This is a genomic window from Sulfurivermis fontis (assembly GCF_004001245.1).
GTDB lineage: Bacteria > Pseudomonadota > Gammaproteobacteria > Thiohalomonadales > Thiohalomonadaceae > Sulfurivermis > Sulfurivermis fontis.
On sequence record NZ_AP018724.1, the window covers coordinates 1,177,063 to 1,234,191 of the forward strand.

General features: G+C 61.6%; 55 protein-coding genes and 3 pseudogenes (2 of these 58 cut by a window edge). 35 read left to right on the top strand and 23 right to left on the bottom strand.

The window, feature by feature from the left end:
• The 13 genes from EP379_RS06100 to dksA form a co-directional block, all read right to left on the bottom strand.
• On the bottom strand, positions 1-640 hold the start of the coding sequence (locus tag EP379_RS06100) for a putative nucleotidyltransferase substrate binding domain-containing protein (protein WP_127476880.1). 1,226 nt of this gene lie to the left of the window's left edge; 640 of the gene's 1,866 nt are visible here — the first part of the coding sequence; the start codon lies at positions 638-640; the stop codon falls past the left edge of the window.
• A 172-nt stretch (positions 641-812) separates the two neighbouring features.
• Positions 813-2,591 (bottom strand): sodium:solute symporter family protein, encoded by a 1,779-nt coding sequence (locus EP379_RS06105; protein WP_127476882.1) that lies wholly within the window; start codon positions 2,589-2,591, stop codon positions 813-815.
• Between the two features lie 15 nt (positions 2,592-2,606).
• Positions 2,607-2,867, bottom strand: coding sequence for a DUF4212 domain-containing protein (locus EP379_RS06110; protein ID WP_127476885.1), 261 nt, complete (start codon positions 2,865-2,867; stop codon positions 2,607-2,609).
• A gap of 79 nt (positions 2,868-2,946) precedes the next feature.
• Complete coding sequence (locus EP379_RS06115) at positions 2,947-4,851, bottom strand: putative nucleotidyltransferase substrate binding domain-containing protein (protein WP_338055847.1); 1,905 nt, start codon at positions 4,849-4,851, stop codon at positions 2,947-2,949.
• Between the two features lie 524 nt (positions 4,852-5,375).
• The gene (locus EP379_RS06120) at positions 5,376-6,134 is read right to left on the bottom strand and encodes a flagellar brake protein (RefSeq protein WP_127476887.1); all 759 of its coding nucleotides are present in this window, start codon (positions 6,132-6,134) and stop codon (positions 5,376-5,378) included.
• Between the two features lie 38 nt (positions 6,135-6,172).
• Entirely contained in the window at positions 6,173-6,934 is a 762-nt protein-coding gene (locus EP379_RS06125; protein WP_127476889.1) for a flagellar brake protein, read from the bottom strand.
• Positions 6,935-7,049: 115 nt separating this feature from the next.
• Positions 7,050-7,466, bottom strand: a complete 417-nt coding sequence (locus tag EP379_RS06130; RefSeq protein WP_127478845.1) for a hypothetical protein — start codon at positions 7,464-7,466, stop codon at positions 7,050-7,052.
• Between the two features lie 213 nt (positions 7,467-7,679).
• Entirely contained in the window at positions 7,680-9,017 is a 1,338-nt protein-coding gene (locus EP379_RS06135; protein ID WP_127476891.1) for a sigma-54-dependent transcriptional regulator, read from the bottom strand.
• A gap of 148 nt (positions 9,018-9,165) precedes the next feature.
• Entirely contained in the window at positions 9,166-12,150 is a 2,985-nt protein-coding gene (locus EP379_RS06140; RefSeq protein WP_127476894.1) for a sensor histidine kinase, read from the bottom strand.
• Positions 12,140-12,346, bottom strand: coding sequence for a hypothetical protein (locus EP379_RS06145; RefSeq protein ID WP_127476896.1), 207 nt, complete (start codon positions 12,344-12,346; stop codon positions 12,140-12,142). The genes EP379_RS06140 and EP379_RS06145 overlap by 11 nt, the downstream gene beginning before the upstream one ends.
• Positions 12,347-12,408: 62 nt before the next feature.
• Positions 12,409-13,296, bottom strand: a complete 888-nt coding sequence (gluQRS, locus tag EP379_RS06150) for a tRNA glutamyl-Q(34) synthetase GluQRS (protein WP_127476899.1) — start codon at positions 13,294-13,296, stop codon at positions 12,409-12,411.
• A 115-nt stretch (positions 13,297-13,411) separates the two neighbouring features.
• Positions 13,412-14,074, bottom strand: a complete 663-nt coding sequence (locus tag EP379_RS06155; RefSeq protein ID WP_127476902.1) for a nitroreductase — start codon at positions 14,072-14,074, stop codon at positions 13,412-13,414.
• 209 nt (positions 14,075-14,283) lie between these two features.
• Positions 14,284-14,754 carry an RNA polymerase-binding protein DksA gene (dksA, locus tag EP379_RS06160; RefSeq protein WP_127478846.1) on the bottom strand — a complete coding sequence of 157 codons (471 nt, stop codon included), beginning with the start codon at positions 14,752-14,754 and terminating at the stop codon, positions 14,284-14,286.
• A gap of 49 nt (positions 14,755-14,803) precedes the next feature.
• Here dksA and EP379_RS16495 point away from each other — a divergent pair, with 49 nt between their 5' ends.
• The 24 genes and pseudogenes from EP379_RS16495 to EP379_RS06280 all read left to right on the top strand — a co-directional run bounded on the left by EP379_RS16495 (position 14,804) and on the right by EP379_RS06280 (position 39,748).
• Positions 14,804-15,067: a hypothetical protein gene (locus tag EP379_RS16495; RefSeq protein ID WP_197722868.1), complete on the top strand. Its 264-nt coding sequence runs from the start codon at positions 14,804-14,806 to the stop codon at positions 15,065-15,067.
• 168 nt (positions 15,068-15,235) lie between these two features.
• The gene (locus EP379_RS06170) at positions 15,236-16,000 is read left to right on the top strand and encodes an HAD family hydrolase (protein ID WP_127476904.1); all 765 of its coding nucleotides are present in this window, start codon (positions 15,236-15,238) and stop codon (positions 15,998-16,000) included.
• A gap of 74 nt (positions 16,001-16,074) precedes the next feature.
• Positions 16,075-16,734 (top strand): annotated as a pseudogene (locus EP379_RS16980) (aminotransferase class I/II-fold pyridoxal phosphate-dependent enzyme); the annotation flags it as partial.
• Between the two features lie 534 nt (positions 16,735-17,268).
• Positions 17,269-17,796, top strand: a pseudogene (locus tag EP379_RS16985) (aminotransferase class I/II-fold pyridoxal phosphate-dependent enzyme); the annotation flags it as partial.
• A gap of 241 nt (positions 17,797-18,037) precedes the next feature.
• Complete coding sequence (locus EP379_RS06185) at positions 18,038-18,286, top strand: type II toxin-antitoxin system Phd/YefM family antitoxin (protein ID WP_127476906.1); 249 nt, start codon at positions 18,038-18,040, stop codon at positions 18,284-18,286.
• Positions 18,286-18,708, top strand: a complete 423-nt coding sequence (locus EP379_RS06190) for a type II toxin-antitoxin system VapC family toxin (RefSeq protein ID WP_127476908.1) — start codon at positions 18,286-18,288, stop codon at positions 18,706-18,708. Before EP379_RS06185 ends, EP379_RS06190 begins: the two co-directional genes overlap by 1 nt.
• Positions 18,709-19,046: 338 nt before the next feature.
• Entirely contained in the window at positions 19,047-19,409 is a 363-nt protein-coding gene (locus tag EP379_RS06195; protein ID WP_127476911.1) for a MarR family EPS-associated transcriptional regulator, read from the top strand.
• Positions 19,409-19,798, top strand: coding sequence for a type VII toxin-antitoxin system MntA family adenylyltransferase antitoxin (gene mntA, locus EP379_RS06200; protein WP_127476913.1), 390 nt, complete (start codon positions 19,409-19,411; stop codon positions 19,796-19,798). The genes EP379_RS06195 and mntA overlap by 1 nt, the downstream gene beginning before the upstream one ends.
• Positions 19,783-20,202 carry a type VII toxin-antitoxin system HepT family RNase toxin gene (gene hepT / locus EP379_RS06205; RefSeq protein WP_127476916.1) on the top strand — a complete coding sequence of 140 codons (420 nt, stop codon included), beginning with the start codon at positions 19,783-19,785 and terminating at the stop codon, positions 20,200-20,202. Before mntA ends, hepT begins: the two co-directional genes overlap by 16 nt.
• Positions 20,203-20,589: 387 nt before the next feature.
• Entirely contained in the window at positions 20,590-20,895 is a 306-nt protein-coding gene (locus EP379_RS06210) for a nucleotidyltransferase family protein (protein ID WP_232023986.1), read from the top strand.
• Positions 20,896-21,124: 229 nt separating this feature from the next.
• Positions 21,125-21,745: an adenylyl-sulfate kinase gene (cysC, locus tag EP379_RS06215; RefSeq protein ID WP_127476918.1), complete on the top strand. Its 621-nt coding sequence runs from the start codon at positions 21,125-21,127 to the stop codon at positions 21,743-21,745.
• A gap of 204 nt (positions 21,746-21,949) precedes the next feature.
• A complete protein-coding gene (locus EP379_RS06220; RefSeq protein ID WP_127476928.1) occupies positions 21,950-23,311 on the top strand; it encodes a phosphohexomutase domain-containing protein in 1,362 nt (453 codons plus the stop codon).
• Positions 23,312-23,316: 5 nt separating this feature from the next.
• Positions 23,317-24,834 carry a mannose-1-phosphate guanylyltransferase/mannose-6-phosphate isomerase gene (locus EP379_RS06225; protein WP_127476930.1) on the top strand — a complete coding sequence of 506 codons (1,518 nt, stop codon included), beginning with the start codon at positions 23,317-23,319 and terminating at the stop codon, positions 24,832-24,834.
• A complete protein-coding gene (locus EP379_RS06230) occupies positions 24,834-25,631 on the top strand; it encodes an ABC transporter permease (protein WP_127476933.1) in 798 nt (265 codons plus the stop codon). The genes EP379_RS06225 and EP379_RS06230 overlap by 1 nt, the downstream gene beginning before the upstream one ends.
• Entirely contained in the window at positions 25,631-26,917 is a 1,287-nt protein-coding gene (locus EP379_RS06235) for an ABC transporter ATP-binding protein (protein WP_127476935.1), read from the top strand. Before EP379_RS06230 ends, EP379_RS06235 begins: the two co-directional genes overlap by 1 nt.
• 8 nt (positions 26,918-26,925) lie before the next feature.
• Positions 26,926-28,137, top strand: coding sequence for a hypothetical protein (locus tag EP379_RS06240; protein ID WP_127476938.1), 1,212 nt, complete (start codon positions 26,926-26,928; stop codon positions 28,135-28,137).
• A 262-nt stretch (positions 28,138-28,399) separates the two neighbouring features.
• Entirely contained in the window at positions 28,400-32,134 is a 3,735-nt protein-coding gene (locus tag EP379_RS06245) for a glycosyltransferase (RefSeq protein ID WP_127476940.1), read from the top strand.
• A 25-nt stretch (positions 32,135-32,159) separates the two neighbouring features.
• On the top strand, positions 32,160-32,456 hold the full coding sequence (locus EP379_RS16805; protein ID WP_127476943.1) for a divergent PAP2 family protein: 297 nt from the start codon (positions 32,160-32,162) through the stop codon (positions 32,454-32,456).
• Positions 32,457-32,478: 22 nt separating this feature from the next.
• On the top strand, positions 32,479-33,513 hold the full coding sequence (gmd, locus tag EP379_RS06255; protein ID WP_127476946.1) for a GDP-mannose 4,6-dehydratase: 1,035 nt from the start codon (positions 32,479-32,481) through the stop codon (positions 33,511-33,513).
• A 12-nt stretch (positions 33,514-33,525) separates the two neighbouring features.
• Complete coding sequence (locus EP379_RS06260) at positions 33,526-34,380, top strand: GDP-mannose 4,6-dehydratase (RefSeq protein WP_127476948.1); 855 nt, start codon at positions 33,526-33,528, stop codon at positions 34,378-34,380.
• Between the two features lie 34 nt (positions 34,381-34,414).
• Positions 34,415-35,521, top strand: a complete 1,107-nt coding sequence (locus EP379_RS06265; RefSeq protein ID WP_127476950.1) for a glycosyltransferase family 4 protein — start codon at positions 34,415-34,417, stop codon at positions 35,519-35,521.
• Positions 35,522-35,543: 22 nt separating this feature from the next.
• On the top strand, positions 35,544-36,713 hold the full coding sequence (locus EP379_RS16670; protein WP_127476953.1) for a glycosyltransferase family 4 protein: 1,170 nt from the start codon (positions 35,544-35,546) through the stop codon (positions 36,711-36,713).
• 147 nt (positions 36,714-36,860) lie between these two features.
• The gene (locus tag EP379_RS06275; protein ID WP_127476956.1) at positions 36,861-38,270 is read left to right on the top strand and encodes an undecaprenyl-phosphate glucose phosphotransferase; all 1,410 of its coding nucleotides are present in this window, start codon (positions 36,861-36,863) and stop codon (positions 38,268-38,270) included.
• A gap of 146 nt (positions 38,271-38,416) precedes the next feature.
• On the top strand, positions 38,417-39,748 hold the full coding sequence (locus tag EP379_RS06280; protein ID WP_127476959.1) for an O-antigen ligase family protein: 1,332 nt from the start codon (positions 38,417-38,419) through the stop codon (positions 39,746-39,748).
• A 59-nt stretch (positions 39,749-39,807) separates the two neighbouring features.
• Here the strand turns inward: EP379_RS06280 and EP379_RS06285 are convergent, their stop codons facing one another.
• Together EP379_RS06285 and EP379_RS16990 are read right to left on the bottom strand one after the other, a co-directional pair.
• Positions 39,808-40,359: an integrase core domain-containing protein gene (locus EP379_RS06285; RefSeq protein ID WP_269471037.1), complete on the bottom strand. Its 552-nt coding sequence runs from the start codon at positions 40,357-40,359 to the stop codon at positions 39,808-39,810.
• Positions 40,307-40,471, bottom strand: a complete 165-nt coding sequence (locus tag EP379_RS16990) for an IS3 family transposase (RefSeq protein WP_127478849.1) — start codon at positions 40,469-40,471, stop codon at positions 40,307-40,309. The genes EP379_RS06285 and EP379_RS16990 overlap by 53 nt, the downstream gene beginning before the upstream one ends.
• A 261-nt stretch (positions 40,472-40,732) precedes the next feature.
• Here EP379_RS16990 and EP379_RS06295 point away from each other — a divergent pair, with 261 nt between their 5' ends.
• The 8 genes from EP379_RS06295 to EP379_RS06330 all read left to right on the top strand — a co-directional run bounded on the left by EP379_RS06295 (position 40,733) and on the right by EP379_RS06330 (position 49,496).
• Positions 40,733-41,611, top strand: coding sequence for a TRAP transporter TatT component family protein (locus EP379_RS06295; protein WP_197722870.1), 879 nt, complete (start codon positions 40,733-40,735; stop codon positions 41,609-41,611).
• A 1,282-nt stretch (positions 41,612-42,893) separates the two neighbouring features.
• Positions 42,894-43,877 (top strand): TRAP transporter substrate-binding protein, encoded by a 984-nt coding sequence (locus tag EP379_RS06305; protein ID WP_197722871.1) that lies wholly within the window; start codon positions 42,894-42,896, stop codon positions 43,875-43,877.
• Between the two features lie 73 nt (positions 43,878-43,950).
• Complete coding sequence (locus tag EP379_RS06310; RefSeq protein WP_197722872.1) at positions 43,951-44,433, top strand: TRAP transporter small permease; 483 nt, start codon at positions 43,951-43,953, stop codon at positions 44,431-44,433.
• The gene (locus EP379_RS06315) at positions 44,430-45,716 is read left to right on the top strand and encodes a TRAP transporter large permease (protein WP_127476967.1); all 1,287 of its coding nucleotides are present in this window, start codon (positions 44,430-44,432) and stop codon (positions 45,714-45,716) included. The genes EP379_RS06310 and EP379_RS06315 overlap by 4 nt, the downstream gene beginning before the upstream one ends.
• Before the next feature lie 126 nt (positions 45,717-45,842).
• Entirely contained in the window at positions 45,843-46,931 is a 1,089-nt protein-coding gene (locus tag EP379_RS06320) for a GGDEF domain-containing protein (protein ID WP_127476970.1), read from the top strand.
• A 408-nt stretch (positions 46,932-47,339) separates the two neighbouring features.
• The gene (locus EP379_RS16355) at positions 47,340-47,771 is read left to right on the top strand and encodes a hypothetical protein (protein WP_172600395.1); all 432 of its coding nucleotides are present in this window, start codon (positions 47,340-47,342) and stop codon (positions 47,769-47,771) included.
• Between the two features lie 7 nt (positions 47,772-47,778).
• Positions 47,779-48,774 (top strand): 2Fe-2S iron-sulfur cluster-binding protein, encoded by a 996-nt coding sequence (locus EP379_RS06325; RefSeq protein ID WP_172600396.1) that lies wholly within the window; start codon positions 47,779-47,781, stop codon positions 48,772-48,774.
• Positions 48,771-49,496 (top strand): DUF4197 domain-containing protein, encoded by a 726-nt coding sequence (locus tag EP379_RS06330; RefSeq protein ID WP_172600397.1) that lies wholly within the window; start codon positions 48,771-48,773, stop codon positions 49,494-49,496. Before EP379_RS06325 ends, EP379_RS06330 begins: the two co-directional genes overlap by 4 nt.
• Positions 49,497-49,518: 22 nt before the next feature.
• Here the strand turns inward: EP379_RS06330 and EP379_RS16995 are convergent.
• The 8 genes and pseudogenes from EP379_RS16995 to EP379_RS06370 all read right to left on the bottom strand — a co-directional run bounded on the left by EP379_RS16995 (position 49,519) and on the right by EP379_RS06370 (position 55,863).
• Positions 49,519-49,904: pseudogene (locus EP379_RS16995) on the bottom strand (type II toxin-antitoxin system VapC family toxin).
• Positions 49,901-50,134 carry a type II toxin-antitoxin system Phd/YefM family antitoxin gene (locus EP379_RS06340; RefSeq protein ID WP_127476977.1) on the bottom strand — a complete coding sequence of 78 codons (234 nt, stop codon included), beginning with the start codon at positions 50,132-50,134 and terminating at the stop codon, positions 49,901-49,903. The pseudogene EP379_RS16995 and the gene EP379_RS06340 overlap by 4 nt, the downstream one beginning before the upstream one ends.
• A gap of 52 nt (positions 50,135-50,186) precedes the next feature.
• On the bottom strand, positions 50,187-50,483 hold the full coding sequence (locus EP379_RS06345; RefSeq protein WP_127476980.1) for a Na+/H+ antiporter subunit G: 297 nt from the start codon (positions 50,481-50,483) through the stop codon (positions 50,187-50,189).
• Between the two features lie 11 nt (positions 50,484-50,494).
• Positions 50,495-50,764, bottom strand: a complete 270-nt coding sequence (locus EP379_RS06350) for a K+/H+ antiporter subunit F (protein ID WP_127476983.1) — start codon at positions 50,762-50,764, stop codon at positions 50,495-50,497.
• A complete protein-coding gene (locus EP379_RS06355; protein ID WP_127476985.1) occupies positions 50,758-51,249 on the bottom strand; it encodes a Na+/H+ antiporter subunit E in 492 nt (163 codons plus the stop codon). Before EP379_RS06355 ends, EP379_RS06350 begins: the two co-directional genes overlap by 7 nt.
• Complete coding sequence (locus EP379_RS06360) at positions 51,246-52,736, bottom strand: monovalent cation/H+ antiporter subunit D (protein WP_127476988.1); 1,491 nt, start codon at positions 52,734-52,736, stop codon at positions 51,246-51,248. Before EP379_RS06360 ends, EP379_RS06355 begins: the two co-directional genes overlap by 4 nt.
• Entirely contained in the window at positions 52,733-53,062 is a 330-nt protein-coding gene (locus tag EP379_RS06365) for a Na+/H+ antiporter subunit C (protein WP_127478852.1), read from the bottom strand. The genes EP379_RS06360 and EP379_RS06365 overlap by 4 nt, the downstream gene beginning before the upstream one ends.
• Positions 53,062-55,863, bottom strand: a complete 2,802-nt coding sequence (locus EP379_RS06370) for a monovalent cation/H+ antiporter subunit A (RefSeq protein ID WP_127476991.1) — start codon at positions 55,861-55,863, stop codon at positions 53,062-53,064. Before EP379_RS06370 ends, EP379_RS06365 begins: the two co-directional genes overlap by 1 nt.
• Before the next feature lie 197 nt (positions 55,864-56,060).
• Here EP379_RS06370 and EP379_RS06375 point away from each other — a divergent pair, with 197 nt between their 5' ends.
• The 3 genes in view from EP379_RS06375 to ccmB are tightly spaced (at most 18 nt apart) and all read left to right on the top strand, a layout consistent with a single transcriptional unit that may run on beyond the window.
• Complete coding sequence (locus EP379_RS06375) at positions 56,061-56,297, top strand: HP1242/YdcH family protein (protein WP_127476993.1); 237 nt, start codon at positions 56,061-56,063, stop codon at positions 56,295-56,297.
• Between the two features lie 18 nt (positions 56,298-56,315).
• A complete protein-coding gene (gene ccmA, locus EP379_RS06380; RefSeq protein ID WP_127476995.1) occupies positions 56,316-56,948 on the top strand; it encodes a cytochrome c biogenesis heme-transporting ATPase CcmA in 633 nt (210 codons plus the stop codon).
• A protein-coding gene (ccmB, locus tag EP379_RS06385; RefSeq protein ID WP_127476998.1) for a heme exporter protein CcmB crosses the window boundary here: on the top strand, positions 56,945-57,129 show its start. It continues 490 nt past the right edge of the window; the window shows 185 of its 675 coding nt (coding positions 1-185); the start codon lies at positions 56,945-56,947; its stop codon lies off the right edge, out of view. Before ccmA ends, ccmB begins: the two co-directional genes overlap by 4 nt.

Below are 57,129 nucleotides of genomic sequence, written 5' to 3' on the forward strand. Positions count from 1 at the left end.
CGATGCCGTTGGCGATGCAGCGCGAACGCAGGTCGCGATCGGTGATGATGCCCACCAGCAGGCGCTCGTCGGTGATGAGCAGCGCCGATACCCGCTCGCGGGTCATGATCTGCGCCGCCTCCTGGATGCTGGTGGCGGGCGGCGCGGTGACCGGCGCGCGGCCGATGAGCTCGCTGATCTCGACGGTCATCAGGTTGCCGCCGCGCGGCGTGTCCTGCAGGGTTTCGCGTGCGCGCCGCAGGCGCGTGCTGATGGATTGGGTGAAGTAGTCGTTGAAGTTCCTGTCCGCGTCGCGCAGGGCCTGCAGGCGGTCGCAGGGCAGGAGATAGAACAGGCTGTCCTCCACGGTGGTGCCGTTGAGGGAACGGGCCGGGTCGTGGGGCAGGCAGGCCGAGGAGTAGACATCCCCCTCGCCGTATTTGGTGACCAGTTCGTCACTGGCGTTGCGCAGTTCGACGGCGCCCTTGCGCACGATGTAGAGGCAGGGCTGCTCGGCGTCCGGCGGCGGAAACGGCGTGCCGCGACGCAGGTAGCGCACCGTCAGTTCCTTGGGCAGCTGATCGAGCGCCTCGTCGCTGAGCTGATCGAAAGGCGGATGGCTGGCCAGGAAATCACGTATTTCAATCAGTTCGACTTCCATACGGTGCTCGCTTGCCGCAACGGCCTGGTGGTTAGGCTGACACCGGCGGTGCAGCCGGGCCGGAATTCTGTTGGCTGAAAAATCCAATGGGCGTTCATCACGCCCATTGGCTGTCCTGCTGTCTGCCGTGCCGCCCTGCGCGGGGCAGGGCGGCGAACGGACAGATTACCGCTTAGTGACCGGTGGCCGTGCCGGCACCGCGGGGGATACGGATATCCTCCACCATGTGCTGGATGTGCTCCGGGGTCGGCGCGGTCACCTTCGAGACGATGACGGCGGCGATGAAGTTCAGCAGCGCGCCCACGGCACCGAAGGAGCCCGGGGAGATGCCGAACAACCAGTTGTCGGCGTTGTCGGGCAGGTTGGCGGTGCCCGGAATGAAGAACCAGCCCTTGTACACGAAGATGTATACAACGGTGGTGAGCAGACCCACCAGCATGCCGGCGACGGCGCCCTGACGGTTCATGCTCTTCATGAAGATACCCATCATCAGCGCCGGGAACAGCGAGGCGGCGGCGATACCGAAGGCCAGGGCCACCACCTGCGCGGCGAAGCCGGGCGGGTTGAGGCCGAGGTAGCCGGCGACGAGGATGGCACCGGTCATGGCGATACGCGAGGCCAGCAGCTCGTTCTTCTCGCTGATGTCCCTCACGAACACGCCCTTCAGCAGGTCGTGGGACACGGCGGAGGAGATGGCCAGCAACAGGCCGGCGGCGGTGGACAGCGCGGCGGCCAGACCACCGGCGGCGACCAGGGCGATCACCCAGTTCGGCAGCTTGGCGATTTCCGGGTTGGCCAGCACCATGATGTCGGCGTCGACGGTCACCAGTTCGTTGCCGTTCCAGCCGAACTCCTTGGCCTTGTCGGCAAAGGCGGCGTTCTTGTCGTTGTAGTACTGGATGCGGCCGTCACCGTTCTTGTCTTCGAACTTCAGCAGGCCGGTCTTCTCCCAGTTGGCGAACCAGGTCGGGCGCTCCTCGTACTTCAGGTTGCCTTCCGGCGCACCGACCTCACCGATCTGGGTGGTGTTGGTCAGGTTGTAGCGGGCCATGGCGCCGACGGCGGGAGCGGTGGTGTACAGAATGGCGATGAACACCAGGGCCCAGCCAGCGGAGGCGCGGGCATCGCGGACCTTCGGCACGGTGAAGAAACGCACGATGACGTGCGGCAGGCCGGCGGTACCGATCATCAGCGACAGGGTCAGCAGCGCCATGTTCAGCGAGCCGGTCTGGTTCACGTAGGTGCCAAAGCCGAGGTCGGTGATGATCTGGTCCAGCTTGGCCAGCATGTGCATGCCGGAGCCGTCGGCCATGGTGGAGCCCAGGCCCAACTGCGGCAGCGGGTTGCCGGTGAGCTGCAGGGAGATGAAGATCGCCGGGATGGTGTAGGCGAAGATCAGCACCACGTACTGGGCGATCTGGGTGTAGGTGATGCCCTTCATACCGCCCAGCACCGCGTACACGAACACGGTGGCCATGCCGATGTACAGGCCGGCGTCGTAGGAGATCTCCAGGAAGCGGGAGAACGCCACGCCGACACCCTTCATCTGGCCGATGACATAGGTGATGGAGGCCACGATCAGGCAGATGACGGCGACGATGCGCGCGGTCTGCGAGTAGTAGCGATCACCGATGAACTCCGGCACCGTGAACTTGCCGAACTTGCGCAGGTACGGAGCCAGCAGCATGGCCAGCAGCACGTAGCCGCCGGTCCAGCCCATCAGGTAGGCGGAGGCGCCATAGCCGTTGAAGGCGATGAGGCCGGCCATGGAGATGAAGGAGGCCGCGGACATCCAGTCGGCGCCGGTGGCCATGCCGTTGGCGATCGGATGCACGCCGCCGCCGGCGATATAGAACTCCTTGGTGCTGGCGGCACGGGCCCAGAAGGCGATACCGATGTAGACGGCGAAGGTGAAGCCGACTACCAGGTAGGTAATTGTTTTCAGATCCATGTAGGAATCCCCCAGTTAGTCTTCGTGGACGTCAAACTGACGGTCCAGCTTGTTCATGCGCGACGCATAGAAGAAGATCAACGCCACGAAGACGTAGATCGATCCCTGCTGTGCGAACCAGAAGCCGAGCGGATAGCCGCCGACGCTGATGCTGTTCAACGGGCCGACGAGCATGATGCTGAGCACATACCCGACGACGAACCAGATGGCCAGACAGAGCATCAGCAGGCGAACGTTCGCCTTCCAGTACTCCGCCGCTTTCGCGTTTAACGACATAGTTGCTTCCTCCTCGTGGTAGAAAACTACAGTGGTGCTGCCTTGCTGCTGCCGCCTCCAGCCCGGACGGCCGCGATTCCTACAACTGATACTCCAGCGCGAGTTTTGATTGCAGTTTGCGCGCCTGGCGGAATGCCTCCTTCAGGATGCGCCGGTCCAGCTCATTCAATGAATCCGGATCGACATGGTTGGACAGCGGCTGTCCCTGCTCCGACTGTCGCCGGTGTACGCGTACACGCAGCAGCTGGATGAAGTGATAGGACTCGGCCCAGGCCTCGACATCGGCCGGGTTGAGCGCCTTGAGCGCGGCGGCCTGACGCAGGCGCTCGACGGTATTGGTGGCGGCGATGCCGTGGGCAATGGCGGTGATGCGCGCGGCGTCCACGAAGGGCGCCAGACCATGCAGCTTGAGATCGATGCTGTGCGGATGCTTGCCGCCGCTGGATACCTTGATGTCACCGAACAGCCCCAGGGGCGGACGGTTGCGCAGGGCGTTCTCCGCCATCTGGCGCCGGAAGCGGCTGTTGGGTTCGACGCGCTTCAGCATCCAGGCGCGTAGTTCCTCCACCGGTGCCGGCTCGCCGTAGAGCGGACGGAAATCGAAATAGATGGAGGCATTGAGCAGATGCTGCGGCGTGCCCTGATCGATCCAGCGGCCGAAGCGGCCCTGCCATTCTTCCAGGCTGAGGCAACATTCCGGGTTGCTGGCCATCACGTTGCCGGGGCAGAGCGGGAAACCGATCACCGCCAGGGCGTCGTTGATGCGTTTGGCGATGGGCAGCAGTTCGGCGCGCACTTCGTCGGCGCTCTTGCCGGCCGGGGTGCGGAACAGGATGCCGTTGTCCTGATCGGTCTTCAGGGTCTGTTCGCTGCGGCCCTCGCTGCCGAAGGCCAGCCAGGTGAAATCCACCGTCGGCTTGCCGGTCTCGGTGAGGATCAGGGTGATGGCGCGCTGGGTGAGGCTGTCGTTGAGGGTGGTGATGATCTCGGTGATCTGATCCACCGAGGCGCCCTGGGCCAGCATCTGCTCCACCAGGCGATGGATGTTGCCGCCGAGTTGGGCCAGCTGCTCGACGGTCTCGGCGCGGGCGATGGAGCGGGACAGGTTGACCAGGCCGATGCGCTGCAGGGAGAACAGGTCGCGCTCCGACACCACGCCGGCCAGCCTGCCGTCCCGTACCACGCAGATGTGGCCGAAGCCGTGCTGCGCCATCAGCAACGCCGCCTCGTAGGCGCGCGCCTCGGGGGGCAGCCACAGCGGCGCCGGACTCATCACCTCGCGCATCGGCGTGTCGGCCTTGCGCTGCGGCAGGGCGACGCGCGACAGCACGTCGTGCAGGGTGAACATGCCGATGGGGGCCTGGGCGGCGTCGGTGACCACGATGCTGCCGATGTGCTCGCGGTCCATGATCGCCAGGGCCTCACCCACCGGCGTGTCGGCGGTGCAACTGATGGGCGCGCGCTGGATCAGGCTTTGCAACGGCGAGCTGAGCGAGGTGTCCTCGGAGACGCGGGTGGCCGAGTTGGCCTGGACGGTGCGCAGGGCGTTGTCCAGCAGGTTGGCCAGGCGGCGGGTGCAGAAGTCGTGGAACACCGGACTCTGCTGGAACAGCTTGTCGAAGTCCTCCCGCTCCAACTCGAAGCAGAAGGTGTCCTCCACCGCACGGTTGATGGTGCGCACCGGGCGGCGCGAGAGCAGGGCGCCGATGGGGAAGCTTTCGCCGGTGACCAGTTCCCAGGCCCCTTCGCTGTCGGGCTCGTCCTTGCCCAGCTCACCGCGGATGCGGCCCTGCTTGATGATAAAAAAGCGGCTGGCCGGACCGTCCTCGGGACGGGTGACGGCTTCACCGCGGGCGTAAAAACCGAGTTTCAGGCGCTTGGCGAGATAGTCCAGATGGGCCGGTGCCATCTGGTCGAACGGCGCATGGCGCCGGAGGAATTCCAGGATGGGGGTCAGCGGCTGATTGTTGGCGATCTGGTTCAAGCTGTCCTGCCACGCGCGCGAGAGAATCTGGTGAACCAGATAGCAATCGGCGTACCAGTTGCCGTTTCCTTTCAAAACAGCAGGTTGGCCTATTTCACCTGTGCGGCGTGTGGGTAAGTGTTACGGGGTGTAACGGGGGAGTGTTACGGAAGGTAACAGAAAGGCAGTTTCAAGTTTCAAGTTTCAAGTTTCAAGAAAGACCAACAATCCTCCTTGCCACTTGCCACTTGCCACTTGCCACTTGCCACTTGTCACTTGCCACTTGCCACTTGCCACTTGCCACTTGCCACTTGCCACTTGTCACTTGTCACTTGTCACTTGTCACTTGTCACTTGTCACTTGTCACTTGTCACTTGTCACTTGCCACTTGCCACTTGCCACTTGCCACTTGTCACTTGTCACTTGCCACTTGCCACTTGCCACTTGTCACTTGCCACTTGTCACTTGTCACTTGTCACTTGTCACTTGTCACTTGTCACTTGTCACTTGCCACTTGCCACTTGTCACTTGCCACTTGCCACTTGTCACTGGTCTTTTCTGACCTTGCGGCGCTCCAACTCGACGCGGTGGATGTAGCGCAGGATGGCGGCGTTGCTGCGGGAGTCCAGGCCCAGCAGGCGGCAGCCGATGCGGTAGAGCGGGGTGCCGTCCCGGCTGTCCACCTGATAGCGGTTGCGGATCTCGATGTCGGCGTGGATCACCCCTTCCTCGGGCAGTTCGATGCGGCAGCCCGGCACGATGCTGCCGGGTTCCCAGCCGCACTGCCGTCCTTCCGGCGGTTCGATGATGCCGACGCCGCCGACGCTGATATCGACGATGTGTGCCGAGATCGTGCCGCCATCAGGCGTGGCAAGGCTGATATTGAGGTGGCGGCCGATGGGGGTGGCGAGGCGGTAGTACTCGCGCCGCTGGATGCGGATGATGGAGGCGGGCAGGGGGATGACGAAGGCCGGCGCGCCCTGGAAGGTCGCTTTCTGGATGGACTCGCTGGTGAACTGGACCCGCACCTGGTTGTGGCGGGTGACGAACAGGATGCGGCGGGCCGCGAGCAGGCGCTGGTTGAGGCTGTCGTCCGGTCCGTAGTCCAGCACCAGGCGATTGTGCTCCTCGTCGAGGCGCAGGATGGTGGTGAGGATGAAGTCGCTGCCCTCGTTGAAATAGGCCGTGACCAACTGCAGCCCGCGCGCCAGATCGCCCAGCACGCGGAGGATTTCCATGCGGGAATCGACCCGGTAGCGTTCCGGGTCGATGGCTCCATCGTTGGTCATGTCATCGGCGCTCATGGGGTTCCGGTTCTCCGAAGTCTAGCAAGAATGCCGGCTCACTCCCGGCTCTTCGCCTTCTGCTCGATCTGCATGCGGTGGATGAAGCGTTGGATGATGGCGCTCTTGTCCAGCGGCAGGCCGTGAAAGGCGCAGCCGATGCGGCGCACCTGGCCGCCGTCGTTTTGTGTCATCAGGAAGTTGTTGCGCACCACCAGGTCGAATACCAGCGTGCCGGTATCCGGCAATTCGGCGCGGCAGCCCTGCAGCAGCGTGCCCGGTTCCGGATTGAACTGGCGCGTCGGGTCGAGCAGGCCGATGCCGCCGCAGCTGATGTCGGTCATGGTGAGGGCCACCTCATTCTGATCGGGCAGCCGGATATAGCACCTGACGGCGTTGATCTGCGGCAGGGTGACGCGGAAGAACTCGCGCCGCTGCTGGCGGAACAGGCTCTCCGGCAGGGCCGCGGCGAGGGCCTGCCGGTCCTGGAACTTGGCCCGTTGCAGGATGTTGCAGCTGAATTTGATGTTGATGTTGTCGTGCTTGGTGACGCAGACGGCGCGGCCGTATTCGAGCAGGCGCTGGTTCAGTTTCTCGTCGGCGCCGTAGTCCAGCACCAGCAGGTTGCGTTCGGGCATGACGGCGAGCACGGCGGTGAGGATGTATTCCTTGCCGTGATTGAAATAGGCGGTGAGGATGTCCGGCCGCTTGCTCAGATCCACCAGCACGTTGGTGATGGCCGCCTTCGACGTCAGCAGGAAACGCTCGTCGTCGCCGCCGTCGAACAGCTCGGTCTTCTTCTCTTCGGCCTGCTCTGCCATGTCGCTGAAGCTTTTCCCCCGCCGTTTCAGGGTAGTTATTGTTGGTGTGCTATCGGCCGCCCTGCCGGAAACTTGCGCATTCTAACCGCAATGAGGTTTTTATGCAGGATACGCCTCAGGCGAACAGGCGCTGCCACCAACGGCGGCGGCTGGCGGTGGGCTGCATGGCCTCCAGCCCCCGCGGGGCCAGACGGGACAGCACCCAGCCGGGCAGGGGCGGCGGGTTGTTGCCGGATGAGCCGCAGGAGCTGCCCAGGTTGTGCGGATCGTAGATCTTCACCATGGTCGGCCGGGTCATGTCGTCGGCATAGACGATGCCGCAGTAATCCTCGTCGTGGTCGCGGCGCAGCAGCGCATCGATCTCCGTGAGGAAGGTGGCGAACTGCTCCGCGCTCACCGGCGCCACGGGGGGCTGTTCGCCCACGGCATAGACATACCAGCCCTCATCGGCCTGGCTGCGCAGCGTCTGCCACAGTCGGTCCAGGTCCTCCCAGCGCAGCGCACTGGCGAAGAAACCGCGGAAGGCGGTCATGTACGGGTCATTCTGCTCCAAGTTCCCTACCTCACAACAGGCAAAAGATTTCAACGCAAAGACGCAAAGGGCGCCAAGGACGCAAAGTCATTTTGTGTAGGAGCGGCTCTGCCGCGATGGTGCTCAAGACCATACGCCGCGCCGCAGCGTGCCAGAGGCGCCCTAGTGAAACGCTTCATATGAAACCTTTGCGCCCTTTGCGTTCAATGGCTTTTAGCCTTTTGTTCGCGGCAGTCCCAGTTTCTGGCGCCGCTCCCACAAGGTCTTGCGGCTGATGCCGAGGTGTCGCGCCAGCTCGGTTTCCGTCATCTGGCCCTCGTTTTCCCGCACGAAGCGGCGGAAGTAATCATCGAGGGACAGGGTCTCGTCAACGGCGGACGGGCTATCCTGCCCGTTGCCGGGCGCGTTGTCGATAGCCAGCAGCTGGGGGGTAATCTGTGGGCCGTCGGCGAGTATTACCGCACGTTCGATGACGTTTTCCAGTTCGCGCACGTTGCCCGGCCAGTTGTGCTGCAGCAGCCGCTCCATGGCCTCTTCGGTGATGTGCATCGGCGGGCGGTTGAGGCGCCGGCGCGTCTTCTCCAGCAGCTCCGCGGCCAGCTGGCGGATGTCGTCGCCGCGCTCGCGCAGGGGCGGCAGCCGGATCTCCATCACGTGCAGGCGATAGTACAGGTCGCTGCGGAAGCTGCCGGCGTTGACGCACTGCTGCAGGTCGCGGTGGGTGGCGGCGATGAGGCGCACATCGACCTTGCGCGACTGGGTGGAGCCGACGCGGCGGATCTCGCCTTCCTGGATCACGCGCAGCAGGCGCGCCTGGGCCTCCAGCGGCAGCTCGCCGATTTCGTCCAGGAATAGCGTGCCGCCGTCGGCGGCCTCCACCAGGCCGCGGTGGGTGCCGACGGCGCCGGTGAAGGCGCCCTTTTCGTGGCCGAACAGCTCCGACTCGATGAGGCCGGCGGGGATGGCAGCGCAGTTGACGGCGATGATCGGCGCGTCGCGCCGCGTGCTCTGCTCGTGCACCGCACGCGCCACCAGTTCCTTGCCGGTGCCCGACTCGCCGAGGATCAGCACGGTGGTGTCGGTGGGCGCCACCTTGCGGATGCGCTCGAACACCTCTTGCATCGCCGCACAACAGCCGATCATGCCGCCGGCGGGGTAGGCGCGCTGTAAGTCTTGCTTGAGGGCGGCGTTCTGCCGCTCCAGCGTGCTCTGTTTGAGGATGCGCTCCACGGTGAGCAGCATCTCGTCATGATCGAAGGGCTTGGCGATGTAGTCCACCGCGCCCATCTGCATCGATTCCACCGCCGAACGCACGCTGGCATAGCTGGTCATCACCAGTACCGGTACCCCCGGCGCCCTGGCGATGATGGCCGTGCCCGGTTCGCCGGGCAGACGCAGGTCGGTGATGATCAGGTCGAAGTCGGCGAGAGGGTGCCGCTCCGCCTCGGCCACCGATCCGGCCTCGGTGACGTCGTAGCCGGCGCGCTGCAGCAGACGGCGCAGCGAGGCGCGGATCACCGCTTCGTCTTCGATGATGAGGATCTGGCTCATGACTCTATTTCAAACTGCGTGGGTAGGAGGATAAGCGCAACGCATCCGTCAAGCGGATAGGCACGAGGGTCAAGGTACGAGATGCGAGGAAGGTGTACGCTGCGCGCACGGCTGTTTGAATTCACAAAACAATACCCATGCAGCGAGTTCATTCCTCGTCCCTCGTCCCGCGTATCTCGTGCCTCGACACAGGCAGGCGCAGGATCACCGAGGTACCCTCGCCGGGCCGGCTGCGCAGGGTGACCGTGCCGGCGTGCTCGGCCACGATGTTGTAGACCATGGGCAGGCCGAGGCCGGTGCCTTCGCCCGGCTGCTTGGTGGTGAAGAAGGGTTCGAATACCTGGTCCTGTAACTCCTCCGGGATGCCGCGGCCATAGTCGGTGACCACCACTTCGATGAAATTGCCGTCGCTGCGCCCGCTGACGATGACGCGATCGCCCGGCTGCGAGGCGTCGCAGGCATTGGTGAGCAGGTTGACGAACACCTGGATCATGCGCTGTTGATCGCCGTGCAGGATCAGGTCGGCTTCGCAGCGGTTGATGAATTCGATCTGCTTGCCGGCCTGGGACAGGCGCACCAGGCGTATGGCGTCCTCGATGCAGGCATGCAGATTGAAGGGGGCCGGCGTGTGATCCACTGCCGTGCCGCTGTGGCTGAAGCTGACCAGCGAGTGCACGATGTTGGTGATGCGCCGCGTCTGCTCCAGGATCTGTTCGATGCTCTCTTCGACGAAGGCCGGGTCGCCCTTGTCGTACAACACGTTCTGCGCCAGACAGGCGATGCCGGTGACCGGATTGCCGATCTCGTGCGCCACGCCGGCGGCGAGACGGCCGATGGAGGCCAGGCGTTCGCTGTGGGCCAGCTCCGACTCCAGCATGTGCAGGTCGGTGAGGTCTTCGATGAGGATGACCGTGCCGCCGCTGTGCGGACGGCGCAGCGCGGCGTCGATGCCGGCGGTGTCCTCGATGGCGGCCTTGTGCAGGTTGAAGACGCGGGCGCGGCCTTCGCTGTTTACCTTCACCTTGCGCAGGTGGCGATCCTGGGTGCGCAGGAAGCCGCCGAGCAGGCCGGCCCAGGGATCGGGCAGCTCGCGCAGCGGACGCCCCACGGTCTGGTAGTCCTCCAGTCCGGAAAGCGCCGCCATGGCCTGGTTCCAGGAGATCACCTCCAGCTCAGGGCTCACCGCGCACACGCCCAGCGGCAGGTCGAGCAGCACCTGACGGTGGTAGCGACGCAGGTTGTCCAACTCGGCGGCGAGGCCGCGCAGTTGCGAGCGCGACTCCTCCAGCCGCTGTTCGACGAAGCGCACGCTGGCGGCGAGGGCGTTGCGGGTGGTGGTGTCGGTGCGCAGGCGCTCGTCGACGATCATGCGCGCCAGCAGCGGCCCCACCAGCCCGGACAGATTGCGCTCGATGCGCTCGCGCAGGCGGCGCAGTTCGGTCTGCCGTTCCTCGTCCGGTGTCAGGCCGAGGTCGGCCAGGGCCTGGGCTACCTCCCGTTCGGCCATCTCCGCGCCGGTGATCTGTGCCAGCTGTTCCTTGAACTGCTGCGGCGAGACGGCCAGCGGCACGCCGCTCGGCGGTGTCATGCTCTCCTTGCAGCAGGCGCGCGCCGCCTCCTGCTCCTCCTCGCTGGCCTCGGTGATGAGTGAAATGCCGGCAAACAGCAGACTGTTGACCGCCAGGGTCCAGAAGGTGGCGTGCCCCCAGGGCGAGCCCTCCACCTGGCCCCAGCCGGACAGCCAGGCGAGGGAGGCCGGCAGGATGCCGGAGTGTTCCAGCAACGGCAGCACCAGCAGCACCGCCCATACCGTACCGCCGCCGAGCAGGCCGGCGATGAAGCCGAGGCGGGTGGCGCGCCGCCAGTAGAGCAGGCCGACGATGCCGGGCAGGAACTGCGCCACGGCGACGAAGGAAATGAGGCCGAGCTGCACCAGACCCTGGTTGTGCTCCAGCAGCAGGTAGAAGCCGTAGCCGGCGAGGATGATGACGGCGATGAGTACGCGCCGGCCCCACAGCAGCCAGCGGTAGATGTCGGTTTCCGGCGACAGCCGCGGCGGGAAGCTGGCCGGCAGCACCAGATGGTTCATGCACATGGAGGCCAAGGCCAGGGTCTCCACGATCATCATGGCGCTGGCGGCGGAGACGCCGCCGAGGAAGGTCAGCACCGGCAGGATCGCGGAATCGCCGAACAAGGTGATGCCGAGCACGTAGTAGTCCGGTGAGGTATCCGGTGTCAGCCGCTGGCCGGCCCACAGGATCGGTGGGATGGCCAGGTTGAGCAGCAGCAGGAACAGGGGGAAGGCCCAGGCGGCGACGTTCAGCGTGCGCGGCTCGATGTTCTCGGTGAAGGTCATGTGGAACTGGCGCGGCAGCAGGAAGGCCGCGGCGAAGGCCAGCAGCAGCAGGGTCGGCCACGGTCCCTCGCGCACCGGTTCATACAGCCGGTCCAGGGCCTCCGGGTGGGCAGTTAGCCAGGCCTCCATGTCGGCAAAGCCGCCGAACACGCCATATACCGCGAACAGTCCCACCGCCAGCAGCGCCAGCAGCTTGATCAGCGACTCGAAGGCGATGGCCACCACCAGGCCTTCGTGTTTCTCGCGCGCCGAACTGTGGCGCGCGCCGAACAGCACGGCGAACAGGATCAGGGTGATACAGAAGCCCAGCGCCAGGAACAGCTGCGGCGTGGTGTCCTGGGTCAGCACCTGCAGCGACTCGGTCACGGCGCGCACCTGCAGGGCCAGATAGGGCAGGATGCCGGCGAGCATGAACAGGGTCACCAGCACGCCGGCCAGCTGGCTCTGGTAGCGGAAGGCGAACAGGTCGGCGAGCGAGGCGAGCTGGTATTCCCGCGTCAGGCGCAGGATCGGCTTGAGCAGGATCGGCGTCAGCAGAAAGGCCAGGGTGACGCCGAGGTAGATGGTGAGGAAGTTGTAGCCCTGGGCCTGGGCGAAGCCGACGCTGCCGTAGAAGCTCCACGAGGTGGCATAGACGCCCAGCGACAGGGTGTAGGTGAGCGGATGGCGCGCCAGTTTCGCCGGCAGCCAGCCGCGCTCGGCGGCGTAGGCGATGAGGAACAGCAGCAGCAGGTAGCCGACGCCGGCGAGGAACAGCTGCCACAGTTCAAAGGTCATGGGAATCCTGCCGTGCGCGCCGCTGCAGCCGGTACATGGCCACAATCAGGCCCAGCCAGATGAGGTAGGGCAGATACCAGGGATTGCCGTCCGCCGCCCACCAGTCCAGCAGCGGCGAGACGAGCAGGAACAGGGCCAGCAGAAACAGGAGGACCACCCGGTCCAGCTGGCGTTCGTTTTGGGTGGGGAGAGGCATCGGCGCAGCTTACCAGAAACGTTACGAAAGGTAACAGCCGTCGCAGGAGCGGAGGCGGCCCGTTACAGGGGCAGGGCGCGGGTGGCCGGAATCGTCGCGGCGTCCCAGTGCACAACCGCCCATCGCCACAGCGCAGGGACATCCCCTTCCAGCAGTTCCGCCGGCGGCTGCTGGCCGAGGAAGGTGAGGGCCTGCCACAGGGGAGGTAACGGATTGTCCATGGGCAGGGCCGGGGCGTAGGTCTGCTTGGACAACTTTTCGCCGGCGGCATTGACCGCCACCGGCAGGTGCAGGTAGGTCGGCGTCGGCAGGCCGAGCAGGTGTTGCAGAAGGATCTGACGCGGGGTGGAGTCGAGCAGGTCGCTGCCGCGCACGATGTCGGTGACGCCCTGGGCGGCGTCGTCCACCACCACCGCGAGCTGGTAGGCCCACAGGCCGTCGGCGCGGCGCACCACGAAATCGCCCACCTCACGCTCCAGGTTTTGCCGCTGCATCCCCTGCAGGCGGTCGTCGAAAGCGATCACCCTGCCGTCGGTGCGCACGCGCAGGGCGCCGGGGCCGTCGATGGCGTGGCCGGCACTGCGGCAGGTACCGGCATAGACACCGGGGGCGAGATGGGCGGCGGCCGCCGCCTCCAGCGCCTCGCGGCGCGAACAGCGGCAGGCATACAGCACACCGCCGCGCCGCAACTCTTCCAGTGCGGCGCGGTAGGCGTCAGCGCGCCGGCTCTGGTACAGCACCGGTCCGTCCCACTCGAAACCGTAGCGTTCCAGGGTGCGCAGGATCAGGTCCGCCGCGCCGGCCATCTCGCGCGGCGGGTCGATGTCCTCCATGCGCACCAGCCAGTGCCCACCCTGCCGACGGGCCTCCAGGCAGCTGGCCAGGGCCGCAAGCAGCGAACCGAAGTGTAATGGTCCGGTGGGCGAGGGGGCGAAGCGACCGATGTACATCTCAAATACAAGTTACAAGTGACAAGTTACAAGCAAAGGCACGCCCCTCCCGGCCTCCCCCACGGTGTGGGGGAGGAGGGAAAACTCCCTCCCCGGGGAGGGTTGGGGAGGGGGATTACTCATACCAGCGGGTGAAGGCATCCACCGGCTCGCGTTCGGTACGGTAGCGGTTTACCGCCGCGTCCGGATCGGCATAGCCCAGGGCGATGCCGCCGAGCAGGGCCAGGTTCTCATCGATGCCGAGCAGATTGCGCACCACGTCGGGATACTCGCCCAGCGAGGCCTGCGGGCAGGTGGCGAGGCCCTGTTCCTGCGCTGCCAGCATGATGCTCTGCATGAACATGCCCATGTCTATCCAGGCCCCCTGGCCGAGGCGGCGGTCAAGGAACAGCAGCAGCCCCACCGGGGCGCCGAAGAAGCGGTAGTTGTTGTTCCACGCCTCACGCTGTTTTTCAGTGTCCTCGCGGCGGATATCCAGCGCCTGGTACAGCGCCAGGCCGCACTGCTTGCGCCGCTCCTTGAACGGCTCGAACCACTGCACCGGGTAATACTGGTAATCGGGAGTGGCCGGCCCGGCGGCGCGGGCGGCGATCAGGGCATCCGCCAGTTTGCGCTTGGTTTCACCGCGCACCACCGCCACCTGCCAGGGCTGGATGTTCACGCCGGAAGGAGACCAGCGCGCGGCATCGAGGATGGCGCGCACCTGTCCATCGCTCACGGGGCGATCGAGAAAGGCGCGGGTGGAACTGCGGCGGGTGAGGGCGGTGGTGACATCCATAGTGAATCTCCGATGTGCAGGCTGGTTTATTGTAACCGCGCAAGGTTCAGACAAATCAAAAATGGCCGGAGTGTCGTGGGAGCCCGGTTTGCCGGGGGATGCGGCCTGTCCGCTGCCGCAATCGCCCGCTGAATCGGGCTCCTACATAGCCGCAAGACAACAAAAAAGGGCCTTGCGGCCCTTTTCTGCTGTGTCTGCGGCGAACGGCCTCAACCCATCTGCTTTTCGCGGATTTCATCCAGCGTCTTGCAGTCGATGCACAGGGTGGCGGTGGGACGCGCCTCCAGGCGGCGGATGCCGATCTCCACGCCGCAGGACTCGCAGTAGCCGTATTCGTCCTTGTCCAGCTTGTCCAGAGCCTCGTCGATCTTCTTGATCAGCTTGCGCTCGCGGTCACGGGTGCGCAGCTCCATGGTGAATTCGGATTCCTGCGTGGCGCGGTCGTTGGGGTCGGGGAAGTTGGCCGCCTCGTCCTGCATGTGATGCACGGTGCGGTCCACTTCTTCCATCAGTTCACGCTTCCAGGCGCGCAGGATGTCGCGGAAGTGATCCTTCATGGCATCACTCATGTACTCCTCGCCCTTCTTCTCCTTGTAGGGGGTGAAGCCGCCGAAGCCCTCGGCGGAGGAGGTGGATTTCTCGGCCGCCGCGGCGGTCTTGCTGGCTGCGCTGCTCTTCATGGATGGGGTGCTTTTCTTGCTCGTTGTCGTTTTGGGTTCGGGGGCTTGCTTGGCCGCTTCAGTCTTTTTCGGCGCAGCGGGCTTTTTCTCGGCGACAGCTTTCTTGGCAGCAACGGGTTTTTTTGCCGCCGCGGGCTTCTTCTCGGCCGCAGCCTTCTTCGCCGGAGCAGGTTTCTTTTCCGGCGCGGCTTTCTTCGGCGCAGGCGCCTTCTTGGCCGGGGCCGCCTTCTTGGCAGTCGTCGCTTTCTTCGCGGGTGCGGTGGCCTTTTTGGCCGGCGCTTTCTTTGTCGGCATACGCCTGTCTCCTGACTGAGCGCAAAAACAAGCCGGCATAAATACCAGAAAGGGTTCCCACCTGCAACCAAGGCAACGCGGCCATGGAGGGCGGGGGATGACCGATGGGCGATGTCGGGTTTATTTTCTCCCGGGCTCAGGTAAGCTATGCGGCCCCTCCGGAAAACAGCGATACCACAGGAACCCCATGAGCGAGTTGCAAGCCCTGCTGTTCGATGTGGACGGCACCCTGGCCGATACCGAGCGCGACGGCCACCGTCCAGCCTTCAACCGTGCCTTTGCCGATGCCGGCCTGGACTGGGACTGGTCACCGGAACTGTATGGCGAACTGCTGGCCGTCACCGGCGGCAAGGAGCGTATCCGCTACTATCTGGACAAGTTCAACACCGGCTTCCGCTACGACGGCGACCTCGACGCCCTCATCGCCTCGCTGCACAAGGCCAAGACCGCCCATTACACCCGCATGCTGGCCGAAGGGGCCATTCCGCTGCGCCCCGGCGTCAAGCGGCTGATTGGGGAGGCCCGCGCCGCCGGCCTGCGCCTGGCCGTGGCCACCACCACCACGCCGGAAAACGTCACCGCCCTGCTCAGGCACGCCCTGCACCCGGATGCCGAGTCCTGGTTCGAGGTCATCGCCGCCGGCGACGTGGTCCCGGCCAAGAAGCCGGACCCGGGCATCTATCTGTATGCCATGGAAAAGATGGGCCTGACCCCGGCCCAGTGCATCGCCTTCGAGGACTCCCGCAACGGTATCCTCGCCTCCCGCGGTGCCGGCCTCGCCACCATCATCGCGGTCAACGGCTACACCCGCGACGACGACTTCACCGGCGCGGCTATCGTCGTCGACCACTGGGGGGAGCCGGATCAGCCGTTCACCGTGCTCCAGGGCGATGCGGCGGGCCATGACCACCTGACCCTGGATCTGGTGCGGCAGTTGCACGCAAGGGGGTGACAACGGGCCGTAGGAGCGAATCGTATTCGCGATATGATCCCTGACCGAAACTGAACCCAGGGAATCCCCGCCCCATGACCGACACCCGCACACCCCGTCTCGCCCACCGCATGGCGGAAATCGAGTCCTTCCAGGTCATGGACCTGCTGGCCCGCGCCCGCGAGCTGGAAGGGCTGGGGCGCGACATCGTCCACATGGAGATCGGCGAGCCGGACTTCCCGACGCCCGAGCCCATCACCGCCGCCGCCCGGCGCGCCCTGGCCGAGGGCAAGACCCACTACACCCCGGCCCTGGGCCTGCCGGCCCTGCGCGAGGCCGTCGCCGGTTTCTACCGGCAGCGCTACGGCGTCGCTGTTTCCCCGGAGCGTATCGTCATCACCCCCGGCGCCTCCGGCGCTCTGCTGCTGGCCCTCGGCGTGCTGCTCAATCCGGGTGAGAAGGTGCTGCTGGCCGACCCGGGCTACCCCTGCAACCGCCACTTCGTGCGTTTCCTCGACGGCGCGGCACAGTCGGTGCCGGTCGATGCCGACACCGCCTGGCAACTGGCGCCGCGCCATATCGAACAGCACTGGGACAGCCAGACCGTCGCCGCCATGGTCGCCAGCCCCTCCAATCCCACCGGCACCCTGCTGGGGCGCGACGAACTGGCCGCCCTGGCCCGGGCCGTGGCGGAGCGGGGCGGTACCCTCATCGCCGACGAGATCTACCACGGCCTGACCTACCCCCTCCCGGCCTCCCCCACGAAGGTGGGGGAGGAGGTGGGCAGGCTCCCTCCCCATTCGATGGGGAGGGTTGGGGAGGGGGGCTGCGACAGGCACCCCCTCCCGGCCTCCCCCACGAAGGTGGGGGAGGAGGACAGGCTCCCTCCCCATTCGATGGGGAGGGTTGGGGAGGGGGGCTGCGACAGGCACCCCCTCCCGGCCTCCCCCACGAAGGTGGGGGAGGAGGACAGGCTCCCTCCCCATTCGATGGGGAGGGTTGGGGAGGGGGGCTGCGACAGGCACCCCCTCCCGGCCTCCCCCACGAAGGTGGGGGAGGAGGGCAGGCTCCCTCCCCATTTGATGGGGAGGGTTGGGGAGGGGGGCTGCGACAGGCACCCCCTCCCGGTCTCCCCCACGAAGGTGGGTGAGGAGGTGGGCAGGCTCCCTCCCCATTTGATGGGGAGGGTTGGGGAGGGGGGCTGCGACAGGCACCCCCTCCCGGCCTCCCCCACGAAGGTGGGGGAGGAGAAATCTCCCTCCCCCTCGCAGGGGGAGGGCCGGGGAGGGGGCAACCGCGCCGCCTCCGCCCTGGAAGTGGCTGCGGATGCCTTCGTCATCAACAGCTTCTCCAAGTACTTCCAGATGACCGGCTGGCGCCTGGGCTGGCTGGTGGTGCCGGAGGGCTACGTGCGCGAAGTAGAAAAGCTGGCGCAGAACCTGTTCATCGCCCCGTCCACCCCGGCCCAGTACGCCGCCCTGGCGGCCTTCAGCGACGAGACCCTGGCCATCCTCGAGGCGCGCCGCGCCGAGTTCCAGCGCCGCCGCGACTACCTCCTGCCGGCCCTGCGCGCACTGGGCTTCGACATCCCGCTGGTCCCGCAGGGCGCCTTCTATATATACGCCGACTGCAGCCGTCTCGCGGCGGACAGCCGGCAGTTCAGCCGCGACCTGCTGGAGCAGGCCGGCGTGGCCGTCACCCCCGGTGCGGATTTCGGCCGCCACCATCCCGAACGCTACCTGCGCTTTGCCTACACCACCGACCTGTCCCGCCTGGAAGAGGGCGTCGAACGAATCCGTCGTTTCCTCGGTCACTGATCCCTATCAGCCCTCACTCTGCGAGCGATAGCTGGACGTTCCGAGTGTCCGCCGCGGCGCAGAGCGTCACGCACTCCTTTCCCACACGGGGCGCTTCTGCGCACCTGCGCCCGCGACATACCGTCCATCCATGGACATAAACGGGGCAACGATAACCCCGACGGCGAGCTGCGACGGGTTGTGCCATACCGTCGTGCGGACTAGAATCTGACTATCTAATTGGTCAAGTCTGGAGTTCGTCATGGACAGCACCACCATCAGTATCGCCGATGCAAAGGCACGGCTCAGTGAGTTGGCCGAGCTTGCGGCCAGCGGGAAAACGGTCGTTATCACCAAACGCGGCAAGCCCGTGTTGCAGCTATCCCGGCCAGAACGCCCGCGGCAGCCCGTCGATGTGAAGGTATTGCGTCAGTTAACGGCCGGATTGCCGCAGCAACCCGACGATGCGAGCAGTTTTGTGCGCCGGATGCGTGATGAGGCGCGCTATTGATGCTTTATCTCGATACCAGCCTGCTAGTGGCCGCATTCACCAACGAGGTGCGGACCAGGGAAATGCAGGATTGGCTCGCTGCCCAGCCGCCGGAGCAGCTTGTCATCAGCGACTGGGTTATCACTGAGTTCTCCGGCGCCTTGTCGCTCAAGGTTAGAGTCGGCCACTTGTCTTCCGCTCAACGGGCGGAGGTGCTGGCAGCGTTTACCGCCATGACCGAGGCATCGTTTACCATCCTGCCGGTATCGCGCCTTGAGTTCCAAATGGCGGCCCGATTTGCCGATCAGCACTCGACAGGGCTGCGTTCCGGCGACGCTCTGCACCTCGCTGTCGCGTCAGCCCATGGTGCTCGGTTGTGCTCTCTGGACCGTATGCTGGTGAGTGCGGCAGAAGCCTTGGGTGTCAGTGCTGTTCTGCTATAGCCCCTGCAGGATATTGCTGCCACGTTCCATCCCGCTTTCCTTAACAGCAATTCCTCTCGGACCCTGAGCGCTACGGGAGTGCCGAGCGCTTCCTCCAGCAGGCCATTGAGGACTCCTTCGATAGGGGCAGCCATATCGTGGCCGATGAGGGGCTGGGAACGGTGGAGCAGGGGCGTGATATCCCGCAATGCGGCATCTATCTCAGACACCTGTTCGCCGAGAGGACTCGGCTATTACCGTATGGAAGTTGCTTGAACCCCTGATCCCAGCCGCTTTCCTTGACTTACCCCACGTAAAATCATGTAATACGCCAACTTTGTTCAACGTCTGAACACGGAATGCTCGACGAAGCCACCCATTACCGGCTCCTCAAACTCCTGCAGGACAATCCGGAACTGACCCAGCGCGAGCTGGCCGAGGCCGCCGGCATCAGCCTGGGCAAGGTCAACTATTGCCTCAAGGCGCTCATCGCCAAGGGTCTGATCAAGGCGGCGAACTTCCGCAACAATCCCAACAAGAAGGCCTACGCCTACCTGCTGACCCCCAAGGGCATTGAAGAAAAGGCGCGCATCACGCTGCGCTTCCTGCAGCGCAAACAGCGGGAATACGATGCCATCAAACAGGAACTGGCCGAACTGCAACGGGAGGCGAGGGAACTGGCGCTTCCTCACGACAGCCAACTGGCCGGAGGGGATGCCTGATGGGCCACGAGCAACTGACACAAGTACTGTCGGCCGATCCCACGCTGCGCCTGGCCATCCTGTTTGGCTCAGTTGCCTCAGGAGAAGTGCGTCCCGACAGCGACATCGACATTGCCATCGCTGGTGATACCCCGCTGACCGCACAGGCCAAGCTGGCGCTGATAGAGACAATCGCGCAGCACACCGGGCGCCCCGTTGATTTGGTTGATCTGCGAACTGCGGGAGAACCTCTGCTGGGGCAGATCCTGCGCAAAGGTGTCCGCCTGGTCATGCGCGACTCCCGTCTGCTGGCCAAATTGATCAGTCATCACCTCATGGAAACAGAAGACTTTCTTCCTTATCGGCGCCGGATTCTGGAAAAGAGGAGACAGGCATGGATAGGGAAATAATTGTGGAAAAATTGGAGGCCCTGCGGTATTGCGTGCAGCGCCTCAGAACAAAATGCCCGGAAGGGGCAGAGGCATTGCAGCACGATGCCGACATCCAGGACATCGTGGCAATGAATCTGGCCCGTGCAGTGCAGTTGTGTGTAGACATTGCGACGCACATCGTCGCAGATAGCAGCGCACCAGCCCCCAACACCATGGCTGAATCATTCGGTGTCTTGCGCCAGCTTGGCTATCTGTCCGAGGAAATCACCAACAACATGAAGAAAGCCGTTGGTTTCAGAAATATTGCTGTCCATGCCTATGACAATATCGATTGGAACGTCGTGCATGAAATATGCAGCCATCGCCTGGCTGATTTTGAGCAGTTTGCGGCAGCCATACAGTGGGTTATGGATAAGGAATGAATTAAGGAAGCTCTGAACAAGTTCAGAGCTTCCGCGGCACAGGGACGTGCCGCCATTTTTCAACGACGATAAGTCGTTGAAAAATGAAGCCAAGCGAAAATCACACTTTTCGTTTGGCGTGGTTTTGTCCACGGATGGACTTATGTCGCGCAGCCCAGGGAGGGGCGGGAGCGACCTGAGAAGTCCAGGATGGACTTATTCAGACCTTCCTTAAGTAAGCGCCCGGCTCTGACGGGCGATACGGCATAAGGAAACTCTGAGGAAGCTCTGAATAAGTTCAGACCTTCCCTGATTGGAACTCATCTCAAAACACTCCCTCCCCACTTTGTGGGGAGGGCTGGGGAGGGGGCAGGAGCGGCTCCGCCGCGATGAACACCCAGGAAAATTGTGACGGCACAACATAGCGCAATGCGACTGACGAACCAACAAGCCGAGCTTATTCGAAACAGCATTCGCAGATATTTCGGTGCGAATGCCAAGGTATGGTTGTTTGGATCGCGCATCGACGATAGCCGTAGGGGGGGCGATGTTGACCTGTACATCGAGCCTGAGCACACGGACCTTACCTCCGAGTTGAAATGCAAAATCAACCTGGAAGATGAGCTTGATTTGCACGTGGACCTCGTGATCAATCAGGCCGGCAAGGAAGAGCCGATATACAGAATTGCGAAACAGGAAGGGGTACGCCTGTGACAGAGCATATTCGCCTGATTCGGAAGAAGCTCGAACATCTGCGCAAGATGGCTAACAGGCTTTGTAGGAACCCCGCTCTGCCGGGCGATGCGGCCTAACTAGAACCCATCTCAAAACACTCCCGCCCCACTTTGTGGGGAGGGTTGGGGAGGGGGCAGGAGCGGCTCCGCCGCGATAACGCGTAGGGTACGCACCGCGCACCAAAGATTACGACTGTGCAAGGAAACAAATGAACAAGCAGAGCGCCCCAAGCGACGTGGAAGTGGTCTGGCACCACGCCACGGTAACCCGGCAGCGCCGCGAACAACTCAACGGCCACAAGGCCGCCGTCGTCTGGTTCACCGGCCTGTCCGGCGCCGGCAAGTCCACCCTGGCCCATGCCGTGGAAGAGGAACTGCACCGTGCCGGCTGCCGCACCTTCGTCTTAGACGGCGACAACGTGCGTCACGGCCTGTGTTCAGACCTGACGTTTTCCATCGAGGATCGTCACGAAAACATCCGCCGTGTCGGCGAAATGGCCAAGCTGTTCGTCGAGGCCGGCGTCATCGCACTGACCGCCTTCATCTCCCCGCTGCGCGCCGACCGTGAACGGGTGCGCCGTCTCCTCGGCGATGCCGATTTCATCGAGATATATGCACAATGCCCGCTCGCCGTTTGCGAGTCCCGCGACGTCAAAGGCATGTACCAAAAGGCGCGCGCTGGCGTCATCAAGGAATTCACCGGCATCTCTTCGCCTTACGAAGAGCCGGTGCAGCCCGACCTCGTCGTCAAAACCGGCGAGGAAACGCTGGATGAAAGCGTGAAGAAGGTGATGGCATTACTGCGCCAGCGCGCCGTGATAACAGCATGATTCGTAGGAGCCTGCTCCGCGGGCGAAGACAACGCCAGGGTTTGGCACCGGTTCGCTGAGAAGACTCGGCCCTATACAAGGCACTACCCGTAGGCGAATCGTATTCGCGATTATTCGCAGGAGAGGCGCCGCTGCGATAACAAACAAACATGACACACATGCATGGATATCAACGCACTACACAACCGAACTCCCAGGACTGACATGAGCAAGCTGACCTGCTTCAAGGCCTACGACATCCGCGGCCGTATCCCGGATGAAATCAACGAAGATATCGCCTACCGCATCGGCTGCGGTTATGCGTCCGTCATTCAGCCCAAGGGTCCGGTAGCTGTCGGCTGGGACATCCGCCTGACCAGTCCGGCCTATGCCGCTGCCGTGATCCGCGGCCTCAATGACAGCGGCATTGATACCCGTTCCATCGGTTTGTGCGGCACGGAAATGATCTATCATGCCGCCGCCCAGCCCGGCATGGGCGGCGGCATTATGGTGACTGCCAGCCACAACCCCATGGACTACAACGGCATGAAGCTGGTGCGCGAACAGGCCATTCCCATCAGCGGTGATAGCGGCCTGAACGACATCGAGCGCTGCGCCCGTGAACACGAAGGCCCGGTCGCCAAGGGCAAGGGCAGCGATCAGCCTTGGGACATCATGCCGAGCTTCGTCGCCAAGGTACTTTCCTTCGTTGACCGCAATAAGCTCAAACCGCTGCACCTGGTCGTCAACGCCGGCAACGGTGCCGCCGGCCCCGCCTTCGACGCCATTGCCGCCCATCTGCCGTTCAAGATCACCCGCATCCACCACGAGCCGGACGGCACTTTCCCTCACGGCATTCCCAATCCCCTGCTGCCGGACAACCGTGCCGCCACCAGCGAGGCTGTGCGCAAATACGGTGCCGACATGGGCATCGCCTGGGATGGTGACTTTGATCGTTGCTTTCTGTTCGACGAAAAGGGAGAATTCATCGAGGGCTACTACATCGTCGGCATGCTCGCGGCCCAACTGCTGCAGCACAACCCCGGCGCGAAGATCATCCACGACCCGCGCCTGACCTGGAACACCATCGACATGGTCAAGCAGGCCGGCGGTATTCCGGTGATGAGCAAGACCGGCCACGCTTTCATCAAGGAGCGCATGCGCAGCGAGGACGCCATTTACGGCGGCGAAATGTCGGCCCACCACTATTTCCGCGACTTCGCCTACTGCGACAGCGGCATGATCCCGTGGTTGCTGGTAGCTGAATACATTTCCATTTCCGGTAAGCCGCTCTCAGCCCTGGTCGAGGAGCGCATCAACGCTTACCCATGCAGCGGCGAGATTAATTACCACGTCGCCGATGCCGCTGGTACAATTGCACGGATTGAGGCACACTACCGATCCGTTCCGCATGCTAGCGATTATTCCGACGGTTTGAGCATGGATTTTGGTACTTGGCGCTTCAATCTGCGCAGCTCCAACACAGAACCCTTGTTGCGCTTGAACGTGGAAACAAAGAGTGACATAACCGCCGTCACAGAGCGGGTCACTGAGATCGAATCTTTGATAAATCAGGCAGGAAGCTGAGTTTCATGCTGATCCCCGTTATTCTCTCCGGCGGTGCCGGTACCCGCCTATGGCCAGTTTCACGTGAGGGGCATCCTAAGCCCTTCATGAAACTCGCCGATGGCGAGAGTCTGCTGCAAAAAACCTACCGGCGTGCAGCTTCAGCAGCTGATGGTGGTGAAATTTTGACCGTCACCAACCGTGATTACTACTTTATGAGCAAAGATGAGCTGTCCGGTGCCGGTCTTGGTGATGATCATCAAGGCGTATATCTATTAGAGCCGTGCGGCCGCAATACTGCGCCCGCCGTGGCGCTCGCGGCCCATCACCTGCTGGAAAAATACGGCCACGATGCATTGATGCTGGTGCTCGCTGCCGATCATCTTATTGGCGATTCCCTAGCCTTCAACGCGGCTGTCAGAACCGCCGCAGCCGTTGCCAGTCAGGATTACTTGGTGACCTTTGGCATCGTGCCCACAGCACCGGAAACCGGCTTTGGCTACATAGAATCTGGCGCCCCCATTCCCGCTAGCTTTCCTTGTACAGAAACAGATAAAAGAGATGCGGCAGGCTCTCCCACTCGCTCCGCCGGCGAGAGGTCTCGGGAGAGGAACGAAGCCTTTGCCGTCACCCGTTTTGTGGAAAAACCATCGCTCGAGAAGGCACGCGAATATCTCGCCGCCGGCAATTTTCTTTGGAACTCTGGTATGTTCTGCTTTAAGGCCGGCGTGATTTTGGAAGAACTGGCCAAGCACGCACCTGAAATTTTCCGCAGCGCCGAGGTCTGTTGGGATGCAATGCGCAGTACCTTCGGTAATCAGAGCTCCATGCTGGATATCCCTGCAGAATTATTTGCCGATGTTCCGGCTCTCTCTCTCGATTATGCAGTAATGGAAAAATCTAACCATGTGGCTGTTGTACCGGGAGACTTCGGCTGGAGTGATATAGGATCGTGGAGTGCATTCAGCCAACTGATCGAACCCGACGAAAACAATAACCGAACAGTGGGCGAAACCATTCTCGTCGATTCCCGCAACACCTTTATCCAGAGCGAAGACCGGCTCGTGGCAGGGGTAGGTATTGATAACCTGATGATCATCGATACGCCCGATGCTCTGCTGGTGGCCCATCCAGACAAGGCGCAGGACGTCAAAAAGATCGTTGCCCATCTCAAGACGAACAACCATGATGCTTGCCGTCTGCACCGCACGGTCACCCGCCCATGGGGAACCTACACCGTACTTGAAGAGGGCCCCCGTTTCAAAATCAAGCGCATCGTGGTCAAGCCCGGTGCCTGCCTCTCCCTGCAAATGCATCACCACCGCTCGGAACACTGGATCGTCGTCAGCGGCATGGCCAAGGTCGTCAATGGCGAACGCGAAATCTACGTCAACACCAACGAATCCACCTTTATCCCCGCCGGGCACAAACATCGCCTGGAAAACCCCGGCAAGCTGGACCTTGTGATGATCGAAGTGCAAAGCGGCGACTACCTGGGCGAGGACGATATCGTCCGCTTTCAGGATAACTACGGACGGGCCTGATGTTGCTATCCATGCTGCGCCCCGTGTGGCGCTACCGCGGCTTCGTGCTCGGCAACGTCAAGCGCGAGTTTCAACTTAAGTATCGAAATTCGCTCTTGGGGGCTGCCTGGACGATCCTCAACCCGCTGGCGATGATCGTGGTTTACACAGTCATCTTCTCGCAGGTCATGCGCGCCAAGCTGCCCGGTATCGACAGCACTTTTGGCTACAGCATCTACCTGTGCGCTGGTATCCTTACCTGGGGATTGTTCACCGAAATCGTCACCCGCAGCCAGAACATGTTTCTGGACAACGCCAACTTGCTCAAAAAGCTGACTTTTCCGCGCCTGTGTCTGCCCGTCACGGTAGTGGCCACGGCGCTGCTCAACTTCGGCATCGTGTTCGGGCTGTTCAGCGGCTTTCTCGTCATCTCCGGCAATTTCCCAGGCATGGCGTTCATCGCCCTGGTGCCCTTGCTTGCGTTACTCGTGCTCTTTGCCGTGGGGCTGGGCCTGGTCTTGGGCGTTCTCAATGTGTTTTTCCGGGATGTCGGCTATTTTTTTGGCGTGTTCGTCACCTTCTGGTTCTGGCTCACACCCATCGTCTACCCACCAAGCATCCTGCCGCAGTGGGTACAGCCCTGGATGCAGCTCAATCCACTCGCACCCTTCATGGCCGCCGTTCAGGGCGTACTGGTGCGCGGCGAGTGGCCCGCCTGGATGAGCCTGATTCCTTTGATGCTTCTGTCGCTGTTGCTGTGCGTGGGCGGGCTGCGCCTGTTCCGCCGCCGTGCCGGCGAAATGGTGGATGAACTGTAATGGGCAGTATTACCGTCACCAACCTCGGCAAGGCCTACAAGCAATATCCCACCCGCTGGTCCCGCCTGCTGGAATGGCTGGATCCGCGCGGCAAGCCGCGCCATCACCTGCACTGGGTACTCAAGGACATCAACTTTACTGTCCAGCCCGGTGAGGCCGTCGGCATCATCGGCATCAACGGTGCGGGCAAGAGCACCCTGCTCAAGATCATCACCGGAACCACCCAACCCACCACCGGCAGTGTGCACGTAATGGGGCGCGTGGCCGCGCTCTTGGAACTCGGCATGGGCTTCCACCCGGATTTCACCGGCCGACAGAACGCCTACATGGCTGGGCAACTGCTCGGCTACACAGTGGAAGAAATCTCCGCCCTGATGCCGGAAATCGAAGCCTTTGCGGAGATCGGCGACTACATCGACCAGCCGGTGCGGGTGTATTCGAGCGGCATGCAGGTAAGGCTGGCTTTCAGTGTGGCTACGGCAAGTCGCCCGGAAGTATTAATCATCGATGAAGCACTGTCAGTGGGTGACGCGGCCTTTCAGCGCAAATGCTTTCGCCGCATTGAAGGATATCAGGCGGACGGAACAACCTTGCTGTTCGTCAGCCATGATATCGAAACGGTCAAAAAACTTTGTGACAGGGCATTGTTCATTAAGGCGGGACAAGTGGAACGCTTCGGCATTGCTCGGGAAGTCTGTGACGAATATGAAAAGTTTATTTTTGGGGGCAAGCGCGCTGCGGATGGAACTAGCTTGGAAACTCAAGCGGTACCACAACCTATTACGGCTAGATACGATCCGTCGTTGGTCGCTAGCTGTGAAATGGTCTATGGCAACGACAAAGCCGACATCGAAATGGCTTGGCTGGAGGACATGGAAGGAAACCGCATCAATGTTATTGACTCCGGCACCCCATTCCGCTGGTGTTACCGCGTTAAGTTCAATGAGAATGTGGCCAACCCGATTTTCGCCATGATGATCAAGACGCGGGAAGGTATTGCGCTCTATGGCACAGATACCACCACACTGGTTAGTGACTTTTTCGCCGCTAATTCGGGTGAAAGTTATGAGGTCGCCTTTACGCTGGACAACGTTCTGGCGCCAGGCACGTACTATCTCAACTGTGGTGTACGAATCGAAACCGAAGAGGGAGTGGAATTTCTCTCTCGGCGTATCGATTCGGCCATCCTGCGCGTTACCGCTTCACCGAATCAGACGGTAGCCACTGGCGTTATGGAAATGGCAGCCAAACTATCGCTCGGCTGTGCACGGGTCGCCGGCGGATGAGCCCAATCATGAACAAACAGCCGATTTTTATCCATTCACTCTTCCGCGCCGGCAGCACCTACTTGTTTAAGGTGTTTCGTAGCAGTGCAGCAGGATATTGGTGCTATCAAGAGGCATTGCATGAGTTAGTAGAGGAAGCCAGGAACAACCCAGATCGCCTACTAAGGAGTGATCTGGATAAAGATGCAACAAAACTTTACCGACATGCGATGTTGGATACAGGCTATTACTTTGAGCTGCATGCGGTTTGGCCTGCATGGCGGTCTGTTTTTCAACTCTCTTCAGTCATCAGGGGCTATTTCGCCCCTCATGATGTAGATATCGGAATTGCTTACTGGCAGTCGCTAATAGACGCCAGCAAGGACCGCCCAGTCTTTCAGGAATGTCGCACATCAGGACGGATTGGCGCTATTAAGGCAGCACTGGGTGGTTACCACATCTACCTGTGGCGTAATCCATGGGATCAATGGTGGTCTTACAAGGTCACGCCTTATTTCGATACGGCCAATCAGTTGATCATCCGGGCACCGAATGCGCCGGCTTCGGTTGCTTTGCTCCGCAAGGAACTTGGTCTCGAAGACGACATGCCGGAAGATTTGTCTGAGGCATTCGCGCATTACGGTAGAAGGCCGCTTACCAGCGAACATAGTTACTTGATTTTTTATTTGCTCTGGTGCCTTGGCCTGCGGGAAGGGCTGGCACATGCCGATTTGCTATTGAATATCGACCGGCTGAGCGATTCCCCAGGCTACCGGGAAGAAATCCAAGTTGTGCTCCAGCAGGCAGGCATACCAGACATTGATTTCTCTGACTGTCGCGTACCTCAGGGGCGCTATCTGGAACAAGATCGAGCGTTTTTCGAGCCTTTGGAAGATCGTGTGCACCAATGGTTGTTGGCGGGCGGATGGACGCCGCAGCTAGTTGAGCAGTTGCAAACGTTACGCCAGGAGTTCATGCCAGCTATCTGGACTTTGGCTTTGTCGGAATGTTCGCCAGAAGATTTAGCTGCACAGGCCCATCGAGCGCGGGCACTTACCCAGCGATTTGAAACTGACTTTGCCCAGAATGTCATAACATTGACAGAAACAACACAGCAGGCGGAAGCCCGGGCCCAACAGGCCGAAGCCCGATTGAACGCTGTGCTGACGAGCAGGTCATGGCGCCTGACGAAACCTCTGCGCGCGCTCAGCCGGTTGGTTCGAAAGATGTCGGCGCAATGAAAAGCTGCGTTCGATCTTTGCTCCGGCACCTTGCCTTGAAAGTTAATGCCCACCCCAGACTTAGGCGTATTGCGGTTGTTGTACTCAACCTCATGCCTTCGCTCAAGGCTCGACTGGCTCGTTTGGCACTCGGAGTGACATCGCAACCCATAACATACGCACAAAACCTCCCGCGTGAGGTTTCGCAGCTATCTCCCCGAGCAAGACAGATCTATGTTCAGCTAAAGTCCGCGGTGGAAAGACGGCATAAGGAGCACAGCTGATGCGCATCGTCATCGACATGCAAGGCGCGCAGACGGAAAGCCGCTTTCGTGGCATTGGTCGCTACACGATGTCTTTTGCCCAAGCGGTGGTGCGCAACCGCGGCGAGCACGAAGTGATCCTTGCCCTGAACGGCCTCTTCCCCGAGACCATCGAGCCGATCCGCGCCGCTTTCGACGGCCTGCTGCCGCAGGAAAACATCCGCGTTTGGCATGCGCCCGGCCCGGTGCGGGGATGCGATCCTGACAACGACACCCGCCGCGAAGCGGCTGAGCGAATTCGAGAAGCCCTCCTCGCCAGCTTGCAGCCGGATGTGATTCACATCAGTAGCCTGTTCGAGGGCTATGTCGATGATGCTGTCACGAGCATTGGCCGGTTCGATACTTCGACGCCGGTGAGTGTGACGCTGTATGACCTGATCCCCTGGATTCATCGGCAAATCTATCTGCAGAACCCTGGCGTCGAGCGCTGGTATGTGCGCAAGATCGATCATCTGCGGCGCGCTGACCAACTGCTGTCCATCTCGGCATCCTCAGGTCGTGAGGCTGTCGAGTACCTGAACTTTCCACCGGATGCAGTACTTGCCGTGGGCACCGACTGCGATGCCCGGTTCCGTCCTGCAATATTGACCGAGGCTCAGCGCGAACACCTGCGCACCGCTTATGGAATCGACCGCCCGTTTGTGATGTACACGGGGGAGATCGATCACCGCAAGAACATCGAACGCTTGATCGAGGCTTATGCGTCTCTGCCTGTGACGCTACGACGAGCGCACCAGCTGGTGGTGGTCTGTGCGGTTCAAGCCCCGGACCGAGAGCGTCTCCAGGCCTTGGCCGCGTGCTGCGGTCTGTCGGCCGGGGAATTCGTGCTGACGGGCTATGTGACGGATGAGGATCTGCTTGCGCTCTACAACGCCTGCATGCTGTTCGTGTTCCCGGCATGGCACGAGGGCTTTGGTCTGCCGGCGCTAGAAGCCATGCGTTGCGGCAAGGCCGTGATCGCGTGCAACATCTCCAGCCTGCCGGAGGTGGTCGGTCGGAAAGACGCGCTCTTCGATCCCTTCGATGTCCGGTCGATCGCCGCCAAGGTCGAGCAGGTGCTGACCGACGAGGCGTTCCGTCGGGAGCTTGAGCGCCATGCCTTACAGCAGGCCAAACAATTCAGCTGGCATGAGTCGGCCAAACGCGCCTGGGCCGCCTGGGAGGCGATGGCACGACCAGCGCCTGCATTTGTCCTTCATAAGCATCGCCCCAAGCTGGCTTACGTCTCACCATTGCCGCCAGAACGTTCGGGGATTGCCGATTACAGCGCGGAGTTACTGCCGGAGCTCGCCCGTCACTACGAGATCGAGCTCGTTGTTGCGCAGCAGGAAGTGAGCGCCCCGTATCTTCTGGCCAATTTCCCCATTCGCACCGTCGACGAATTCCGTGCTTCCGCTGCGCGCTATGACCGGGTTTTGTACCACTTCGGCAACTCGACCTACCACACGCACATGTTCCCGCTGTTGGAGGAAATTCCCGGCGTGGTGGTCTTGCATGATTTCTTCCTCTCTGGCATTCAGGCGCATCGGGACGTGCATGGCTTGGGGCCGCATGCCTGGGTACAGGCATTGCTGACAAGCCACGGTTATCAAGCGGTATACGAGCGCTATACGGCAGCAGACACGGCCGAAGTGGTCTGGCGCTATCCCGCCAACTTGCCGGTTTTGCAGTCGGCGCTTGGCGTGATCGTGCATAGCGAGCATTCACGCGCACTGGCAAGGCAGTGGTATGGCACGGACACCGCCGTGGATTGGGCTGTGATTCCCCACCTGCGTGTTCCGGCATTGCACATGGATCGCACAGCCGCACGACAGGACTTGGGACTGACCGACGATGACCTTTTGGTCTGTTCCTTTGGTTTAATGGGGCCGACCAAACTCAGCCATCGTCTGCTGGCTGCCTGGTTCGCCTCGCCTTTGGCCTATGATCCGAAAGCGCAGCTCGTATTCGTGGGTGAAAATCAAAGGGGTGACTACGGCCAGGATCTGCTGCGTACCATCGCCGCTAGCCCAGCGAGGGATCGCATCCGTATCACTGGTTGGGCCGATGTCGAAACCTTCCGCCGCTACCTCGCGGCTGCTGACATCGCCGTCCAGCTAAGAACGCTCTCTCGTGGTGAAACATCCGGAACAGTTCTTGATTGCATGAACCACGGCTTGGCCACCATTGTCAACGCCCATGGCAGCATGGCCGATCTGGATCAGGATGCGGTGTGGATGCTGCCGGATGGGTTCACCGACGATGAACTCATCGAAGCCCTTATGAGCCTTGCCCGGGATCGCGAGCGGCGACACGCTTTGGGTGCGTGGGCGCAGGAGATCATCCGTACTCGGCATGCCCCTCGCCGATGTGCCGAACAGTACTTTCAGGCCATCGAAGGGTTTTACCAACGCTCAGAGAGCGGATTGCACCGACTGCTGATTTGTTTTGGCGAGCAGCCGCTACCAAAGGTAGAATGGCCGTGTGTAGCCACCGCTCTCGCGCGCAACTTTCCGTCCACGTTGCGCCGGCGGCAGTTGCTCGTGGATGTCTCCGCGCTGGTTCAGGCCGACCTCAGAACGGGCATTGAACGAGTGACACGAGCCATTTTGCGCGAGTGGCTGGATAACCCGCCCCCAGGATTTCAGGTCGAGCCGGTATACGCCACGGTGGATGTGTCGGGCTATCGCTACGCCCGCCGTTGGACCAGCCGCTTCGTGGGTGTCCCGAACGACTGGGCCGAGGATGTGCCGGCTGAGGCTTGGGACGGCGATATTTTCGTTGGCTTAGACCTCCACCAGAATGTCGTGCCTGCTCAAGAGCGTTGGCTGCAAGAGTGGCGCTCCCGAGGGGTGAGGGTGTGGTTCGTGGTCTATGATCTCCTACCTGTCTTGTTGCCGCAGGTGCTTCCAGAGGGTACGCAAACCATCCATCAGCGCTGGCTCGAGACCATAAGTCGTTTTGATGGCGTAGCGTGCATCTCACGTGCCGTGGCAGACGAGATGGCCGAGTGGCTGGCTGTCTTCGGCCCCAAGCGCGAGTGGCCTTTGAGTGTCGGTTGGTTCCATCTGGGTGCGGATGTCCAGCACTCCGTGCCCACCACTGGCCTGCCGCCAGACGCCGAACAAGTGCTGGATAAACTGCGCAGCCGCCCGAGTTTCCTAATGGTCGGAACCATCGAGCCGCGTAAAGCTTACCCGCAGGTGCTTGATGCTTTTGATCGCCTTTGGTCCCAAAACATAGATGTCAATTTAGTCATCGTCGGTCAGGAGGGTTGGAAACCGCTTCCGGACGAAAAGCGCCGAAATATTCCGGAAACAGTCAAGCGCCTGCGTTCGCATCCGGAACTCCGCAAGCGTCTGTTCTGGCTCGAAGGCATCAGCGATGAGTATCTGGAAAAGGTTTATGCCGCGAGCACTTGTCTGATCGCAGCCTCCTATGGCGAAGGTTTCGGCTTGCCACTGATCGAAGCCGCGCAGCACAAGCTGCCGATCATCGCGCGGGATATTCCGGTGTTCCGTGAGGTGGCGGGCGAGCATGCGTTCTACTTCAACGCAGATACGCCGGAAGCGTTCGCCAATGTGATCAACGCCTGGCTGGATTTGTATCATACACAACGGCACCCTATGTCAGATGACATGCCGTGGCTGACGTGGACAGCGAGTGCAGCGATGCTGCATGGAAAAATACTCAATGCAGAAAAAATGGTAAATTAAGGATGCTCTGAATAAGCAACGAATAATGAGCAAATCGTCGATACCAGCGAGTCATCGCGCGCCGAATCGCACCGGCAGCGCCGGTATTTGCTCATCTCGGCGGCCTGTGGGCCGCATTTGGCGTAGTGCTATCGTGATGCTCGATGCCAACAGCCTGCGCCGGCAGGTGGGCAAGCACGCGATAGCGATCAACAAGATAGTGATTGATAAGTCAGATCATCAGCCTCTTCGTGAGAGCATGGGGCATACCCGATGTGAAAATGCTGTGGGTATTATCGTAGGGAGTGCGGTTGCAGTTGTTATTAACCGGTTTATTATTTGAACGGCACAAATAAGGATTTGGAATGAAAAAAGCAATTATTACGGGAATCACGGGTCAGGATGGTGCCTATCTTGCACAGCTTCTTCTGGAGAAGGGGTATATGGTTTATGGCACCTATCGCCGCGCTGCCTCGACAAACTTCTGGCGCATCGATGAGTTGGGCATCAATGGGCACAAAAAGTTTCATCTAGTCGAATATGATTTGACCGATATGGGTGCGTCGATTCGCCTGCTTCAGAATACGGATGCAACAGAGGTCTACAATCTCGCAGCCCAGAGCTTTGTAGCGGTGTCTTTCGACCAACCAATGACTACGGCGCAGATTACCGCCCTGGGGCCGCTGAATCTGCTGGAGGCGATTCGTATCGTCAATCCCAAGATCCGCTTCTATCAGGCGAGCACTTCGGAGATGTTCGGCAAGGTACAAGCTATTCCGCAGACTGAAGATACTCCGTTCTATCCCCGTAGCCCGTATGGCGTGGCCAAGCTATACGCTCATTGGATGACCATCAATTATCGTGAGAGCTATGGCATCTTCGGCACCAGCGGCATCCTGTTCAACCATGAATCGCCGTTGCGCGGGCTGGAGTTCGTGACTCGCAAGATCACCGACGCCGTGGCGCGCATCACGCTGGGCAAGCTGGATTGCCTGGAACTGGGCAATCTGGATGCCAAGCGTGATTGGGGCTATGCCAAGGATTATGTAGAGGGCATGTGGCGCATGTTGCAGGCTGATGTCCCAGATACCTACGTTTTGGCAACCGGGCGTACCGAGACTGTGCGTGATTTTGTGCGTATGGCCTTTAAGGCCGTTGGGATGGAGTTGGAGTTCAAAGGTCAGGGTGAGAACGAGGTGGGCATTGATGTCGCGTCGGGCAAGACGGTGGTGCGCGTGAACCCTAGGTTCTACCGCCCTGCGGAGGTCGATCTGCTGATCGGTAATCCGGAAAAGGCCAAGCGAGAACTGGGCTGGGAGCCCAAAACGACGCTGGAGGAACTTTGCCGGATGATGGTGGAAGCCGACCTGCGGCGCGTAGAGCGCGGTGTGTCATTCTGAGAGCGCCCCAACATGCGCACTCTGGTCACTGGGCTAAGGGGTTTCACTGGCCGTTATCTGCAGGCGGAGCTGGAAGCTCATGGCCACGAAGTCGTTGGCCTCAAGGCCGATTTGACCGATGCCGCGGTGCTGGCCGACGAAATGAAGCGTGTGCAGCCGGAATGGGTCGTCCATTTGGCGGGAGTCGCTTTCGTGGAGCACGGTGACCCGAACGATTTTTACCGCGTCAACCTGATGGGTACCCGGAACCTGCTGGCGGCGTTGGCCAACTGCGGTCGGCGGCCGGAATGCGTGCTGCTGGCCAGCAGCGCAAATGTCTATGGCAACAGTACGGAAGGCGTGTTGACGGAAGCAACCCCTCCGAATCCTGCCAACGACTATGCAGTCAGCAAGCTGGCGATGGAGCATATGGCCAGGCTGTGGCTGGACAGGCTGCCGATTGTGATCGTGCGGCCGTTCAACTATACGGGGGTGGGGCAGAGCGAGTCGTTTCTGATCCCCAAGATCGTCAATCACTTCCGTCGCCGCGTCGAGGCGATCGAGCTGGGCAATCTCGATGTCTGGCGCGATTTTTCTGATGTGCGGGCTGTTGCGCAAGCCTATCGACGTTTGCTAGAGGCCTGCCCGATTGGAGAAACGGTAAACGTTTGTTCAGGCCGTACGCATGCGCTGCGTGAAGTATTGGCCATGGCCGGAAAGATTGCCGGGCACGCCATCAAAGTAAAGGTAAATCCCGCGTTTGTCCGCCCCAACGAAGTTAAAACACTTAGTGGCGATCCGTCGAAGCTTCTCAGCCTGATTGGGCCTTGGGAAACGCCGCCGTTGGAGGAGACTTTGCGATGGATGCTAAAGGATGGGATGCAGTGACTTTCGTCTATTCGGCTAGGGATAGTTAAGTACCGTGCGTGTAGGTGTTGATGGTTCGGTCTTTGTTTCTAAGCTGACGGGCATTGGGAATTATTCCTATCGACTGCTTTGTGCCATGGCAAGGCAGGCGCCTGAACATGAGTTCATCGTGTTCGCATTACAACCACTCTGTGTTGACTTCTCGGAGCCGAACATCTCTATATATGAGGGTGCTCCATCCTTTGTAAGCAATATATATTATTGGAAGGCTTTTGGATTAGCCCGAACAGTTCAACGTGCCAAGGTTGATGTTTTTTGGGCCAGTACTGGTGTAGCTCCGTTTTTCATGCCTTGTCCAGTGGTTCTGACGGTATATGACTTTGTGTATCGACAGGCACCAGATACCATGTCGTTCCGGGGTCGTTGGTTTCGCCGCGTTAATCAACCATGGTGGATACGGCGTGCCTGTGGTGTATTCACCATTGCGCAGGCAGTGGCAGATGAAATGTTACGGTATTGCGCTCGTACGGCCGATGCCATCGTACGACCAGCAGTTGATGAAGCCCTGTTCTTTCCCAGGACGTGTGCTGAGATCGAGTCTGTCAAGGCAAAATACAATCTTAGCGGGGCTTATAATTTAATTGTGGGTACTCTTGAGCCGCGAAAAAATATTGCACTGTTTGTGCGAGAGTATCTGACTTTCCGCAGAACCTATCCGGACCTGGACTTGCCGTTGCTAGTTTTGGTTGGTGCTAAAGGTTGGAAGGATGAGGAAATTGTTCGCCTGCTTGATTCGGCAGAGGCAGAAGGTATCGTGCAACGATTGGGTTATGTTCCCACAGAGGATATGCCTAGCCTTTATTCAGGTGCGGATCTGTTTTTTATGCCATCGCGTTATGAAGGTTTTGGAATGCCCATTCTGGAGGCGCGTCGGTGTGGTTGCCCGGTAGTATGCTCCGATGTACCGGCCATGCATGAGGCCGGAGGGAACCATGCGCTTTATCATGCACCCACGGCAGAGGGCATTCAGTGGGTACTGGAGGAATTATACTTGCGGAGCCAGCGACCGCACTCCGATAAAGCGCTTGACGTTGAGTGGAATTGGCAAATTGGGGCAGGCCAGATATTGAGCTTGCTCAACTCTTGCGGCCAAGTAACGTGAAATTTCAGATTTGGCTGGTGTCATGAAAGTCGCCATTGTCCATGATTGGCTCGTGACTTATGCAGGTGCTGAGCGCGTTCTCGAGGCCATGCTTGATTGCTTTCCTGAGGCCGAGTTGTTCTCATTGGTCGACTTCATACCGCCCGGGCAGCGTGACTTTATCAAGAACAAAAGCACAGTCACATCATTCATACAAAATCTACCTTTTTCCAGGCGAAAATATCGCAATTACCTTGCCTGGATGCCCTTGGCGGTCGAGCAGTTTGATCTCTCTGGCTATGATTTGGTTATCTCGAGTAGTCATGCAGTGGCGAAGGGTGTGCTGACTGGCCCGGATCAGTTGCATATCTGTATGTGCTACTCCCCGATCCGTTATGCATGGGATCTCCAGCATCAATACCTTCGTGAGGCGGGCCTGGAGCGAGGGCTCAAGGGTTGGATCGCCAAGTGGATGTTGCATCGGATCCGGCTGTGGGATATGCGCACAGCAAATGGGGTGGACGAGTTTATTGCTATCTCTGATTTTATTGCACGACGTATCTGGAAGGTTTATCGCCGTGAATCTACCGTTATCTATCCGCCCGTGGATGTTGGTGGTTTTCAGCTGAGGGAAGCCAAGGAGGATTTCTACGTAACGGCCTCACGCATGGTACCGTATAAAAAAATCGACCTGATTGTTGAGGCTTTTTCCTCCATGCCGGCACGTCGCCTGATCGTTATCGGAGATGGCCCGGATTTTGAAAAGATTCGCGCCAGGGCCGGTTCAAACGTGGAGTTTCTTGGTTTTCAGGAACAGGCTGTGCTGCGGGACTACTTGCAGCGTGCCCGTGCGTTTGTGTTCGCCGCAGAAGAAGATTTCGGTATCGCTCCGTTGGAGGCGCAGGCCTGTGGTACGCCTGTAATTGCCTATGGTAAAGGTGGGGTATTGGAGACGGTTGTCGGGATGGGGACGGGGACGGGTAATAATGAACATGCGCCTACCGGGATATTCTTTGACCGGCAATCGGTGGCCTCCCTGAGGCAGGCCGTCGAGAGTTTCGAATCACATAGGCATCTGTTCCACCCTATTGTCTGCAGGACCAATGCCGAGCGGTTTTCTCCTGAGCGATTTCGCAGCGAATTCATGGCTTTTGTCGCTGCTGCTGTCGGGCGGTCCGGCCTTAGTTGGGTGTGCCGGGAAACGACAAAATAAACGCAGTTGACTGGCCACGCAGGTCAATCCCTCACATTTTACGGGTGGGGATGGGATATGGGCATTATCCCTCTCCTGGCAGCCTCTCCTCTCGCGCAGGAGTAGACCACAACACTTTTTGAGAATATCCCTGTAAACTATTGCCCCATGCATTCCCGTGGGATACTCAAAGAGCATGCCAGCATTCTTAATGCGGCACTTCATCTGGCTGACTGGCTGGCCATTGCTGTCACAGCATGGCTTGCGCATTGGTGGTATCTGGACAGTATCGAACTGCCCAACAACTATCTTCTGGTCGTCCTCATCGCGCTTCTGTGTGCAGCATTGTTATTTCCTCGTTTCGCGCTTTATCAGGCCTGGCGTGGCATTTCAGTTATAGATGAAGTGCGAGCCATATCGCTGGCGTGGGGTAGTGTACTTCTTGCACTAACGGCCATCGCTTTTATCTCCAAGACAGGCACGACTTATTCGCGTGGCTGGTTGCTTTTATGGGCGAGTTCAGGCTGGGCAGCCCTTATCCTTGTGCGCATAATCCTTCGTGCCGGTTTGCGATGGGCACGGCGACGCGGACTTAACCAGCGGCATGTCGTAATTGTAGGTAGTGTAGAACTAAGCGAGCAGGTGGCGGCACGGTTACGTGCCGCGCCCTGGATGGGGCTGACTGTGGTCGGTTATTTCAGTAGCAATAGTGGTGCGCCGCCAGTTTCGATTGATGGCATCCCATATATAGGGGACTTGGACTCACTTGCTGGGTTCGTCAAGGAACGGCGCATCGATCAGGTTTGGCTGGCCATGCCGCTGCGTGATGAGGATAAAGTCAGGAAAATTCTTCATGCGCTGCGCCACTCTACGACCGATATTCGTCTCGTACCTGACTTTTTTGGTATGCGACTATTGAATCACTCGCTGATGGATATTGCTGGCATGCCAGTCATAAACCTATCGGTAACGCCGATGACTGGTTTGAATCTTGTGATCAAGGCCGTCGAAGACCGGGTTCTGGCTGCATTGATACTCGCGCTCATTTCACCACTTATGGTTCTGATTTCTGTTGGTGTGAAGTTAAGCTCGCCAGGGCCTGTTTTGTTTAAGCAGCTGCGGTTTGGATATGATGGTAAGCCGATACGGGTTTATAAATTCCGCACTATGGTGGTGCATGAGGAGGATAACGGGGTGGTTACGCAAGCTTCGCGTGACGATCCACGTGTGACGCGCTTTGGACGCTTTCTTCGCCGCACCAGTCTTGATGAATTGCCACAGTTTTTTAATGTGTTGCAGGGGCGAATGTCCATCGTGGGGCCCCGCCCCCATGCGGTGGCACACAACGAGCAGTACAAGGATCTGATTGATGGGTACATGAAACGGCACAAGGTAAAGCCGGGTATCACCGGTTGGGCCCAGATTAATGGATGGCGCGGTGAAACCGATAGCCTCGAGAAAATGCAAAAGCGTGTTGAATATGATCTTTATTACATTGAGAATTGGTCCTTATGGTTTGATTTGAAGATCATATTATTGACGTTCATAAAAGGCTTCGTAGGGAGGAATGCCTATTAGAGGCATCTCAAAATCGGGCTCTTTTCGAGTGAATGAGGTTTGGGTGGGAATAACACACTGAACGTGCCGTATCTCGGGTTCCGTGGAAGCTCTGAACTTATTCAGAGCTCCTTAGGAAGCTTGCTTGATGTGAAAGGATAGTTTTGATGGATGTGCGTGATTATGCAAGCCGGACGCTAACGGGAACGAATCCTGGTGTGGCCATGCACCGCTGGTTAACATGGTGGACTGCGGCTCTGGTATTCATTTTTCCCGTTGTTGTGGCGACGACTAACGGCGGCGGAAGCTATGTCTATACGTTGTTGGTGTTGCCTGCATTGTATTATGGCAGGCATTGGCAAAATCTCTCTTTGTGGGAGCGGCGAATTCTGCTCGGTTTTGTAGTGGCACTTATTGCCATGTCGCTCAGCTTTATCAATTCTGAAGATATCCGCCAGGGGCTTAAATACCTTGAACGATATCTGCGTTTCGTATTGATGATCCCTGTGTATTTGATGATGCGGCGCTATAGTCTCGCGTTAGGTCGAGAGTTGGGCGTTGGAGCAATTGTCGCGTGTGTAGTGATGGCGGTACAGGGGGGCTATCAGGTCAGTTGGGTCGGCCACGAGTTCGCCAGCGGTTATTACCACAAAATTGTTTTTGGTGATTTGGCTGTGTTGTGGGGGGCTTTGGCAGTGATTTTTGCGTTGACCATGGCTCGTGGTGGCTTGGGGATTGGTATTGCCGCAATTTCGGCCTCCGCCGCCCTTTATGCAAGTGTACTGTCGCAGACGCGGGGCTCCTGGTTGTTTGTCCCTGTGTTTATACTCACCCTTCTATGGATGTATAGGAAGGAATTATTGGCCAACCGTCAAATGGTGTTAGCCGGATTTGTGGTTATGCTTGCGCTGATGTCGTTCGGGATATGGAAGAGTGATCGATTTGTTCAAGGAGTGGAACGCGGGGCCGAGGATTTGAGGATATTTATGCAAGACCCGAGTGCGGCTACGTCTTGGGGAATTAGGCTCAATTTGTGGCGTAATACCTTGTTGATCGTGGAGGAACATCCAATATTAGGTAGCGGACTGGGCGATTTTCATCAGGAGATGCGCGACATGGCGGCCGATGGGCGCTCCTGGAGTACCGCCGTCGAAGATTTCGGTCATGCGCATAGCATTTACTTCGATGCTCTGGCTAATGGCGGATTGGTGGGGTTGATTGCTACCGTTGTGGCGTATTTGCTATTGCCTTTGCTGGCATTTGGTCGCGGGTTGCGTAATGCTATCACGCCGGAACAGCGTTTCTATGCGATGGGTGGGCTTGTGACGGTGCTGGCATTTGCTACCTTCGGTCTGAGTGAGGCGCTATGGGCACGGAATCCGTTCGTGAACACTTATGTAGTTTGCATTGTTGTGTTTCTGGCCAGTATGGTGAATTCTGGGGTGCGGTTGGCTAAGGACAAGTGCGATGGGGGGCAGGGTGAGCTAGCCCGGCTTTAACGGACACTTTTGTGACTGGAGCCCAAATCTCGGACCACCGGGTTCTTTGGTTTCGACCGCTAGACTACCTTCTTTGCCGGATAGGCGGTAGCCGGAGGCCGATAGTTCAAACGACTGTGCGGTCGTTGCTCGTTGTACATCCGGCGCCATCTCTCGCTGATCACCTCAGCCTCCAGCAAGGTGTGAAACAGCTCCGCATCGAGCACTTCGCGGCGGTAGGTGGCCACCAGGCTTTCAGCCGCCCCGTTCTGCCAAGGCTTGCCAGGGTCGATGTGCGCCATGCGTATGCCACGACGCTGAGCCCAACGCTGCACCACGAAGGCGATGAACTGACCACCGTTGTCACAGCGGACGAAATCGGGGCAGCCATATTGCTCCACCATCCGATCCAGCTCCCGCTCGACATCCACTGCCTTGAAGGAGCGCGCCACCGGCAGTACCAGGCAATAGGCTGTCGCCTCGTCTTTGACGAGCAGGGTCTGAAAACGCCGGCCATTCTCTACACGGTCCTCGGAGAAATCCATGCACCAGACGCTGTTCGGCCCATGGGGCGGCGGATCAAGGCGCGCCTGTACGCTTCTTCTTGCGGCGTTTACGCCAGTGGGCGGTATAGCCCTCCTGGCGCCACAACCGCCGCACGCGCTTCAGGCTCGCACTAGAACCATTCTCGCGCAGCCATCCGGCTACAAGACGGTAACCCCAGGCCGAGTGCGCCTTGGCAATGTCCTCTGGAGTGCTCCAGCTATGAGCTGGAGAAGCTGCTGTGTTCCATGAAGCTTATCGTGCCCGAGTTCTCCGGGGCTGTGCAGCCGCAGCAAGGCCGGAAGCAGTTTCTGTCATGCACCGATGGTGCGGATTAACACCCGGCTACCCTGATGGAGTAATATTTCCAGCGCAGGGTGCATCGGGCTTTGGGGTGCGGTGTTGTAACGCCATGTTCTATAAAGAAATATTGTCTGATAATGTTCATGTGACGGGTTCCATATGGCCACCAGAATGTCATTGATACAAACCGGCTTCATGCGGTGGGTCGGAACGGTCGGCATGGTTGTGCTTCTGGCCGGTTGTGCCGGCATGGTAACGCAACGGATGGGGGCCACACTGTCCAGCGCAATCCTGAACCAGGACGACCCCGAGACGGTGCGGGCCGGGGCACCGGCCTATCTCCTGCTCATCGATGGGCTGATAGCCGATGACCCCCAGGACAAGAACATGTTGCTGGCCGGTGCACGTCTGTATGGTGCTTATGCCGCGGTGTTTGTGGACGACGGGGAGCGCGCCCTGCGTATGGCCAAGAAGGCGCGGGACTATGCCCGGCGGGGTTTGTGTGCGGATTATCCGCAGGTCTGCAAGGTCGAATCAGCGCCCTATGATCAGTTTGTTCCATCCTTGCATGAGGTGCAGGTAGAGGGGCTGGATGCGTTGTATGTCTATGGTAGTGCCTGGGCCGGCCGGATTCAGGCGGACAGTTCCGACTGGGCGGCGATCGCGGATCTTCCCAAGGTCGAGGCTGTCATGCGCCGTGTGGTTGCCATGGATCCGGAATACGACAATGGTCGGGCACAGCTTTATCTCGCTGTCCTTAACACGTTGGTGCCGCCGTCGGTTGGCGGCAGGCCGGAGGTGGGGCGCGGCTTTTTCGAGAAGGCCATTGCCGTGTCACAGGGCAAGGATTTGATGGCCAAGGTGGAGTTCGCGCGCCGTTATGCGCGCATGGTTTTCGACCGAGAGTTGCATGACCGCTTGCTGCACGAGGTGGTGACGGCGGAGGTACATGTGCCCGGTCTGGTGTTGAGCAATGTTCTGGCGCAGCAGGAGGCGAGGAAGCTGCTGGCGAGTTCGGCCGAGTATTTCATGGAGTGAAATGATGTCGAAGCATAGGCTGCTGGATGGTTTTTCCTCTGCTGTGTACCTGCTTATGTCCCATTCCAGCCTCCCCCGCGGAGCGGGGGAGGGGGAAACACTCCCTCCCAATTCGATGATGGGGCTTGTTGGGGTGGGGAGCTGCGACGGGCGCCCCCTCCCGGCCTCCCCCACGGTGTGGGGGAGGAGGGTATTCCCCCTCCCGGCCTCCCCCACGGTGTGGGGGAGGAGGGTATTCCCCCTCCCGGCCTCCCCCACGGGTGTGGGGGAGGAGGGTATTTCCCCTCCCGGCCTCCCCCACGGTGTGGGGGAGGTGGGAAAACTCCCTCCCCATAGGATGGGGAGGGTTGGGGTGGGGGGCTGCGACGGGCGCCCCCTCCCGGCCTCCCCCACGGTGTGGGGGAGGAGGGTATCCCCCCTCCCGGCCTCCCCCACGGTGTGGGGGAGGAGGGTATTCCCCCTCCCGGCCTCCCCCACGGGTGTGGGGGAGGAGTGTATTTCCCCTCCCGGCCTCCCCCACGGTGTGGGGGAGGTGGGAAAACTCCCTCCCCATAGGATGGGGAGGGTTGGGGTGGGGGGCTGCGACGGGCGCCCCCTCCCGGCCTCCCCCACGGTGTGGGGGAGGAGAACATCCCCCCTCCCGGCCTCCCCCACGGTGTGGGGGAGGAGAACATCCCCCCTCCCGGCCTCCCCCACGGTGTGGGGGAGGAGAACATCCCCCCTCCCGGCCTCCCCCACGGTGTGGGGGAGGAGGGCATTTTCCCTCCCGGCCTCTCCCACGGGTGTGGGGGAGGAGGGTATTCCCCCTCCCGGCCTCCCCCACGGTGTGGGGGAGGTGGGAAAACTCCCTCCCCATAGGATGGGGAGGGTTGGGGTGGGGGGCTGCGACGGGCGCCCCCTCCCGGCCTCCCCCACGGTGTGGGGGAGGAGGGTATCCCCCCTCCCGGCCTCCCCCACTGGTGTGGGGGAGGAGGGTATTCCCCCTCCCGGCCTCCCCCACGGTGTGGGGGAGGAGGGTATTCCCCCTCCCGGCCTCCCCCACGGTGTGGGGGAGGAGGGAAAACTCCCTCCCCATGGGATGGGGAGGGTTGGGGAGGGGGGCTGCGACGGGCGCCCCCTCCCGGCCTCCCCCACGGTGTGGGGGAGGAGGGTATCCCCCCTCCCGGCCTCACCCACTGGTGTGGGGGAGGAGGGTATTCCCCCTCCCGGCCTCCCCCACGGTGTGGGGGAGGTGGGAAAACGCTCCTTCTTCTCACTATGCGGAATGTCGAACCGCTGGGGCTTGGCTTTGTTGTGTTTGTTGCTGTCGTTGTTGTCTTTCCCGGCGGCGGCGGTGACCTTCAAGATAGCCACGGCGGCACCGGATGGCACCAGCTGGATGGAGGCGTTCCGCAAGGGCGCTGATGAGATCAAGCAGCGCACGGCCGGGCGGGTGGAGTTCCGTTTCTACCCCGGCGGTGTGATGGGCAACGACAAGAGTGTGCTGCGCAAGATCCGCATTGGCCAGCTGCACGGCGGTGCCATCACCGGCGGTGGGCTGGCGGAAATCTATCCCGATGCCCAGATCTACAGTCTGCCGTTTATCTTCAACTCCCTGGCCGAAGTGGATTATGTCCGCACCCGCATGGACCCGCTGCTGATGCAGGGACTGGAAAAACAGGGATTTGTCGGCTTTGGTATCAGTGAAGGCGGTTTTGCCTATCTGATGTCCAATCAGCCGGTGGAAAAGCTGGATGACCTCAAGCCGCTCAAGGTGTGGGTGCCGGAAGGCGATGTCATCAGCTATACGGCGTTTCAATCGGTGGGCATACATCCCGTGTCATTGCCCCTGACCGATGTTCTCACCGGGTTGCAGACCGGATTGATCGACACCGTGGCTGCCTCGGCGGTCGGCGCCATCGCGTTGCAGTGGCATACGCGGGTGAAGTATCTGACCGATACCCCCCTTATTTACATTTACGGCACGCTGGTGGTGTCGGCCAAGGCCTTCAATCAGTTGCAGCCGCCGGATCAGGCTGTGGTGCGCGAGGTGTTCGGCAAGGTGCTGGCCCAGCTCAATGTCCAGAGCCGAGAGGACGAGGTGCGTGCCCGTGAGGTGCTGCAGCAACAGGGCATCGGTTTCGTGCCGCTCAAGCAGGGCGATGGTTGGCATGATGTGGTGGATGAGACCACGCGCCGGTTGACCGAAAAACAGGTGTTCAGTGCCGGGATGCTCGGGGTGTTGCAAAAGCACATCAATGACTACCGGGCAGGGGCGGGTAAGTAACACCTTGTTTGCCGCGGTTGGATAACGGCATATTCGCCCACGGAGTGGGAACCTGCGGAGAGGGGAGAGGCATTTGGAGGGCAGGTTAGGACGGATTATCCACGGGGTACGCCTGGTCGAGGACGCACTCGTCGTGGTGCTGGTATTGGCGATGATCCTGCTCGCTGCCGGGCAGATCCTGCTGCGCAATTTTTGGGGTGTCGGTGCCGTCTGGGCCGATCCCCTGCTGCGCGTGATGGTCTTGTGGGTGGGCCTGCTGGGAGCGATGGCGGCGACCCGCCACAATAATCACATTACCGTAGATGTGCTGTCGCGTTTCCTGTCGCCACGCCTCAAGCGCATCAGCCAGTGGCTGACCGGGCTGTTTGCCAGCGGCGTCTGTGCCGTGCTGGCCTGGCATGGTGCGCGTTTTGTCGCCATGGAGTACGAGGCCGGGACGCTGGTGTTTGCCGGCCTGCCGGCCTGGTGTTGTGAGCTGATCATCCCCCTTGGTTTTGGCGTAATGGCCTTGCGCTTCTTCGTCGTTACCGTCTGGCCCGCAGCGGAGCCGGCATGAGCGCCGCCATCACCCTGCTGTTGCTCGGTCTGGCGCTGCTCGGTGCGCCGCTGTTTGCCGTCATTGCCGCCAGCGCCCTGATCGGTTTTCAGTCCTCGGACATCGATCTCTCGGTGGTATTGATCGAGTTCTACCGCCTGGCCGAAATGCCGATCCTGCTGGCCATTCCACTGTTCACCTTCTCCGGATATCTGCTCAGCGAGAGCAATGCGCCACGCCGCCTGGTCCATCTGACCGGTGCACTGCTGGGCTGGATGCCCGGCGGCCTGGCGGTGGTCTCGCTGGTGGCCTGTGCCATCTTTACCGCCTTTACCGGCGCCTCCGGCGTCACCATCGTTGCCCTGGGGGCCCTGTTGTATCCCGCCCTGGCACAGGCGGGTTACAACCACCGTTTCAGTCTCGGTCTGATCACCACCTCCGGGAGTCTGGGGCTGCTGTTTGCGCCTTCACTGCCGCTGATTCTCTATGGCGTCATCGCGCAGCAGCTGGGTGTCGGCGGTTCCATTACCATCGACGACCTGTTCCTGGCCGGCATACTGCCGGGGCTGCTGATGGTGGCGGCGCTGTCGGTTTGGAGCATGTGGGTCAACCGCGGGCAACCCTTGCATGGCTTTGCCGGCACCAAGATCGGCAAGGCGCTGCGCGAGGCGATGTGGGAACTGCCGCTGCCGTTCATTGTGCTGGGCGGCATCTACAGCGGCTATTTCGCCGTGTCCGAGGCGGCGGCGGTGACGGCGCTGTATGTGCTGGTGGTGGAGGTGATGATCCACCGCGAGGTCAGATACAGCGATCTGCCGCGCATCATCCGCGAGTCGATGGTGTTGGTGGGCGGCATCCTGGTGATCCTCGGCGTCTCGCTGGCATCGACCAATTACCTCATCGATGCCGAGGTGCCGACGCGGCTGTTCGATGCCATCCGCGAACACATCAAGGATCCGCTGACCTTCCTGATGCTGCTCAACGTGTTCCTGCTGATTCTGGGCATGATGCTGGATATCTTTTCCGCCCTGGTAATCATGGTGCCGTTACTGTTGCCCATTGCCCTTGGCTACGGCATCAACCCGCTCCATCTCGGCATCATCTTCCTCGCCAACATGCAGTTGGGTTACTTCACCCCGCCGGTGGGCATGAACCTGTTCATCGCCAGCTATCGTTTCCGGGTGCCGGTGATGCAGATTTATCATGCCACCCTGCCGTTTTTCTTTATTCTGTTGCTGACGGTACTGATCATCACCTATTTGCCTGCGCTGAGCCTGTATCTGCCGGGACGGGCCGGGCCGTAGGATACGCTGTCTTCGCCCGCGGAGCGGTCTCATCCGGGGTGGGACGGACAAATTCTGTCGGGTTCTTCACGTTCTTTGCAGGTGGTGTGGCGTAAAAGACGGAATCCACCGACACCGGATGTTGTCATGAGCTCGGATCTGCACAGTGAAAACAAGACGTTGCGCCGTCGCCTGACCGCGGTCCTGGCCAATGCGCGGCACAATGAGGAGCGCATGCGGCGGTTTCACGAGCAGGAACTGCGCCTGCTCAGCGCCAACGGCCTGGTGGACCTGTTGCGTCACGTGCTGGTCGGCCATCGCCAGGTGTTCGGCCTGGAGAGTGTGACGCTGACCTTGGTTGACCCCGAATACGAAGTGCAGCGCCTGCTGGCCGACCTGGGTTGCAGCGACGGCTTTCCCGAACTGCGCTTCCTGGATTCGGCCTCCGCGCTGGCCGGTTTCTTCGGTTCCGCCCAGTTGCCCAAGCTGGGCAGCTATCGTTCCGAGCAACACGCGGCCCTGTTCCATCTGGGCCCGCCCCCGGCCAGTGTGGCCGTTCTGCCGCTGCTGCGCCAGCGTCGTCTCATCGGCAGCCTGAATCTGGGGAGTCGAGAGGAAGGACGATTCATTCCCGGCAGTGCTACCGATTTTCTCGAACGTTTGGGGGCGGTCGTGGCCATCGGGCTGGAAAACGCCATCAATCACGAACGGCTCAAGCATATCGGCCTGACCGATGCCCTTACCGGCGTACACAATCGGCGTTATTTTGATCGCCGCCTGGTTGAAGAGGTGGAAAGGGTGCAACGCACTCATCAGCCGCTGGCCTGCCTGTTTCTCGACGTCGATCACTTCAAGAAGGTCAACGACACCTATGGACATCAAGTGGGTGATCGTGTGCTGCAGGAGGTGGCCGCACGCATCAAGGCGCAACTGCGCCTGTCCGATGCCCTGGGCCGCTATGGCGGCGAGGAGTTTTCGGCCCTGCTGGTGCAAACCGATTCAGCACAGGCGTTGGATGTCGCCGAGCGCATTCGTGCCGCCATCGCCGCCGAGCCCTTCCGCCTCGGCGGTGATCACAATCTGACGGTTACCCTTTCCGTAGGGATGGCGCTGCTGACACCAGAGGACTGCTGCGGCGCTCTGTCGGCCTGTGCGGAACGACTGGTGGCGCAGGCCGATGAGGCGGTATATCGTGCCAAGCAGGGTGGGCGCAACCGGGTGGAACGGGGCGGGTAGGGCATGTCCCCGGCCTGCCGGCATCGCAGCGGGCGCACCCTGCAAGCCCTGCCATGGCCCGACGGTAATTCGTCCGCGGAGCGGGCTCCTGCGGATAATCAGGCGCGGATGCGCGCACCGCTGTAACTCATACCCATCCTGTGGGCAATTCGCCGGGTCTGGCACTTCATTCCTTTGCTGCACGCAGCGCATTTTCCTGTCAAATTGCGTTACAGTTAAGGAAGTTCTGAATAAGTTCAGAGCTTCCGCGGCACAGGGATGTGCCGCCATTTTCCAACGACGATAAGTCGTTGGAAAATGAAGCCAAGCGAAAATCAGACTTTTCGCTTGGCGTGGTCTGAAAAGTCCAGGATGGACTTATTCAGACCTTCCTTAACGCTGACAAGATGGTTGCGACAGGGGTGCATCGTGGGACAGAAAGTCGCAGTAGCCACGGCGGTACGCTTGCTGGGCATCAAGCGATCGGAGTTGCAGCATTTGATCCATGACGGTGAATTGCCGGCGCCGGAAGGCATGGTGGATGTGGATTTATTACGCCAGCTGTACCCCCGCCTGGCCTTGCAGGAGTCGCCGGTTCTGGAGCGTGTGCAACTGATCAAGACCACGGCCTTTTCGCGCCGTGTCCGCAGTACCCTGACCCCCGATCGCGATGACCTGGAGATTCAGCTCAGGAAGCGCAACGCCGAACTCTCGCTGGAGCGGGCCATGGCGAAGAAATACCGGGAGATCATCGACCAGTTGTGCCGCAAGCTGGATGCCATGCAGGACTGCAGTGATGATGTCCAGCGCCGGGTGGTGCAAGACATCAACCGCTGGCTGCTGGAGCAGCTGGAAAAATAGCCCAGCCATGACGCATCGTATCCGCCTGCTCCCCAGTGGTCGTGAGTTCGAGGCCGAGGCACAGGAGACGCTGTTGGATGCGGCCCTGCGCAATGGTGTGAACATCCCCTACAATTGCAGCGGGGGCAGTTGCGGCGTGTGCAAGGCGCGCCTGATCTCCGGTCGTGTCGAACATCCCCGCTTTCATGATTATGTTCTCAGCGAGGCCGACAAGGTGCAAGGGCAGTTACTGCTGTGCAGCGTCAGCGCCGGCAGCGATCTGGTGCTGGAGGTCAACGAGATCGGCGATGCCGCACAGATTCCTCTGCAACAGGTGAGCACCCGCGTGGCACATATCGAACGCGTGGGGGAACATTATGTGATTCTCACTCTGCGCACACCGCGCAGCCAGACCTTGCAGTTCCTCGCCGGCCAGCATGTCGAGCTGCGCCTCGGTAATGGCATGAGTTGTGACGCCGCCATCGCCAGCTGCCCCTGCAATGGTATGCTGCTGCAGTTCCATCTGGCGCAGCGCATCGACGAAGATTTTCCGCGCCACGTTTTTCAGAAGTTGCGCGCCAATGACATAGTGCAGGTCACCGGGCCGTTCGGCAGCTTCACGCTGGATGAGGACTCGCACCGCCCTATCGTCATGGTGGCTCAGGATACCGGGTTTGCGCCGCTCAAAAGCCTGATCGAGCATGCCCTGGCACTCGAACTGTCGCAGCCGATCACCTTGTTCTGGGTCAGCGCCCATGATGATGGTTTTTATCTGGCCAATCTGTGCCGCTCCTGGGTGGACGCACTGGATAACTTCAGCTATCAGCCGCTGTATTTGGAAGGCGGTGGCGAGACCGTTACCGCCGAGGTCATCGCCGGGAGCATCGCGGCGGTGGGGCAGTGTGATTTTTATCTGGCTACCGGTTCGGCGTTACGTGAGGGGCTGCTCAGGTCGCTCACGGCGCACGGCGCGGTGGCGGATCGGATATTTGCCATGGAGAAACGTCAATGTGGAATGCGATGAAGTTTACTGTAATGCTGTGCGTGGTACTGGTGGCTGCCGGCTGCACCAACCGGGATGACTGGTCGCGGCGCATCAGCGATGCCGCTGCCGGTGTGGCGGGCCAGGGTAAGCTGGGCGAGGCCGAGATTGTCGCAGGTCTGAAAGAGGCGTTGCAGATAGGGACGCAGCGGGCGGTGGAACTATTGGGCAAGAAGGGTGGCTATCTCGACGACCTGCAGGTGCGCATCCCCTTGCCGGAGTCGCTGCGCAAGGTGGAGCGGACACTGCGTGATTTCGGACAGGACAAGGTGGTGGATGACTTTATCGGCACCTTGAATCGCGCGGCAGAGCGCGCGGCGCCGGAGGCGGTGGATATCTTCGTCGATATCATCAGCAGCATGACGCTGGAGGACGCACGCAATATTCTTCATGGCCCGGATGATGCCGCCACGCAGTTCTTCCGTCAGCGCTCCGAGATGCGGCTGAGCAAGAAATTCCGGCCGGTGATTGAGCAGGCCACCGCCAAGGTGGGCGTCACCTCGGCCTACAAGGACATGCTGCGCCGCGCCGGGCCGCTGGCCTCGCTCATCGACAAGGAGGCGCAGGATCTCGACGGCTATATCACCTCCCGTGCCCTCGATGGTCTGTTCCTCAAGCTGGCGGCGGAGGAGAAGCTGATTCGTGAAAATCCGGCGGCACGCACCACCGAGCTTTTGCGCAAGGTGTTCGGCAGCAAGGGGTAGAGAGCGGATCCAAGAGCTTCCCTTACCAAAGTGTCTGTGTGCCGAAGGCCGCGAAGGCAGGATCGCGCGTTATCAGAACCAGGCCCTCGATTTCACTCTGTGCGGCCAGCATGCGATCAAAGGGGGCGCGATGGGCAAGGTCGTAAGAACCTGTGCGCAGGCTGTGCAGGTGAGTCATGGGCAGATGGATAAAGCCGTCTTGTTCCACCAGTTCCGCGTAGCGCGCGGTTGCTGGGGGACTTCGTTCAGTTTGCCCAGCCTTTGCTTGGCGGCGATTTCCCAGGCACTCGCCGCGCTGGCAAATATCTCGTTGCCCATGTCGGTGATGGCTTGCCGGGCCGTTGCCGAAAGGTGCGGGTCGTCGGTGAACCACCACTGCAGGGTGTGGGTGTCGAGCAGGAGCTTCATTGCCCTTCCCAGGACTGCAGTTCATCTTCGGGAAGCGACTCGCAGAACGCATCTCCGACTCTTCCGGCGAGGCGCCCGGGCCGGCGCTGCGCGGGAGGGGCAGCCAGGGGAACCAGGCGGGCATAAGGTTTGCCTGCCTTGGCGAGGATGATCTCCTGCCCCGCGTGGGCCTGTTCCAGCAGTTTCGAGAAGTGGGTTTTGGCTTCGTGTACGTTGACGATGGTGGCCATCGCTCGCCTCCATGTGGACTAAGTCTATGGGAGGGGAGCGGGTCGAGCAAGTTCAGGATTTGTTGTCCCCGCGCAGGTGCAGCATGGTGCGGGCGATGAGGTAGGCGCTGATCGGCGCGGTGATGAACAGGAACAGGGTGATCAGCAGTTCGTGCAGGCTGAGGCCGTCGCCGCGGCTGGAGAAGTGCAGCACCGAGGCGATGAGGATGCCGCCGACACCGAGGGTGGTGGCCTTGGTGGGGCCGTGCAGGCGCATGAACAGGTCGGGCAGGCGGGCGAGGCCGATGGAGCCGATGAGGGCGAAGGCGCCGCCGATGAACAGGAACAGGGCGATGAGGATGTCCAGCATGGTCTTGACCCCTATTCGATGATGTCGCCGCGCAGCAGGTATTTGCACAGCGCCACCGTGCCGACGAAGCCCATCATGGCGATGAGCAGGGCCGCCTCGAAGAAGGCGGTGAGGTCGAGGTGGATGCCGAACAGTACCAGCAGGGCGATGGTGTTGATGTACATGGTGTCCAGCGCCAGGATGCGGTCGGGTGTGCTCGGACCGCGCAGCAGGCGCCAGAAGTTGAGCAGCAGGGCGGCGGCGATACAGATGAAGGCGAAGGTGATGGCGGCGCTCAGCATGATTCGAATATCTCCCGCAGCGGCTGTTCATAACGCTGCTTGATGTGGGCGATGACCGCGGCTTCGCTCTCGACATCCAGCGCGTGGATCAGCAGGGTCTTGCGATCCGGGCTCAGGTCGGACGACACGGTGCCCGGCGTCAGCGAGATGGTGCTGGCCAGCACGCTGATGGCGAATTCATTGTGCAGGTCCAGCGGCAGGTGGATGAAGGCCGGGCGCAGTTTGCGCGTCGGGCCGAGGATCAGACGCGCCACGGTGAGGTTGGCGAGGCCGATGTCCCACAGCAGCGTGGCGATGTAGCGCAGCAGCTTCCATGGGCTGTGGATGCGCGGCCGGTCGGGCCAGAAGCGCTGCGTCAGCAGCGGCAGGGCGACGGCGAGGAGGGTGCCGAGCACTACCTGGCCCGCTGCCACGGTGTTCACGAGCAGCAGCCAGACCACCAGCAGGAACAGGCTGAACAGGGGTTGCGGCAGCAGGCGGTTCATGGTTGGACTCCCAACACGGCGTTGATGTACTGCTGCGGCGCCAGCAGTTGCGCCGCGGTCGCCTCGGTATAGCGGATGAGGGGCGCGGCAAACACGGTCATGGCGATGCTCATCGCCAGCAGCACGGCAGCGGGGGCGAGGTGTGTCAGGGGCGCCTGTCCGGCGACGGCCCGATCGCCTGCGGTCTTCCAGAAGATGCGGCTGCCGACGCGGCTCAGGGCGATGAGGCCCGCCAGACTGCCGATGAGCACGATACTCCACAACCAGCCCGCCTGGGCCGGGGCCACCGCTTGCAGCAGCAGCAGCTTGCCGAGGAAGCCGGACAAGGGCGGCAGGCCGGCGGCGGCCACGGCGCCGAGGAAGAACAGCACGCCGAGGCGGGTGGGCTGGGCCAGCGGCGGGCCGAGTACGAAATGGTCCCCATGGACGCCGCGCTGGCGCGCGATGAGGTCGGCCAGCAGGAACAGGCCGGCGCTGACCAGGGTGGTGTGCGGCAGGTAGTACAGCGCCGCGCCGATGCCGCCGCTGTTGAACAGGCCGATACCGGCCAGCAGGGTGCCCACCGATACCACCACCAGATAGGCGATGAGGACACGCAGGCGCTGGCTGCCCAGCACGCCCACCGCACCCGCCGCCAGGGTGAGCAGGGCAAGGGGCAGCAGCCACGCGCCCACGTCGCTGATAGCGCCGTTGGCCGGGAAGATCAGGGTGTAGCTGCGCAGGATGGCGTAGACGCCCACCTTGGTCATGATGGCGAACAGTGCCGCCACCGGCGCGGTGGCATGGCCGTACAGCGCCGGCAGCCACAGGTGCAGGGGCAGCAGTGCCGCCTTGAGGCCGAATACGGCGAGCAACAGCAGGGCGGCGGCACGCAACAGGCCGGCGTTCTCCAGCGGCGCGGCGGCGACCTTCACCGCCAGGTCGGCCATGTTCAGGGTGCCGGTGACGGCATACAGCGTGCCGACGGCGATGAGGAACAGGGCGGAGCCGATGAGGTTCAGCACCACGTAGTGCAGGCCGGCGCGGGTGCGCTCCGGGCCGCCGCCGTGCAGTGCCAGGCCGTAGGAGGCGATGAGCAGGATCTCGAAGAACACGAACAGGTTGAACAGGTCGCCGGTGAGGAAGGCGCCGTTGATGCCGAGCAGCTGCAGCTGGAACAGCACGTGGAAGTCGCGGCCGCGCCTGTCGTCGCCGTTGACGGCGTGGAGCAGGACCAGCAGTGCCAGCACGGCGGTGAGCAGCAGCATCAGCGCAGTCAGCCGATCCAGCACCAGCACGATGCCGAACGGCGCCGGCCAGTTGCCGAGCGGGTAGACGCCGAACTCGCCGTTGCCGGCGAAGCACAGCAGCAGCAGGGTGACGGGCAGCAGGCCCGCGGTCGCGCCGACCGAGAGGGCGCGCTGCAGACCCGGACGGGCCACCAGCAGCAGGCTCAGCATGCCCGCCACCAGCGGCAGCACGAGGGGGGCGATGATCCAGTGATTCATCGTTCCTCCCCCTGGCCGTCGACGTGATCGCTGCCCAGTTCGCCGCGGGCGCGCAGCGCGAGGATCACCACGAAGGCGGTCATGCCGAAGCCGATGACGATGGCGGTGAGCACCAGCGCCTGCGGGATGGGATCGGCCACCGGCGCGCTGCCGCCGGCCAGCGGCGGTGCGCCGGTGACCAGGCGGCCGGTGAAGAACAGGAACAGGTTGACGGCATAGGACAGCAGCGACAGGCCGAGCACCACGGGGAAGGTGCGCGCGCGCAGTACCAGATAGACCCCGCAGGTCACCAGCACGGCCAGGGTGAGGGCGGCAACGGCTTCCATCATTCACCCTCCTTGCCGGCCGCACAGCGCTGGGTCAGCTTGCCCAGGTTGGCCAGGATCAGCATCACCACGCCCACCACGGTGAGGTAGACGCCGAGGTCGAACAGCATGGCGGTGGCCAGCTCGAATTCGCCGGCCAGCGGCAGGTGGAAGTGGCCGAAGGCGGAGGTGAGGAACGGGCGGTCGAACAGCCAGCTGCCGGCGCCGGTGGCGGCGGCGATGAGCACGCCGGCGGCGATGATGGGGTGGTATTGCAGGCGCCAGCGCTGCTGGGTCCAGTCGATGCCGCTGGCCATGTATTGCAGGATCAGCGCCACGGCGGTGACCAGGCCGGCAATGAAGCCGCCGCCCGGGGCATTGTGGCCGCGCAGGAACAGGTACACCGACACCAGCAGCGCCAGCGGCAGCAGGAAGCGGGTGAGCTGGGCCAGCACCAGCGGGTAGCGCTCGCCGGACCAGGGGCGGCCGCCCGCATCGGTGGCCGGCATGTCCAGGCGCAGGTTGTTGAGCAGGGCGTAGATGCCGATGGCGGCGATGGCCAGCACGGTGATCTCGCCCAGGGTGTCGAAGCCGCGGAAGTCGACCAGGATGACGTTGACCACGTTGGCACCGCCGCCGCCGCTCAGGCTGTTCTCCACGTAGTAGTTGGCGATGGTCGCATAGGGGCGCGTGAACATGCCCCAGGCGAGCAGGCCCACGCCGCCGCCCACGCCGGCGGCCAGCAGCAGGTCGCGGCCGCGGCGCAGGGGCGAGGACTCGGCCGGCCCCTGCTGCGGCAGGAAGTACAGCGCCAGCAGCAGCAGCACGATGGTCACCACCTCCACCGACAGCTGGGTCAACGCCAGGTCCGGGGCCGACCAGCGCACGAAGGCGAGCGAGACCACCAGGCCCACCACGCTGAGTGCCACCACCGCGGCGAGGCGGCGGCGCTGCCATGCCACTGTCAGGATCGCCGCCGCCATCATCACCAGGGCGCCGAGCAGTGTCAGCGTATCGACCGGCGCCGCCGGGACCGGGCCGCCCAGGGGGGCGCTGCCACCGAGCAGGGGCAGGGCGATGGCGGCCAGGGCGGCGAGCAGCAGCAGGGCGGCATAGCGCTGCTGCGAGCCGTTTTCCAGCGCCCGTGTCACGGCATGGGCGGCATCCATCAGCCAGGTGATGAACTCCCAGAACAGGGCGCGGGCGTCGACCTCGGGGAAGATGCGGTCATGCAGCGCGAACAGTCGGTGGCGCTGGCTGTACAGGGCGATGCCGCCGGCCAGGGCAACGAGGCTCATGGCGAAGGGCAGGGTGAAGCCGTGCCAGATGGCCAGGCTGTATTCGGGCACCAGGCCGTGCAGCACCGCGCCCGCGGCCAGGTCCAGCAGCGGCGCCACGGTGAAGGTCGGCAGGATGCCGACCAGCAGGCACAGGGTGACCAGGATCTCCACCGGGATTTTCATGTAGCGCGGCGGCTCGTGCGGCGGGTATTTGGGCAGGTCGATGGGCTCGCCGTTGAAGAACACGTCGTGGACGAAGCGGGCCGAATAGGCCACGGCGAAGACGCCGGCCAGGGTCGCGGCGGCGGGCAGGACCCAGCTCAGCGAACCCAGCGCCGAGAGGTGCAGGGTTTCGGCGAAGAACATCTCCTTGGACAGGAAGCCGTTCAGCAGCGGCACCCCGGCCATGGCCGAGGCGGCGACCATGGCCAGGGTGGCGGTGTGCGGCATGTATTTCCACAGGCCGTTGATGAGGCGCATGTCGCGGGTGCCGGTTTCGTGGTCGATGATACCGGCGGCCATGAACAGCGAGGCCTTGAAGGTGGCGTGGTTGATGATGTGGAACACGCCGGCCACGGCGGCCAGCGGCGTGTCGATGCCGAACAGCAGGGTGATGAGGCCCAGGTGGCTGATGGTGGAGTAGGCCAGCAGACCCTTGAGGTCGTGCTGGAACAGGGCGGTGTAGGCCGCGAACAGCAGGGTGGCGAGGCCGATGCCGCCCACCAGGAAGAACCAGGGGTCGGTGCCGGAGAGGGCCGGGTAGAGGCGGGCCAGCAGGAACACGCCGGCCTTCACCATGGTGGCCGAGTGCAGATAGGCGCTGACCGGGGTGGGGGCCGCCATGGCGTGGGGCAGCCAGAAGTGGAACGGGAACTGCGCCGACTTGGTGAAGGCGCCGAGCAGGATCAGCAGCAGCGTCGGCAGGTAGAGCGGGTGGGCGCGGATCAGGTCGCCTGCATCGAGGACGTCGACGATGCGGTAGCTGCCGACGATGTGTCCCAGCAGCAGGAAGCCGGCGAGCAGGGCGAGGCCGCCGGCGCCGGTGATGGCCAGGGCCATGCGCGCGCCGCGGCGCGCGTCGGAACGGTGGTGCCAGTAGCTGATGAGCAGGAAGGAACTGAGCGAGGTCAGCTCCCAGAATACCAGTAGTTGCAGCAGGTGGTCGGACAGGGCGATGCCGAGCATGGCGCCCATGAACAGGAGCAGCAGGCCGAAGAAGCGGCCCATGGGGTCGCGCTCGGCCAGGTAGTAGCGGGCATACAGAATCACCAGCAGGCCGATGCCGAGGATCAGCAGCACGAACAGGGCGGCCAGGCCGTCCATGCGCAGGTGGATGTCGAGGCCGGCCTGCGGCAGCCAGGCCCAGTGCGCCTCCAGCGGGGTGCCGGCAAATACCGTGGTCAGCGGCTCCAAGGCGAACAGCAGCGCGGCCAGCGTGATGGCGGCGGCGGTCCAGGCGCTGGCGCTGCGGCCGAAGCGGATCGCCAGCGGCGGCAACAGGGCGCCCAGCAGGGGGAGCAGGACGATGAGCAGCAGGTTCATAGTGGTCGCTGTTTATTGTTACCGCACTGTTGTTCCGACATGGCAGCGCCGGCCGCGTTGCCGGGCCGGCGCTGGGAGCGGTGTTATTTTCCCTTCGAACTATAACGACTCTGTCCGAGGGGGGAAACTGCTTGAGTGCGGGATAGACAGTCAGGTAGCCTTGCAGTTCGATTTTCCTTCTCTCGTATGGAGCAGTCATGACCGTTGAGCATCACGATTTGCAGCATGATTTCCCCGAATTCCACGACCGCATCCATGCCCTGAAGACCAGCAACGCGCACTTCGCCCGGTTGTTCGACGAGTATCACGAGGTGGACCGCCAGGTGCGCCGCATCGAACAGGAGATCGAGACGCCGTCCGATGCCGTTACCGAAGAACTGAAGATGCGCCGCGTGAAGCTCAAGGGCGAACTCTACGCCATGCTGCGTGCCTGACAGGTGCGCATTGCCGCCATGTCGGGCGACCGCACTGCAGGACTGAATGTTGCCGGGTTGGCCTGCCGCCGTGCCGGCCGCACCCTGTTTCAGGATGTTTCCTTCACGTTGCAGCCCGGGGCGGTTCTGCAGATCGAGGGGCGCAACGGCTGCGGCAAGACCACGCTGTTGCGCACCCTGTGCGGCCTGACCCGGCCGGCGGCCGGCCGCATCGCGTGGAGCGGCGAGGATATCCGCGACAACTTCGCCGCCTATGCCGCGGAACTCAATTATGTCGGCCACCATGCCGGCATCAAGGAAGAACTGACCCCGCTGGAAAACCTGGCCTTCGCCGCCGCCCTCGGCGGCGGGGCACGGATCAGCCCGGAGCAGGCGCTGGAGCGGATCGGCCTGCCCTTCGAGTGCGAGGATATCCCCTGCCGCAAGCTCTCCGCCGGCCAGCGCCGGCGCGTGGCCCTGGCGCGCCTGCTGCTGGCGCCGGGCCGGTTGTGGATCCTCGATGAACCCTTTACCGCCCTGGACGTGGCCGGCCGCGCGCTGGTGGAGAAGCTGCTGCGCGAGCATGCGGCACGGGGCGGCATGGCGGTGGTGACCTCGCACCACGCCGTCGACCTGGAGGGCAGCGCCGTGCAGACGCTGCATCTGGGATGAGTCTGGCGCGCGCCTGGGGTGCCCTGCTGCGGCGCGACGTGATGCTGGCCTTGCGCCAGCGCGGCCAGCTGGCCAATCCGCTGCTGTTTTTCGTGATGGTGGTGGCGCTGTTTCCCCTCGGCATGAATCCCGATCCTGTGCTGCTGCGTAGCATCGCACCCGGCGTGATCTGGGTCGGCGC

Coding starts and splice junctions, on each gene's coding strand:
- EP379_RS06105 (WP_127476882.1), bottom strand. CDS start 2,591: ATGGATCTGAAAACAATTACCTACCTGGTAGTCGGCTTCACCTTCGCC.
- EP379_RS06110 (WP_127476885.1), bottom strand. CDS start 2,867: ATGTCGTTAAACGCGAAAGCGGCGGAGTACTGGAAGGCGAACGTTCGC.
- EP379_RS06120 (WP_127476887.1), bottom strand. CDS start 6,134: ATGAGCGCCGATGACATGACCAACGATGGAGCCATCGACCCGGAACGC.
- EP379_RS06125 (WP_127476889.1), bottom strand. CDS start 6,934: ATGGCAGAGCAGGCCGAAGAGAAGAAGACCGAGCTGTTCGACGGCGGC.
- EP379_RS06130 (WP_127478845.1), bottom strand. CDS start 7,466: ATGACCGCCTTCCGCGGTTTCTTCGCCAGTGCGCTGCGCTGGGAGGAC.
- EP379_RS06135 (WP_127476891.1), bottom strand. CDS start 9,017: ATGAGCCAGATCCTCATCATCGAAGACGAAGCGGTGATCCGCGCCTCG.
- EP379_RS06140 (WP_127476894.1), bottom strand. CDS start 12,150: ATGACCTTTGAACTGTGGCAGCTGTTCCTCGCCGGCGTCGGCTACCTG.
- EP379_RS06145 (WP_127476896.1), bottom strand. CDS start 12,346: ATGCCTCTCCCCACCCAAAACGAACGCCAGCTGGACCGGGTGGTCCTC.
- gluQRS (WP_127476899.1), bottom strand. CDS start 13,296: ATGTACATCGGTCGCTTCGCCCCCTCGCCCACCGGACCATTACACTTC.
- EP379_RS06155 (WP_127476902.1), bottom strand. CDS start 14,074: ATGGATGTCACCACCGCCCTCACCCGCCGCAGTTCCACCCGCGCCTTT.
- dksA (WP_127478846.1), bottom strand. CDS start 14,754: ATGAAGAGCAGCGCAGCCAGCAAGACCGCCGCGGCGGCCGAGAAATCC.
- EP379_RS06170 (WP_127476904.1), top strand. CDS start 15,236: ATGAGCGAGTTGCAAGCCCTGCTGTTCGATGTGGACGGCACCCTGGCC.
- EP379_RS06185 (WP_127476906.1), top strand. CDS start 18,038: ATGGACAGCACCACCATCAGTATCGCCGATGCAAAGGCACGGCTCAGT.
- EP379_RS06190 (WP_127476908.1), top strand. CDS start 18,286: ATGCTTTATCTCGATACCAGCCTGCTAGTGGCCGCATTCACCAACGAG.
- EP379_RS06195 (WP_127476911.1), top strand. CDS start 19,047: ATGCTCGACGAAGCCACCCATTACCGGCTCCTCAAACTCCTGCAGGAC.
- mntA (WP_127476913.1), top strand. CDS start 19,409: ATGGGCCACGAGCAACTGACACAAGTACTGTCGGCCGATCCCACGCTG.
- hepT (WP_127476916.1), top strand. CDS start 19,783: ATGGATAGGGAAATAATTGTGGAAAAATTGGAGGCCCTGCGGTATTGC.
- cysC (WP_127476918.1), top strand. CDS start 21,125: ATGAACAAGCAGAGCGCCCCAAGCGACGTGGAAGTGGTCTGGCACCAC.
- EP379_RS06220 (WP_127476928.1), top strand. CDS start 21,950: ATGAGCAAGCTGACCTGCTTCAAGGCCTACGACATCCGCGGCCGTATC.
- EP379_RS06225 (WP_127476930.1), top strand. CDS start 23,317: ATGCTGATCCCCGTTATTCTCTCCGGCGGTGCCGGTACCCGCCTATGG.
- EP379_RS06230 (WP_127476933.1), top strand. CDS start 24,834: ATGTTGCTATCCATGCTGCGCCCCGTGTGGCGCTACCGCGGCTTCGTG.
- EP379_RS06235 (WP_127476935.1), top strand. CDS start 25,631: ATGGGCAGTATTACCGTCACCAACCTCGGCAAGGCCTACAAGCAATAT.
- EP379_RS06240 (WP_127476938.1), top strand. CDS start 26,926: ATGAACAAACAGCCGATTTTTATCCATTCACTCTTCCGCGCCGGCAGC.
- EP379_RS06245 (WP_127476940.1), top strand. CDS start 28,400: ATGCGCATCGTCATCGACATGCAAGGCGCGCAGACGGAAAGCCGCTTT.
- EP379_RS16805 (WP_127476943.1), top strand. CDS start 32,160: ATGAGCAAATCGTCGATACCAGCGAGTCATCGCGCGCCGAATCGCACC.
- gmd (WP_127476946.1), top strand. CDS start 32,479: ATGAAAAAAGCAATTATTACGGGAATCACGGGTCAGGATGGTGCCTAT.
- EP379_RS06260 (WP_127476948.1), top strand. CDS start 33,526: ATGCGCACTCTGGTCACTGGGCTAAGGGGTTTCACTGGCCGTTATCTG.
- EP379_RS16670 (WP_127476953.1), top strand. CDS start 35,544: ATGAAAGTCGCCATTGTCCATGATTGGCTCGTGACTTATGCAGGTGCT.
- EP379_RS06275 (WP_127476956.1), top strand. CDS start 36,861: ATGCATTCCCGTGGGATACTCAAAGAGCATGCCAGCATTCTTAATGCG.
- EP379_RS06280 (WP_127476959.1), top strand. CDS start 38,417: ATGGATGTGCGTGATTATGCAAGCCGGACGCTAACGGGAACGAATCCT.
- EP379_RS06295 (WP_197722870.1), top strand. CDS start 40,733: ATGGCCACCAGAATGTCATTGATACAAACCGGCTTCATGCGGTGGGTC.
- EP379_RS06315 (WP_127476967.1), top strand. CDS start 44,430: ATGAGCGCCGCCATCACCCTGCTGTTGCTCGGTCTGGCGCTGCTCGGT.
- EP379_RS06320 (WP_127476970.1), top strand. CDS start 45,843: ATGAGCTCGGATCTGCACAGTGAAAACAAGACGTTGCGCCGTCGCCTG.
- EP379_RS06325 (WP_172600396.1), top strand. CDS start 47,779: ATGACGCATCGTATCCGCCTGCTCCCCAGTGGTCGTGAGTTCGAGGCC.
- EP379_RS06330 (WP_172600397.1), top strand. CDS start 48,771: ATGAAGTTTACTGTAATGCTGTGCGTGGTACTGGTGGCTGCCGGCTGC.
- EP379_RS06340 (WP_127476977.1), bottom strand. CDS start 50,134: ATGGCCACCATCGTCAACGTACACGAAGCCAAAACCCACTTCTCGAAA.
- EP379_RS06345 (WP_127476980.1), bottom strand. CDS start 50,483: ATGCTGGACATCCTCATCGCCCTGTTCCTGTTCATCGGCGGCGCCTTC.
- EP379_RS06350 (WP_127476983.1), bottom strand. CDS start 50,764: ATGCTGAGCGCCGCCATCACCTTCGCCTTCATCTGTATCGCCGCCGCC.
- EP379_RS06355 (WP_127476985.1), bottom strand. CDS start 51,249: ATGAACCGCCTGCTGCCGCAACCCCTGTTCAGCCTGTTCCTGCTGGTG.
- EP379_RS06360 (WP_127476988.1), bottom strand. CDS start 52,736: ATGAATCACTGGATCATCGCCCCCCTCGTGCTGCCGCTGGTGGCGGGC.
- EP379_RS06365 (WP_127478852.1), bottom strand. CDS start 53,062: ATGGAAGCCGTTGCCGCCCTCACCCTGGCCGTGCTGGTGACCTGCGGG.
- EP379_RS06370 (WP_127476991.1), bottom strand. CDS start 55,863: ATGAACCTGCTGCTCATCGTCCTGCTCCCCCTGCTGGGCGCCCTGTTG.
- EP379_RS06375 (WP_127476993.1), top strand. CDS start 56,061: ATGACCGTTGAGCATCACGATTTGCAGCATGATTTCCCCGAATTCCAC.
- ccmA (WP_127476995.1), top strand. CDS start 56,316: ATGTCGGGCGACCGCACTGCAGGACTGAATGTTGCCGGGTTGGCCTGC.